At 72.2% G+C, this 48,473-nt stretch carries 56 protein-coding genes and 2 pseudogenes (1 of these 58 only partly in view); 30 read left to right on the forward strand and 28 right to left on the reverse strand.

Annotated elements, in window-relative coordinates:
• From xylB to ACFOW4_RS15905, 4 genes are all read left to right on the forward strand, one after another.
• On the forward strand, positions 1–32 hold the 3' portion of the coding sequence (gene xylB, locus ACFOW4_RS15890; protein ID WP_377528350.1) for a xylulokinase. Its footprint begins 1,399 nt before the window's first position; 32 of the gene's 1,431 nt are visible here — the last part of the coding sequence; its start codon lies off the left edge, out of view; the stop codon is at positions 30–32.
• 128 nt (positions 33–160) lie between these two features.
• On the forward strand, positions 161–589 hold the full coding sequence (locus tag ACFOW4_RS15895; RefSeq protein WP_377528352.1) for a hypothetical protein: 429 nt from the start codon (positions 161–163) through the stop codon (positions 587–589).
• Positions 590–666: 77 nt separating this feature from the next.
• The gene (locus ACFOW4_RS15900; RefSeq protein WP_377528354.1) at positions 667–1,536 is read left to right on the forward strand and encodes a hypothetical protein; all 870 of its coding nucleotides are present in this window, start codon (positions 667–669) and stop codon (positions 1,534–1,536) included.
• A gap of 57 nt (positions 1,537–1,593) precedes the next feature.
• On the forward strand, positions 1,594–3,018 hold the full coding sequence (locus ACFOW4_RS15905; protein WP_377528356.1) for an MFS transporter: 1,425 nt from the start codon (positions 1,594–1,596) through the stop codon (positions 3,016–3,018).
• Positions 3,019–3,074: 56 nt separating this feature from the next.
• On the opposite strand, the gene ACFOW4_RS15910 is transcribed toward ACFOW4_RS15905, so the two are convergent.
• The 5 genes from ACFOW4_RS15910 to ACFOW4_RS15930 form a co-directional block, all read right to left on the reverse strand.
• Positions 3,075–4,748 (reverse strand): glycoside hydrolase family 13 protein, encoded by a 1,674-nt coding sequence (locus tag ACFOW4_RS15910; RefSeq protein ID WP_377528459.1) that lies wholly within the window; start codon positions 4,746–4,748, stop codon positions 3,075–3,077.
• Between the two features lie 92 nt (positions 4,749–4,840).
• On the reverse strand, positions 4,841–5,887 hold the full coding sequence (locus ACFOW4_RS15915) for a LacI family DNA-binding transcriptional regulator (RefSeq protein ID WP_377528358.1): 1,047 nt from the start codon (positions 5,885–5,887) through the stop codon (positions 4,841–4,843).
• A gap of 66 nt (positions 5,888–5,953) precedes the next feature.
• Positions 5,954–6,919: a carbohydrate ABC transporter permease gene (locus tag ACFOW4_RS15920; RefSeq protein ID WP_377528360.1), complete on the reverse strand. Its 966-nt coding sequence runs from the start codon at positions 6,917–6,919 to the stop codon at positions 5,954–5,956.
• Position 6,920: 1 nt separating this feature from the next.
• Positions 6,921–7,967, reverse strand: a complete 1,047-nt coding sequence (locus ACFOW4_RS15925; RefSeq protein ID WP_377528362.1) for a carbohydrate ABC transporter permease — start codon at positions 7,965–7,967, stop codon at positions 6,921–6,923.
• A 65-nt stretch (positions 7,968–8,032) separates the two neighbouring features.
• The gene (locus ACFOW4_RS15930) at positions 8,033–9,376 is read right to left on the reverse strand and encodes an ABC transporter substrate-binding protein (RefSeq protein WP_377528364.1); all 1,344 of its coding nucleotides are present in this window, start codon (positions 9,374–9,376) and stop codon (positions 8,033–8,035) included.
• A 250-nt stretch (positions 9,377–9,626) separates the two neighbouring features.
• Here ACFOW4_RS15930 and ACFOW4_RS15935 point away from each other — a divergent pair, with 250 nt between their 5' ends.
• Positions 9,627–10,400 carry a peptidoglycan DD-metalloendopeptidase family protein gene (locus tag ACFOW4_RS15935; RefSeq protein ID WP_377528366.1) on the forward strand — a complete coding sequence of 258 codons (774 nt, stop codon included), beginning with the start codon at positions 9,627–9,629 and terminating at the stop codon, positions 10,398–10,400.
• Positions 10,401–10,444: 44 nt separating this feature from the next.
• Here ACFOW4_RS15935 and ACFOW4_RS15940 read toward each other — a convergent pair whose 3' ends face one another.
• The 5 genes from ACFOW4_RS15940 to ACFOW4_RS15960 form a co-directional block, all read right to left on the reverse strand.
• Positions 10,445–10,939: a TspO/MBR family protein gene (locus tag ACFOW4_RS15940; RefSeq protein WP_377528368.1), complete on the reverse strand. Its 495-nt coding sequence runs from the start codon at positions 10,937–10,939 to the stop codon at positions 10,445–10,447.
• Between the two features lie 546 nt (positions 10,940–11,485).
• The gene (locus tag ACFOW4_RS15945; protein ID WP_007464364.1) at positions 11,486–11,629 is read right to left on the reverse strand and encodes a GPGG-motif small membrane protein; all 144 of its coding nucleotides are present in this window, start codon (positions 11,627–11,629) and stop codon (positions 11,486–11,488) included.
• The gene (locus ACFOW4_RS15950) at positions 11,620–12,396 is read right to left on the reverse strand and encodes a metallophosphoesterase (RefSeq protein ID WP_377528370.1); all 777 of its coding nucleotides are present in this window, start codon (positions 12,394–12,396) and stop codon (positions 11,620–11,622) included. The genes ACFOW4_RS15945 and ACFOW4_RS15950 overlap by 10 nt, the downstream gene beginning before the upstream one ends.
• A gap of 10 nt (positions 12,397–12,406) precedes the next feature.
• On the reverse strand, positions 12,407–12,679 hold the full coding sequence (locus ACFOW4_RS15955; RefSeq protein ID WP_377528372.1) for a hypothetical protein: 273 nt from the start codon (positions 12,677–12,679) through the stop codon (positions 12,407–12,409).
• Positions 12,676–13,488, reverse strand: coding sequence for a nucleotidyltransferase (locus tag ACFOW4_RS15960; RefSeq protein WP_377528374.1), 813 nt, complete (start codon positions 13,486–13,488; stop codon positions 12,676–12,678). The genes ACFOW4_RS15955 and ACFOW4_RS15960 overlap by 4 nt, the downstream gene beginning before the upstream one ends.
• On the opposite strand from ACFOW4_RS15960, the gene ACFOW4_RS15965 reads away from it, so the two are divergent.
• Positions 13,424–14,179 carry a dTMP kinase gene (locus ACFOW4_RS15965; RefSeq protein WP_377528376.1) on the forward strand — a complete coding sequence of 252 codons (756 nt, stop codon included), beginning with the start codon at positions 13,424–13,426 and terminating at the stop codon, positions 14,177–14,179. The two genes, ACFOW4_RS15960 and ACFOW4_RS15965, sit on opposite strands and share 65 nt — an antisense overlap.
• Here the strand turns inward: ACFOW4_RS15965 and ACFOW4_RS15970 are convergent.
• The gene (locus ACFOW4_RS15970; protein ID WP_377528378.1) at positions 14,164–14,856 is read right to left on the reverse strand and encodes an SDR family NAD(P)-dependent oxidoreductase; all 693 of its coding nucleotides are present in this window, start codon (positions 14,854–14,856) and stop codon (positions 14,164–14,166) included. The genes ACFOW4_RS15965 and ACFOW4_RS15970 overlap by 16 nt on opposite strands.
• 183 nt (positions 14,857–15,039) lie before the next feature.
• Between ACFOW4_RS15970 and ACFOW4_RS15975 the strand changes: the two genes are divergently transcribed.
• The 3 genes from ACFOW4_RS15975 to ACFOW4_RS15985 all read left to right on the forward strand — a co-directional run bounded on the left by ACFOW4_RS15975 (position 15,040) and on the right by ACFOW4_RS15985 (position 18,349).
• Complete coding sequence (locus ACFOW4_RS15975) at positions 15,040–15,954, forward strand: MurR/RpiR family transcriptional regulator (protein WP_377528380.1); 915 nt, start codon at positions 15,040–15,042, stop codon at positions 15,952–15,954.
• A complete protein-coding gene (murQ, locus tag ACFOW4_RS15980) occupies positions 15,951–16,907 on the forward strand; it encodes an N-acetylmuramic acid 6-phosphate etherase (RefSeq protein ID WP_377528382.1) in 957 nt (318 codons plus the stop codon). The genes ACFOW4_RS15975 and murQ overlap by 4 nt, the downstream gene beginning before the upstream one ends.
• A gap of 452 nt (positions 16,908–17,359) precedes the next feature.
• On the forward strand, positions 17,360–18,349 hold the full coding sequence (locus ACFOW4_RS15985) for an RNA polymerase sigma factor RpoD/SigA (RefSeq protein ID WP_377528384.1): 990 nt from the start codon (positions 17,360–17,362) through the stop codon (positions 18,347–18,349).
• A 70-nt stretch (positions 18,350–18,419) separates the two neighbouring features.
• On the opposite strand, the gene ACFOW4_RS15990 is transcribed toward ACFOW4_RS15985, so the two are convergent.
• Positions 18,420–19,391, reverse strand: a complete 972-nt coding sequence (locus ACFOW4_RS15990; protein WP_377528386.1) for an NlpC/P60 family protein — start codon at positions 19,389–19,391, stop codon at positions 18,420–18,422.
• Between the two features lie 489 nt (positions 19,392–19,880).
• Between ACFOW4_RS15990 and ACFOW4_RS15995 the strand changes: the two genes are divergently transcribed.
• Positions 19,881–20,405: a DUF6232 family protein gene (locus tag ACFOW4_RS15995; RefSeq protein WP_377528388.1), complete on the forward strand. Its 525-nt coding sequence runs from the start codon at positions 19,881–19,883 to the stop codon at positions 20,403–20,405.
• A gap of 69 nt (positions 20,406–20,474) precedes the next feature.
• Here the strand turns inward: ACFOW4_RS15995 and ACFOW4_RS16000 are convergent, their stop codons facing one another.
• Positions 20,475–20,801 (reverse strand): DUF3817 domain-containing protein, encoded by a 327-nt coding sequence (locus tag ACFOW4_RS16000; protein WP_377528390.1) that lies wholly within the window; start codon positions 20,799–20,801, stop codon positions 20,475–20,477.
• A gap of 24 nt (positions 20,802–20,825) precedes the next feature.
• On the reverse strand, positions 20,826–21,260 hold the full coding sequence (locus ACFOW4_RS16005; protein ID WP_377528391.1) for a hypothetical protein: 435 nt from the start codon (positions 21,258–21,260) through the stop codon (positions 20,826–20,828).
• A 130-nt stretch (positions 21,261–21,390) separates the two neighbouring features.
• On the opposite strand from ACFOW4_RS16005, the gene ACFOW4_RS16010 reads away from it, so the two are divergent.
• Genes ACFOW4_RS16010 through ACFOW4_RS16020 form a run of 3 tightly spaced genes read left to right on the forward strand, consistent with a single transcriptional unit; the run spans position 21,391 to position 22,676 of the window.
• Positions 21,391–21,735 carry a DUF6158 family protein gene (locus ACFOW4_RS16010; protein ID WP_377528393.1) on the forward strand — a complete coding sequence of 115 codons (345 nt, stop codon included), beginning with the start codon at positions 21,391–21,393 and terminating at the stop codon, positions 21,733–21,735.
• Positions 21,735–22,073, forward strand: coding sequence for a hypothetical protein (locus ACFOW4_RS16015; protein ID WP_377528395.1), 339 nt, complete (start codon positions 21,735–21,737; stop codon positions 22,071–22,073). The genes ACFOW4_RS16010 and ACFOW4_RS16015 overlap by 1 nt, the downstream gene beginning before the upstream one ends.
• A gap of 57 nt (positions 22,074–22,130) precedes the next feature.
• Entirely contained in the window at positions 22,131–22,676 is a 546-nt protein-coding gene (locus ACFOW4_RS16020) for a DUF1360 domain-containing protein (protein ID WP_377528397.1), read from the forward strand.
• Positions 22,677–22,737: 61 nt separating this feature from the next.
• On the opposite strand, the gene ACFOW4_RS16025 is transcribed toward ACFOW4_RS16020, so the two are convergent.
• From ACFOW4_RS16025 to ACFOW4_RS16035, 3 genes are all read right to left on the reverse strand, one after another.
• Positions 22,738–22,932 carry a hypothetical protein gene (locus ACFOW4_RS16025; protein WP_377528399.1) on the reverse strand — a complete coding sequence of 65 codons (195 nt, stop codon included), beginning with the start codon at positions 22,930–22,932 and terminating at the stop codon, positions 22,738–22,740.
• 86 nt (positions 22,933–23,018) lie between these two features.
• The gene (locus tag ACFOW4_RS16030; RefSeq protein ID WP_377528401.1) at positions 23,019–23,243 is read right to left on the reverse strand and encodes a hypothetical protein; all 225 of its coding nucleotides are present in this window, start codon (positions 23,241–23,243) and stop codon (positions 23,019–23,021) included.
• Between the two features lie 295 nt (positions 23,244–23,538).
• On the reverse strand, positions 23,539–24,633 hold the full coding sequence (locus ACFOW4_RS16035) for a 3-deoxy-7-phosphoheptulonate synthase (protein WP_377528403.1): 1,095 nt from the start codon (positions 24,631–24,633) through the stop codon (positions 23,539–23,541).
• A 288-nt stretch (positions 24,634–24,921) separates the two neighbouring features.
• Here ACFOW4_RS16035 and ACFOW4_RS16040 point away from each other — a divergent pair, with 288 nt between their 5' ends.
• Entirely contained in the window at positions 24,922–25,137 is a 216-nt protein-coding gene (locus tag ACFOW4_RS16040) for a hypothetical protein (protein WP_377528405.1), read from the forward strand.
• Here ACFOW4_RS16040 and ACFOW4_RS16045 read toward each other — a convergent pair.
• Complete coding sequence (locus ACFOW4_RS16045) at positions 25,118–25,849, reverse strand: phosphodiesterase (protein ID WP_377528406.1); 732 nt, start codon at positions 25,847–25,849, stop codon at positions 25,118–25,120. The two genes, ACFOW4_RS16040 and ACFOW4_RS16045, sit on opposite strands and share 20 nt — an antisense overlap.
• Positions 25,850–25,953: 104 nt before the next feature.
• Here ACFOW4_RS16045 and ACFOW4_RS16050 point away from each other — a divergent pair, with 104 nt between their 5' ends.
• The 4 genes from ACFOW4_RS16050 to ACFOW4_RS16065 all read left to right on the forward strand — a co-directional run bounded on the left by ACFOW4_RS16050 (position 25,954) and on the right by ACFOW4_RS16065 (position 30,466).
• Positions 25,954–27,246: a M16 family metallopeptidase gene (locus tag ACFOW4_RS16050; protein ID WP_377528408.1), complete on the forward strand. Its 1,293-nt coding sequence runs from the start codon at positions 25,954–25,956 to the stop codon at positions 27,244–27,246.
• A complete protein-coding gene (locus tag ACFOW4_RS16055) occupies positions 27,243–28,583 on the forward strand; it encodes a M16 family metallopeptidase (RefSeq protein ID WP_377528410.1) in 1,341 nt (446 codons plus the stop codon). The genes ACFOW4_RS16050 and ACFOW4_RS16055 overlap by 4 nt, the downstream gene beginning before the upstream one ends.
• A 276-nt stretch (positions 28,584–28,859) precedes the next feature.
• The gene (locus ACFOW4_RS16060; protein WP_377528412.1) at positions 28,860–29,885 is read left to right on the forward strand and encodes an aspartate-semialdehyde dehydrogenase; all 1,026 of its coding nucleotides are present in this window, start codon (positions 28,860–28,862) and stop codon (positions 29,883–29,885) included.
• 140 nt (positions 29,886–30,025) lie between these two features.
• Positions 30,026–30,466, forward strand: coding sequence for a PPOX class F420-dependent oxidoreductase (locus tag ACFOW4_RS16065; RefSeq protein ID WP_377528414.1), 441 nt, complete (start codon positions 30,026–30,028; stop codon positions 30,464–30,466).
• A 48-nt stretch (positions 30,467–30,514) separates the two neighbouring features.
• Here the strand turns inward: ACFOW4_RS16065 and ACFOW4_RS16070 are convergent.
• Positions 30,515–31,093 (reverse strand): annotated as a pseudogene (locus ACFOW4_RS16070) (nucleotidyltransferase family protein).
• A gap of 117 nt (positions 31,094–31,210) precedes the next feature.
• Here ACFOW4_RS16070 and ACFOW4_RS16075 point away from each other — a divergent pair.
• From ACFOW4_RS16075 to ACFOW4_RS16085, 3 genes are all read left to right on the forward strand, one after another.
• The gene (locus tag ACFOW4_RS16075) at positions 31,211–31,627 is read left to right on the forward strand and encodes a CBS domain-containing protein (RefSeq protein WP_377528416.1); all 417 of its coding nucleotides are present in this window, start codon (positions 31,211–31,213) and stop codon (positions 31,625–31,627) included.
• A gap of 226 nt (positions 31,628–31,853) precedes the next feature.
• Entirely contained in the window at positions 31,854–32,225 is a 372-nt protein-coding gene (locus ACFOW4_RS16080; RefSeq protein WP_377528418.1) for an SCP2 sterol-binding domain-containing protein, read from the forward strand.
• Complete coding sequence (locus ACFOW4_RS16085; RefSeq protein ID WP_377528420.1) at positions 32,225–34,276, forward strand: glycogen debranching N-terminal domain-containing protein; 2,052 nt, start codon at positions 32,225–32,227, stop codon at positions 34,274–34,276. The genes ACFOW4_RS16080 and ACFOW4_RS16085 overlap by 1 nt, the downstream gene beginning before the upstream one ends.
• Before the next feature lie 92 nt (positions 34,277–34,368).
• On the opposite strand, the gene ACFOW4_RS16090 is transcribed toward ACFOW4_RS16085, so the two are convergent.
• Positions 34,369–34,635 carry a hypothetical protein gene (locus tag ACFOW4_RS16090; RefSeq protein WP_377528421.1) on the reverse strand — a complete coding sequence of 89 codons (267 nt, stop codon included), beginning with the start codon at positions 34,633–34,635 and terminating at the stop codon, positions 34,369–34,371.
• A gap of 123 nt (positions 34,636–34,758) precedes the next feature.
• On the opposite strand from ACFOW4_RS16090, the gene ACFOW4_RS16095 reads away from it, so the two are divergent.
• The 3 genes and pseudogenes from ACFOW4_RS16095 to ACFOW4_RS16105 all read left to right on the forward strand — a co-directional run.
• Positions 34,759–35,514: a lysophospholipid acyltransferase family protein gene (locus tag ACFOW4_RS16095; RefSeq protein WP_377528423.1), complete on the forward strand. Its 756-nt coding sequence runs from the start codon at positions 34,759–34,761 to the stop codon at positions 35,512–35,514.
• Between the two features lie 75 nt (positions 35,515–35,589).
• Entirely contained in the window at positions 35,590–36,198 is a 609-nt protein-coding gene (locus tag ACFOW4_RS16100) for an isochorismatase family protein (protein WP_377528425.1), read from the forward strand.
• Positions 36,199–36,202: 4 nt separating this feature from the next.
• Positions 36,203–37,063 (forward strand): annotated as a pseudogene (locus ACFOW4_RS16105) (GlxA family transcriptional regulator); the annotation flags it as partial.
• 1 nt (position 37,064) lies between these two features.
• Here ACFOW4_RS16105 and ACFOW4_RS16110 read toward each other — a convergent pair.
• From ACFOW4_RS16110 to ACFOW4_RS16130, 5 genes are all read right to left on the reverse strand, one after another.
• Complete coding sequence (locus ACFOW4_RS16110) at positions 37,065–37,790, reverse strand: hypothetical protein (RefSeq protein ID WP_377528427.1); 726 nt, start codon at positions 37,788–37,790, stop codon at positions 37,065–37,067.
• A gap of 72 nt (positions 37,791–37,862) precedes the next feature.
• On the reverse strand, positions 37,863–38,576 hold the full coding sequence (locus ACFOW4_RS16115) for a response regulator (protein ID WP_377528429.1): 714 nt from the start codon (positions 38,574–38,576) through the stop codon (positions 37,863–37,865).
• Complete coding sequence (locus tag ACFOW4_RS16120; protein WP_377528431.1) at positions 38,549–39,694, reverse strand: hypothetical protein; 1,146 nt, start codon at positions 39,692–39,694, stop codon at positions 38,549–38,551. Before ACFOW4_RS16120 ends, ACFOW4_RS16115 begins: the two co-directional genes overlap by 28 nt.
• Before the next feature lie 58 nt (positions 39,695–39,752).
• Complete coding sequence (locus ACFOW4_RS16125) at positions 39,753–40,931, reverse strand: sensor histidine kinase (RefSeq protein ID WP_377528433.1); 1,179 nt, start codon at positions 40,929–40,931, stop codon at positions 39,753–39,755.
• A gap of 127 nt (positions 40,932–41,058) precedes the next feature.
• Positions 41,059–41,454, reverse strand: coding sequence for a VOC family protein (locus ACFOW4_RS16130; protein WP_377528435.1), 396 nt, complete (start codon positions 41,452–41,454; stop codon positions 41,059–41,061).
• Between the two features lie 130 nt (positions 41,455–41,584).
• Between ACFOW4_RS16130 and ACFOW4_RS16135 the strand changes: the two genes are divergently transcribed.
• A complete protein-coding gene (locus ACFOW4_RS16135) occupies positions 41,585–42,373 on the forward strand; it encodes a hypothetical protein (protein WP_377528437.1) in 789 nt (262 codons plus the stop codon).
• A 6-nt stretch (positions 42,374–42,379) separates the two neighbouring features.
• Here the strand turns inward: ACFOW4_RS16135 and ACFOW4_RS16140 are convergent, their stop codons facing one another.
• Both ACFOW4_RS16140 and ACFOW4_RS16145 read right to left on the reverse strand, forming a co-directional pair.
• Positions 42,380–43,273, reverse strand: coding sequence for a septum formation family protein (locus tag ACFOW4_RS16140; protein ID WP_377528439.1), 894 nt, complete (start codon positions 43,271–43,273; stop codon positions 42,380–42,382).
• An 80-nt stretch (positions 43,274–43,353) separates the two neighbouring features.
• Positions 43,354–43,974: a TetR family transcriptional regulator C-terminal domain-containing protein gene (locus ACFOW4_RS16145; RefSeq protein ID WP_377528441.1), complete on the reverse strand. Its 621-nt coding sequence runs from the start codon at positions 43,972–43,974 to the stop codon at positions 43,354–43,356.
• Positions 43,975–44,081: 107 nt separating this feature from the next.
• Here ACFOW4_RS16145 and ACFOW4_RS16150 point away from each other — a divergent pair, with 107 nt between their 5' ends.
• Both ACFOW4_RS16150 and ACFOW4_RS16155 read left to right on the forward strand, forming a co-directional pair.
• Positions 44,082–44,798, forward strand: coding sequence for an SDR family NAD(P)-dependent oxidoreductase (locus ACFOW4_RS16150; protein WP_377528443.1), 717 nt, complete (start codon positions 44,082–44,084; stop codon positions 44,796–44,798).
• A 19-nt stretch (positions 44,799–44,817) separates the two neighbouring features.
• Positions 44,818–45,057, forward strand: coding sequence for a 4-oxalocrotonate tautomerase family protein (locus tag ACFOW4_RS16155; protein ID WP_377528445.1), 240 nt, complete (start codon positions 44,818–44,820; stop codon positions 45,055–45,057).
• A 74-nt stretch (positions 45,058–45,131) separates the two neighbouring features.
• On the opposite strand, the gene ACFOW4_RS16160 is transcribed toward ACFOW4_RS16155, so the two are convergent.
• Positions 45,132–45,419: a hypothetical protein gene (locus ACFOW4_RS16160; RefSeq protein ID WP_377528447.1), complete on the reverse strand. Its 288-nt coding sequence runs from the start codon at positions 45,417–45,419 to the stop codon at positions 45,132–45,134.
• 110 nt (positions 45,420–45,529) lie between these two features.
• Between ACFOW4_RS16160 and ACFOW4_RS16165 the strand changes: the two genes are divergently transcribed.
• The 3 genes from ACFOW4_RS16165 (at position 45,530) to ACFOW4_RS16175 (ending at position 48,110) form a co-directional block, all read left to right on the forward strand.
• Positions 45,530–46,048, forward strand: coding sequence for a hypothetical protein (locus ACFOW4_RS16165; RefSeq protein WP_377528449.1), 519 nt, complete (start codon positions 45,530–45,532; stop codon positions 46,046–46,048).
• 713 nt (positions 46,049–46,761) lie between these two features.
• On the forward strand, positions 46,762–47,247 hold the full coding sequence (locus ACFOW4_RS16170) for a hypothetical protein (RefSeq protein ID WP_377528451.1): 486 nt from the start codon (positions 46,762–46,764) through the stop codon (positions 47,245–47,247).
• Between the two features lie 251 nt (positions 47,248–47,498).
• A complete protein-coding gene (locus ACFOW4_RS16175; RefSeq protein WP_377528453.1) occupies positions 47,499–48,110 on the forward strand; it encodes a hypothetical protein in 612 nt (203 codons plus the stop codon).
• Positions 48,111–48,473 lie beyond the last annotated feature (363 nt).

Here is a 48,473-nt window from a genome sequence, read left to right on the forward strand (position 1 = left end):
CCGCCCGGGGGTTGGTCCTCAACCGCCGCTGACCGATGGATGCAATCGACATCCATCTGTTCGATCGTGATGGCTCCGTTATGGGGGAGCGGCGCGCGTGGGATGGATTCATAGACAAACATAAGTAGACTTCGGATCCGGCTTCTCCTGAGGAGGATGTGTGGAACCTGTCTCGCGTATCAGGCGGACGGCCGCGCTGGCCGTGCCCGCCGTGCTGGTCGGCGCACTGCTCACCGTCGCCACCGGGGCGGCTCCGGCGCAGGCCAAGTGCGTCGAGTCGCCCAAGCAACAGCAGATCAGCATCGGCGGACGCGTGGTCGGCATCGAGGAGGCGCAGTCGACCGAGACCTGCGAGGGCAACGGCGTCTACTACGGGCGGATCCGGGACACCTACAGCGACGGCTCGTGCGTCGCGGTCCTGTACTACGACCCGTCGCTGGTCGGCACGTTCGGCACCAGCTGCGACTCGGCCGGCTACCGGTACACCTACCGGGACACCCGCGGCGACAGCCCGTACGACTCGAACTTCCGCGGCAAACTCACCGCCACCGGTGCGCTGAGCGCCCTGTACCTGAACGTCGGCTACTGACGCCCCGCCCGCCGCCGCGACCACCGCGGTCGCGGCGGCCGGTGGCTTCGTGCGGTGCGGAGAGCGAGGTGCGGATTATGCGCAGGCCCCTGCTGCTCCTGGTCGTCGCGGTGCTGGCCCTCGCCGGCTGCGGCCGGGAACCGACCCGGCAGGCCGACGCCGCCGGGGTGGCCCGCGAGCTGACGCTCACCCTCGATCGGGGCGATGACGGCTACGACGAGGTGCTGGACTACTGGCGGCAGGTCAACGACTCGCTCGTGCGCTGCATGGCCGACGGCGGCCTCACCTTCCAGCCGTACGTCGACCAGTGGGCGGTGGACCGCCGGACAGCGCTCGGCCTGAGCCGGGAGGAGTTCGCCCGGCGGTACGGCTACGGCCTCACCACCCTGATCGACTACCTGCCACCGGGCGTTCGGCGCGTCGATCCCAACCTGACGGCGCTCGCCTGGATGACCGACGAGCGCCGGACGAGCTACCAGTCCCGGCTGGCGTCCTGCCGGCGGGACGCCCGGCAACGGTTCGGCCCCGCCCCGCACGTCGACACCAGCGCGATGACCGCGGAGGAGGGCGACCGGAGGGACGAGATCCTGGCCGCCGTGGACCGGGACCCGAGGGTGGTCCGGGCTGCGGCGGAGCGTACCCGGTGCATCGAGGCGAAGGGGTTCGCCAGCGCGGACAGCCGCTCGCTCGCGCTCTCCCAGGCTGCCGAGCGGTACCGCGACAGCTTCGAGCGAGCGGCCCTCGCCGCCGAGCAGGCCGGGCGGGACAGCGCCGGGCTGCGGCTGACGGACGTCTTCGGCGCGGCCGAACTGGCCGAACTGAAGCGGTTGCAGCAGCGCGAGATCGCCGAGGCCCGGCAGGTGGGTCCCTGCCAGTGGGCGTACGACGACAGCTACCAGGTCGTCTACCGGGAGCACCTGGCACGGGTGGGGGCGGCTGGGAGCTGACCGGCGGCACCCACCCGCGTGACGACCCCGTCGGCCCGGTCTGGTTGGCTGCCGGGCATGACCGTGACCAGGGGCGGGCCGGGGCGGGTCCGGGGTGGTGGCGCGGCACACCGGCTGTACAGCGTCGTGGTGTTCGTGCTGCTCGCCTCGCTCGACAACGTGGCGATCGGCCTGGTCCCGCCGCTGTACGGGCCGATCGCCCACGCGCTCGACGTACCCGAGGGATTGCTCGGCCTGGTCACCGCGGTGAGCTTCCTGGTCAGCGCGGTGGCCGCGGTCGGCTGGGCGTACGTGGGTGACCGGACCGACCGCAAGCCACTGCTCATGGTGGGCACCCTGCTCTGGGCCGCCGGCACCGGCGCCACCGCGTTCGCGGGAAGCTATCCCACGTTCCTGGTGGCGCAACTGGTCGCGGCGGTGGGCCTGGGCGCGGTGGGCTCGGTGGGGTTCTCCGTGGTCACCGACCTGATCTCGCCGACCCGCCGAGGGCTGGTGATGAGTTTCTGGGGGCTCTCCCAGGGCGTCGGCACGCTCGCCGGCACGCTGGTGGGTGGGCTGCTCGGGGCCACCGACTGGCGGCGGCCGTTCCTCGTGCTGACCGGCGTCGGGCTGGCCGCCACCGCGGCGTACCTGTTCACGTACGACATCCGGCGCGGTCAAAGCGAGCCGGAACTGGCCGGTGCGTTGGACGCCGGCGCCGAGTACGACTACCGGATCAGCCGGGCCGACCTGCCGCGGATCCTGGCCCGGCGCACCAACCGCTGGCTGATCCTGCAGGGCCTGACCGCGCAGGTGGCCTTCGGCTCGCTGGTCTGGCTACCGAGGCTCTTCGCCGAGCGGGCCGAGGACCAGGGGTACTCGGAGGCCACCGCGATCGTGGTGGGCAGCGTCTTCGCCACCCTGTTCCAGCTCGGCGGGGTGCTATCCATCGTCGGAGGGCTGGTCGGCGACGCGGTGCAGCGGCGTACTCCACGGGGGCGGGCCCTGGTCGCGGCGGTGGGCATCCTCGCCGCCGTGCCGTTCTACCTCGTGCTGTTCTTCGTGCCGGTGACGATCGACGTGCCGGACGGCGCCGGCACGGGCGCGGTGGTCGGTGCGGTGCTGTCCAGCGTGGTCACCGAGCCGTCGGTCGGGTTGAGCCTGCTCACCGCGGTCGTCGCGTTGGCGCTGACCTCGGCGAATTCGCCGAACTGGTTCGCGCTGATCGCCGACGTCAACCCGCCGGAGCACCGGGGGACGGTCTACAGCCTGGGCAACCTGGCCAACGGGGTCGGTCGGGCGGCCGGCAACGGGCTGGTCGGGCTGGCCTTCCAGGGCCTGCGCGCGGCGTTCCCGCCGCCGTTGAACCTGGCTGTCGGGCTGGCCGCCTTCCAGCTCTTCTTCATCCCCACCGGCGTCATGTACTGGCTCGCCTCGCGGACCTCGCCAACGGACATCGGCAACGTGCACGACCTCCTGCACACCCGCGCCGATCGCCTGTAAGGAGGGGCCCCTGTTAACGCCTGGCGTTGTACAGGGGGCCCCTCCTAACACCATTGTCAGGCGCGTACCCAGACCGTCACGTCGGTTCCGACGGCGCCGTCCTCGCCGAGCGGGGCGCTGGCGGCGACCACCTCGGCGCCGGCCGGTACCGGCACCGGCGCGTCGCCGAAGTTGGTCAGCACGGTCAGCGCCCCGTTGCGGAAGGTCAGCACCTCGTCGCCGGACTCCAGCCACTCCAGCGTGCCGCGGCCGAGCTGGTGCGCGCGGCGCAGCCGCAGAGCGGTGCGGTACAGCTCGTACGTCGACCCGGGCACGTCACGCTGCCGGTCCAGGGCGTACTCGGCCCAGAGCGGCGGCTGGGGCAGCCAGCTCGCGTCGGTCGGACCGAAGCCGTACGACGGGGCGTCGGCCTCCCACGGGATCGGCACCCGGCAGCCGTCCCGGCCGCGCTGGGTGTGGCCGCTGCGGACCCAGGTCGGGTCCTGCCGGGCCTCGTCGGGCAGCGTGGTGTGCTCGGGCAGCCCCAGCTCCTCGCCCTGGTAGAGGTAGGCCGAGCCGGGCAGGGCGAGCATCAGCAGGGTGGCCGCCCGGGCCCGGCGCAGGCCGAGCGCGGCGTCCGGCTGCGGGTCGCCGATGCCGATGCCGTTGGGACGGCCACCGCCGACCGCCAGCCCCAGCCGGGAGGCGTGCCGGACCACGTCGTGGTTGGACAGCACCCAGGTGGTCGGGGCGCCGACCGAGTCGGTCGCCTCCAGCGAGCGGGTGATCACCGCGTACTGGGCCGGCGCGGTCCAGGCGGCCAGCAGGTACTCGAAGTTGAACGCCTGGTGCATCTCGTCCGGGCGCACGTAGCGGGCCAGCCGCTCGGCCGGCTCCACCCACGCCTCGGCGACCAGGATCCGCTCACCGGGGTAGCTGTCCAACACCCGGCGCCACTCCCGGTAGATGTCGTGCACGCCCTCCTGGTCCCACATGGGCGGACGCGGCTTGTCCACCTCGTTGCCGGAGAGGATCTCCTGCGGCTCCTGCCAGTCGGCCAGGTCGGCCTGCTTCACCAGGCCGTGCGCCACGTCGACCCGGAAGCCGTCCACACCGCGGTCCAGCCAGAACCGAAGCACGTCCAGGAACTCCGCCCGCACCTCCGGGTTGTCCCAGTTCAGGTCCGGCTGCCCGGTGTCGAACAGGTGCAGGTACCACTGGCCGGGTCGCCCGTCCGGGTCGACGGTGCGGGTCCAGGCCGGGCCACCGAAGACGCTCTGCCAGTCGTTCGGCGGCTCGTCGCCGCCCGGGCCACGGCCGTCGCGGAAGACGTAGCGGGCCCGCTCCGGGCTGCCGGGCGCGGCGGGCAGCGCCGCCTGGAACCAGCGGTGCGCCGAGGAGGTGTGGTTGGGCACCAGGTCCACGATCACCCGCAGGCCGCGGGACCTGGCCTCGCCGATCAGCTTGTCAGCGTCCGCGAGCGTGCCGAAGAGCGGGTCGACGTCGCGGTAGTCGGCTACGTCGTAGCCGGCGTCGGCCTGGGGCGACGGATAGAACGGGGAGAGCCATACCGCGTCCACGCCGAGCTCGACCAGGTGGTCGAGGCGGGCGGTGATGCCTGGCAGGTCGCCGATCCCGTCGCCGTCGGAGTCGGCGAAGGAGCGCGGGTAGATCTGGTAGATGGCGGCCTCGGTCCACCAGCCGGTGATCGGCTGTCCGGTGGGCTGCTGCTGCGTGGGGTCGGTGTTCAGGGTCTTCTCCCGTGTCGAGCCGTGGGTGGACGCCGGGCGCTGCTGTCGGCCGCGTCGCCGCCAGCCGCCGGCCGTTGTCGGATGGTTGGAGTTCAGTGTGCCCGGGGTGGTGCGGTCGAGTCCCGCACCACCAGGCGAGTGGGCAGGATCACCGGGGCCCCGTCGGCGGGGCTCCGCTGACCGACGATCGGGCCCAGGTTGCGGGCCCCGAGCGGGTCGAGCAGGATCCGGGCGGCCAGCCGGCCCTGCTCGGCGGCGGGCTGGGCGATGGTGCTGAGCCCGAGCACGCCGGCCAGGTCGTGGTCGTCGATGCCGATCACGCTGACGTCCTGCGGTACCCGCAGCCCGGCGTCGCGCAGGGCGGTCATCGCGCCCATCGCCATCTCGTCGCAGGCCGCCACGATCGCGGTGGGAGGCTCGCCCCGGGCCAGCAGCTCGGCCGTGGCGCGGGTCCCGCCCGCGATGGTGAACTGCGACTCGACGTCCAGGCTCGGGTCCTGTCGCAACCCGGCGGCCCGCAGCGCCGACTCGTAGCCCCGCCGCCGGTCCAGGTGGGTGGTGTAGGCCAGCTCGTCGTCGGGGTCACCGGAGATGTGCGCGATCCGGCGGTGACCCAGGTCGAGCAGGTGCCGGGTCGCGGTACGGGCGGCGGCCACGTCGTCGATGCGTACGCACGGCCAGTTGGGCACCACCGTCCCGGAGCTGATGGTCACCCCGGGCAGGTCCAGGGCGGCCAGGGCGGTCAGGTCGGCCGGCCCCAACGGAGTGGCGACCAGCATGATGGCGTCCACCCGCTTGTGCAGGTTGGCGGTACGCAGCACCCGCTGCCGGATCTGCTCCCGGCCGCCGAGGTTGTACAGCAGCAGGTCGTAACCGGACTGGTGGAGGTACTCCTCCACCGCCTCGACCACCGTGCTGAAGAACCACCGGGTGATCCGCGGGACCACCACCGCGACCGTGCCGGTCCGGCCGCCGGCCAGTCGGGACGCGCTCGGCGAGACCGCGTAGTCGAGCTGCTCGGCGGCGGCGAGCACCCGGTGGCGGGTGGCGGCCGAGACGGTCGGCAGCCCGCGCAGGGCCCGCGAGACGGTGGCCGTGGAGACCCCGGCCAGCCGGGCGACGTCATCAATCCTGGTCACGGTTCCCCCGCTCGGTGCCTCCCGTCCACCGCCGCCCGAGGGGCCGGGCGACGGTGGACGCGGAGGTCAGCCCTTGACGCTGCCGGCGAGGAGACCGCGCACGAAGTAGCGCTGCAGGGACAGGAACACGATGAGCGGTACGACGATCGACACGAACGCGCCGGCCGTCAGGCGCTGCCACTCACTGCCCCGGGTGCCGGCCATCTCGGCCAGCCGGACGGTGAGCGGGGCCGTCTCGTTGCCGCCACCGGCGAAGATCAGCGCGACCAGCAGGTCGTTCCAGACCCAGAGGAACTGGAAGATGCCGAAGGCCGCCAGGGCCGGGGTGATCAGCGGCAGCACGATGGTGCGGAAGATCTTCGGGTGGGTGGCCCCGTCGACCCGGGCCGCCTCCATCAGGTCCCCGGGCAGCTGCGAGATGAAGTTGTGCAGCAGGAACACGGCGAACGGCAGCGCGAAGCAGGTGTGCGCGAACCACACCTGGGCGAACTTCTGCTCGTCGACCAGGTCCCAGGCCGGCATCAGGGTCACGCCGCCGAGGGTGACCCCGGTGGAGAAGAACTTCAGCAGCGGGACCAGGGCCATCTGCAGCGGCACGATCTGCAACGCGAAGATCGCGATGTAGAGCCAGTCCCGACCGCGGAACTTGATCCAGGCCAGCGCGTACGCGGCTAGGGCCGCGAAGGCGAGCGGGAAGAGCACCGACGGGACGGTGATCGCCAGCGAGTTGATGAAGTAGCTGGCGAGTTGCCCGGACGACGCCGATCGCCCGAACAGGACCTCCTGGTAGTTCTCCAGGGTGAACTGCGGGTTGGAGAACGCCGTCCACCAACCGGTGGTCTTGATCTCGTCCTCGGGGCGGAGCGACGAGATCAACAGGCCGAAGGTCGGGATGGTCCAGAGCACCGCGATGAGGATCGAGACGACGGTCGCGGTGCGGCTGTTCAACCGCTTGCGGACCCGGCCCGCGGTGGTCCTGGGGACATCGGCCTTCTGGGTGCCGACGGCGACTGTGGGCGTGGCGGTGGTCATCTCAGCCCTCCCGCTGCTGACGGAGGTTGCGGACCTGGTAGATAACGACCGGGATGACCAGGATGAAGAGGAAGACCGCGAGCGCGGAGCCCTGCCCGTTCTGGCCGTACCGGAACGCCTGGTTGTACATCTCGCTGGCGATCACGCTGGTGTCGTAGTTGCCGTTGGTCGCGGTCCGGACGATGTCGAAGACCTTGAGCGTGGCGATCGTGAGCGTCACCACCACCACGATCAGCGCCGGCCGGATGCTCGGCATGGTGATCTGCCAGAACATCTGCCACGGGCTGACCCCGTCGAGCCGGGCGGCCTCCACGATGTCGCCCGGGATCGCCTTGATGGCGGCGGAGAGCACCACCATGGCGAAGCCGGCCTGGATCCAGACCATGATGACGATCAGCAGCAGCGTGTTCAGCGGCGACTCGAGCAGCCACTGCTTCGGCTCGCCGCCGAGGCTGACCACGATCTGGTTGAGCAGGCCGATCTGGTCGCCGTCGCCGCGGTACGCGTAGACGAACTTCCAGATGATGCTCGCACCGACGAAGGAGATGGCCATCGGCAGGAAGATCAGTGACTTGGCCACCGCCTCGAACCGGGCCTTGTCCACCAGCACCGCGTAGATCAGGCCGAACGCGGTCGCCACCAGCGGGACCAGGATCACCCAGACCAGGGTGTTGATCAGGACCCGGACGATCGAGTCGTCGGAGAACATCCAGCCGTAGTTGCGCAGCCCCACCCAGTCGTTGCTGCCCGCGTCCATGAAGGAGAGCAGGGTGGTGCGGATGGCGGGGATGACCAGGCCGACCGTGAGCAGCAGCACCGTCGGCAGCAGGAAGAAGAGCGCGAAGACCCCCTCCCGCTGCTTCGGGCGCCGGGGGAGCGGGGCGCCGCCGGCGGACGCGGCGACGAGCTGCGCCTCCCGACGACGGGTGAACCAGGCCGGCACCACGTCGAGGAGCAGGAGCAGACCGCCCACCACCGCGACGAAAGCGATCAGCCCGTACATCAGCATGAGGAACTTCGGCTGTTCCTCCGCGAAGTCGAACTCCATCGACCCTCCCAGGTCCGGATCCGCGGTGGGCCGGTCCGCGTACGCGGACCGGCCCACCGCTCAGATCACTTCCAGCTGCTCTCGATGCCCTGGAGCACCGACGCGGTGTCCTTGCCGTTGATCCACTCGACCATGCCCTTCCAGAACGTGCCCGCGCCGACCGCGGCCGGCATCAGGTCCGATCCGTCGAAGCGGAAAACGCCGCTCTTGTCCTGCAGGATCTGGACGGAGAGCTTGTCGATCGGGCTGGCGACGTTGGCGATGTCCAGCTTGTTGTTCGCCGTCACCCAGTTGCCGAGCTTCGCGCGGCTGTTGACGTACTCGGCGGAGGTCAGGTAGGTCTGCACCGCCTGGACCTCGGGACGGTCGGCGAAGCCGACGACGAACTCGCCAGCACCCAGCACCGGCTTGCCCTTGGCCGGGTCGATGGCCGGGAAGTAGAAGGCGAACGCGTCGCCGTCCTCGGCCACCTTGGTGCCCTCGGGGAACTGGTTGGCGTAGAACGACGCCTGCCGGTGCATGGCGCACTTGCCGGTGGTGACCGGCAGGCCAGCCTCACCGAAGGCGGTGGTGCCGATGCTCTTCACACCGCCGAAGCCGCCGTTCATGTACTTCTCGTTCTTGAGGATGGTGCCGGCCTTGTTGACGGCGTCGGCGACCTTCGGGTCGTTGAACGGGATGGCGTGGGTGGTCCACTGGTCGTAGACCTCCGGCCCCTGCGTACGCAGCAGCACGTCCTCGATCCAGTCGGTGGCCGGCCAACCGGTGGCGTCACCGGACTCGATGCCGGCGCACCACGGCTTCACGCCGCTGGCGGCGATCTTGTCGCTCAGGGCGATGAGCTGGTCCCAGGTGGTCGGGACCTCCCAGCCCTTCTCCTTGAACGTCTTCGGCGAGTACCACACGAACGACTTGACGTTCGCGCCGAGCGGCACGCCGTAGAGCGTCCCGTTCACGGTGCCGTACTTCAGCCAGTCGGCCGGCATGTTCTGCTCGGCCAGGGCCTTGGTTTCGGCGCCGAGGGACTTCAGCTTGCCGGCGTCGGCGAACCGCTTGACCAGACCCGGCTGGGGCACGAACGCCAGGTCGGGGGCGTTGCCGCCGTCGACCCGGACGGGGAGCTGCGCCTCGAACTCGGCGTTGCCCTCGTAATCGATCTCGATGCCGGTGCAGTCCTCGAACTGCTTCCAGGACTGCCGGAGCAGGTCGGCCTCGGCGTCGCGGATGGACGCGTAGATCGAGACCTTCTTACCGTCGTGGTCCTGGTACTTCTCGTATGCGGCACACTCCGCGGAGCCTGCGTTGCTGCTCTTCTTGTCGTCGCCGGTACCGCAGGCGGTGGCGCTGAGCGCCAGCCCGAGTACGCCGGCGATCACGAAGGCCTGGCGTGGTCTGGTGAAGACCGCCATGCCGTCCTCCTTCCTAGCCGGCGCGGTCCTGTTCGTCGACCCGGCGCCGGTCCGATGGGCGTCCCCACATGTAAGCGCTTGCATCGGGCCTGGTCCAGCCCCTGTCAGACACGGACGAGTAACAATCCGGAAACCTGACGGTCTCCGCGTGGGCACGCTCCCGGTGCAGATCCCCGACTCTTTCGAAGATTGACGATATCTGTCAGGCTGAGGGCACCTCATCGAAGGTTTTCAACATAGGAGGAGCTGGATGCGTAAGCGGTGGATCAGCCTATTGGTGACCGGCCTGCTGGTCGGCGGTGCCCTGGCACCGGCGAGCCCGGCGCTGGCCGCGCCGACGTTCAAGGTGCCGTTCCCGTGCGGCCAGTCCTGGTCCGGGCAGACCCGGTCCGACCACAGCCCGGCGTACGCCGTGGACTTCAACCGCACCGACGACCTCGGCGACCCGGTGGTGGCGAGCGCAGCGGGCACCGTCGACCGGGTGACCGACCTCGGCGGCACCAGCTACGGCAAGTACGTCCGGATCGACCACGGCGGCGGCTACACCACGTACTACGCCCACCTCAACGGCTTCAACGTCTCCGTCGGGCAGACCGTCGGCTACGGCAAGGTGCTCGGCTGGGTCGGCAGCACCGGTGGCTCGACCGGCCCGCACCTGCACTACGAGCAGCGCCTCAACGGCAACGACATCCAGGTCCGGTTCAACGGATCGCTCGCCCTCTACTGGGGCACGAAGACCTACACGAGCGACAACAACTGCGGCTCCGGCAGCGGCTCGGGCACGGTCGACACCAGCGGGACACCGCTGACCGTCCGCTCCGGCCCCGGCACCGGGTATGCCTCGGTCGGCACCGTCGCCGACGGCACCCGCGTAACCATCTACTGCCAGACCAGCGGCACCTCGGTCACCGGCACCTACGGCACCAGCTCAATCTGGGACCGGATCGGCACCGGCCGCTTCATCGCCGACGCGTACGTGTACACCGGGCACGACGGCTACATCCCGAACGTGCCGCGCTGCTGACGTCGCCGTAGGGGTCCGGCGCGCGCGGCGCCGGGCCCTGCCGGTCAGGAGTTCAGCCGCCAGATCGAGAGGCTCAGCGCGGCGGCGAAGGTGACCCATGCCCAGTAGGGAAGGAGCAGCGCCGCCGCGCCCCGGGACACCCGGGCGAACAGGGCCACGGTGAGCCCGATCGCCAGCCACATGACGACGATCTCGGCGAAGGCGAGCCCGTACTCACCGGCGCCGAAGAAGAGCGGGGTCCAGATCGCGTTCAACACCAGTTGGGCGGTCCAGGCCCAGAGGGCCGGCCCGAAACCGACCCGCCGCCAGACCAGCCAGCCGGCCACCGCGATCAGGGCGTAGAGCACCGTCCAGACCGGGCCGAACAGCCAGGAGGGCGGCGCCCAGGTGGGCTGCCGCAGGCTCGCGTACTCGTCGGTCGTGCCCTGCACGCCCAGCCCGCCGATCGCGGCTGCGACGAAGACCGCCGCGGCGAAGCCAGCCAGCGCCCAGCGGGACCGCGACCCGGTGGTCCGCTGCACCTCCTGCGATGTCTCCATGGTCGAGATATTTCCGTCAAGCCGCCGGGCCAAACCGCCGCACCGACGCCGGCCTGGCGGACGCCAAGGCTGCCCCGGCCCGGTCTCGTCCACGCACCTCACGCACGTGCGGTGGTACCCGTGCCCTGGCGGTCCTGCCCCGTGCCCGGGCGATCCCTCAACCGCGCCCCGGCCGGCATCCCCACGCGGTCCGGTACCCGGGCCCACGCGGTCCTATCGAGCTGCCCCAGATATGGACCGGATGCCGGTGCCTCGCGGTGCCTGTGCGGTGCGGTGCGGGCGTGTGTCGTGCCCTGCGGTGCCTGTGCCGTGTGCCCCATATCTGGGGCAGCTCGACAGGGGCCGGAAAGGCACACGCGAGGGCGGCTGAAGTCGGGCGATTGGAGGTCCCGGCTTGGTCAGTGGTCCAGTCACCGCTCCGCTGCCGGCGCGGTCACCACCGCGGACAGCACGGCGCCGGGGTCGCCGCGTCCGGTGCTCCTGTCGGGAGGACGGAGCTCCGGTCGCTGCGACCCCGGCGGGTCCCAGTGCTGCCCGATACGGGCGTCAATTGAAGATGCTGACACCACCCGGGCCGACCAACAGCCCGACCACGATGAGGACGATGCCCCACAGGATCTGCCGGCGGAACAGCGCGAGAATGCCGGCGACCACGAGTACGACTGCGAGAATCCAGAGAATCAGCTCCATGACCTCTGACTACCCGAGGCGCCGATCGGGGAAACCTGGTCGGTGTCGAGTTGATCGCCGACGTGGAAGACGCTGTACGCCTGCTTGATCACCGGGTGCGCCACGTTGCGGACGCGTACTCCGCCGGGGGTGGTGCCCCGCTCGCTGCCGGCGTGCGCGTGCCCGTGCAGGGCCAGCGCGGTCGGTGCCGAGTCGATCGCCTGCCCCAGCTGGTACGAGCCCAGGAACGGATAGATCTCCAGTGGCTCGCCGGCCAGCGTGTCCGGCACCGGTGAGTAGTGGGTGAGCGCGACCAGCATGTCGCAGTCGAGCGAGCGCAGCGCCTCGGCCAGCCGGTCGGCGCTGTCGGTGGTGGTCCGGACGAACGCCTTCATCTCCGGCTCGCCGAAGTCACTGGCGCACCGGCCGGCGAAGCCTCCACCGAACCCTTTCACCCCGGCGATGCCGAGTCGGCCCCCCGCGCAGTCGAGCACCACGCCGTTGCCCTCCAGCACGGTGATGCCTGCGTCCTCCAGCACCTTGACCACCTGCGGCACCTGGTCGCACTGGTGGTCGTGGTTGCCCAGCACGGTCACCACCGGCACGTTCAGCCCGCCGAACTCCCGCGCGACGCAGCGCGCCTCGGACTCGGTGCCGTGCCGCGTCAGGTCCCCGGCCAGCAGCAGCACGTCCGCGCAGTCCGGCAGCTCCTCCAGCGCCGGTCGGAACCGGCCCACCACGTCCTCGTCCAGATGCACGTCGCCCACGGCGGCGATCCGGATCACCATGGAACCTCCCTCAGGGCAGTTGCTCGATCTGCGTGGGCGCCTGCGTGCGGATCACCCCGATGTCGGTCATGATCGGCACGTCGGGGAAGCGCTCCGACACCCGGCGCAGGATCTCCGCACGTCGGTGCGGACTCTCCACCTCGCCCTGCAGCACGAGGGTGCTTTCCCGACGGACCACGGTGATCCCCTGCTCGGCGACGGCGGGGTCCTCGGCGAGCAATCGGTGGATCTCCGCCTCGACATACTCGTCGGGCGGGCCAGCGCCGCTGTCGTACTGGCTCACGGTGTCCCCTTTCCTCCCGTGGCACCGGTCTCCGGCACCACGTCCAGCCGGTCCAGCAGCACCAGGAACGCCTCGGCGTACGGCGAGTGCTGCGTTTCCTTGCGTACCCGTTCCCAGTCGATCTGCTCCCGCAGCGACCGGGCCAGCGGCAGGCCGCGGGCGAAGTCGCAGTAGTGCTGGGAGAAGCTGAGCAGCTTGTGCACCATCAACTGGGTGGCGGACAGGACCGGCATGTGGATCGCGTCCACCGGCCGGACGACCGTGTCGGCGAACGTCTCCTCGGTCACCGGGGTCTCGATCGGCCGGTGGATCAGGTCGACCATCCGCCCGTCGTCGTACACCTTCACCAGCCAGTCCTCGGGTGGGCGCTCGGCATCGAAGCCGGCCGCCACCAGAGCCTCCAGGGCCCGGTCGACGTCGGCCTCACGGATGAGGAAGTCGACGTCGTGCTCACTGGAGTGGCCTCCGTGGGCGTAGACGGCGAAGCTGCCGCCCAGCGCGAACGGGATCTCGGACTGCTTGAGCACGGCGGCGACCTTCTTGAGGGTGTGCACCAGGGTCTCGTCCCCGCGCTCTGCCATCTGGTTCTCCCGTCGGTCATGAAGGTGGACAGGCGGTTGGATTCGAACTCCGTACCCGGCATTCCGGTCGGTCACACCTGGCCTGGTAGCGGTTGGGTGCCAACCGGTATCAAATGGTACATATCCCTCTGATGGTGAGCGTGAGTCGGATAGCCTGGGCAGGGTGGTCAGATCATCGGGGACGCGACGCGGCAGGGCCCGACTGCGCACCGTCGCCCTGATCGGCATCGACGGATCGGGCAAGACCACCCAGGCCCACAAGCTGGCCGACGCACTGACCGCCGCCGGCAGCCCGGCCGCCTACCGCCGCAACGCCAGCGGGCGCCGCTGGCTCGGCCGGCTCGCGCACCGGCTCGGCCGCCCCGACGCACAGCGGCTGGTCGGGCGGGACGGCATGCTCGCCGTGGAGTCCGTGCTGCGCTGGCTCGCCATCGCCGCCGCCCTGCTCAGCTGCCTGATCACCGGCCGGACGGCGGTGATGGACCGCTACTCGGCCTGCCAGTACGCCAGCATCCGGGCGCACGGTGGGCACCGCTGGGAGCGGCTGGCCCGGGCCGGCTACCGGATCTTCCCGACGCCCCAGGTGACCTTCCTGCTCACCGTCGACCCGGCCGAGGCGTACCGGCGGATCGAGCAGCGCGGCACGGACCACGAGACGATGGGCTGGTTGACGGCGGCGGACACCGCCTACCGCACGCTGCCCGAGTACCCGAGCTTCGTGCTGGTCGACGCCGGACGGTCGGCCGAGGAGGTGACCCGGCAGATCCAGGAACACCTGGCAGGCTGGCTGCCGCCGGCCGACGGGCCCCACCGGTCGCCCGCCGCCGCACCTCCGCCGTCCTCACCACCGGCCTCCGACACGGCGCCTCCAGCCGGTCGCGGCCCGGTCGGGCCGCTGGTGGCTCAGGCCCGTCCGTAGACCGGGACGCTGGCGCCGCTGGTCGGCGCGGACTCCGCCGAGGCGAGGAAGTGGATCACCGGCGCGATCTCGGCCGGAGAGACCCAGCGGGAGTGGTCGGCGTCGGGCTGGGCGGCCCGGTTCGCCGGGGTGTCGATGACGCTGGGCAGTACGGTGTTGCAGCGGACACCACGGGCCCGGTACTCCACGGCGACCGCGTTGGCGAAGGCGAGCACCGCGGCCTTGGCCGTCACGTAGCCGGACGCGCCCGGGAACGGAGCCACCGCCGCGCGCGCGGAGACGCAGACCACCGCGCCGGCACCGGCCGCCACCAGGTGGGGCAGCGCGGCCTGGGTCACCAGGTAGGTCGGCCGCAGGTTGAGGGTCAGCATCCGCTCGAACTCCTCGATCGGGGTCTCGTGCACCAGGCCGCCGCTGGCGTACCCGCCGACGAGGTTCACCACGGCGCGCAGCGGCGCCGACGAATCGCCCGTGGCGGCCTCGACCGCGTGTGCCACGTCGGTGGGATCGGTCAGGTCCGCGGTCACCCGGACCACCCCGTCCGCCGCCGGCTCCGACCCGGCCCGGGCCGCCCGCCCGGGTACGACCACCCGCCAGCCCGCCGCCCGGAACGTGGCGGTGACCGCCGCGCCCAGTCCGCCCGTGCCCCCGGTCACCAGCACACTGCGATCCGCCATGCGCCCACGCTAACCCGCCGACCCGTGGACGCCGTCCGGCACGTGGTCCCGCACGCCCGGGGGAGGTGGTGACGCGCCGGTGGTGGCACTGTAGGAGCGGACGGCGCCGCCCGATCGGCGGTACTTTTCCCAACACGGGCAGTCATGGTTGACGCTCACGCCTCATGAAAGTAAGTTTCATCCGTGGCGAAGAGTCCGAAGATTTCTGCGAGTCGCGAGTCCGGTGGACTGATCGTCCATATCAGCGGACTACTGCCGTCGCTGTCGCCCGCCGAGCAGCGGGTCGCCCGGCTGGTCGTCGCCAACCCGGCCGACGCCGCCCGCCGGACGATCACCGACCTCGCCACCGCAGCGGAGACATCCGAGGCGACCGTCATCCGGTTCTGCCGCTCGGTCGGCATGGACGGCTATCCACAGCTGCGCATCCGGCTCGCCGCCGAGGCCGCCCGCCGGATCGAGCCACCGGACGCCCGGGTGGTCGGTGGTGACATCCCGCCCGGCGCCGACCTGGCCCAGATCATCGCCACCATCGCCTTCAACGACGCCCGCGCGGTCGAGGAGACCGCCGAGCAGCTCGACCCGGCAGTCTGCGAGCAGGTCGTGGAGGCGATCAGCGGCGCCGGCCGGATCGACGTCTACGGCGCCGGCGCCAGCGGGTTCGTCGCCTCCGACTTCCAGCAGAAGCTGCACCGCATCGGCCGCACCGCCTTCTACTTCCCGGACGTGCACACCGCGCTGACCTCGGCCGCGCTGCTCGCCCGGGGCGACGTGGCGGTGGGCATCTCGCACACCGGCACCACCTCCGACGTGATCGAGGTGCTGGAGCAGGCTCGCACCCGCGGGGCGGCCACCGTGGCGCTGACCAACTTCCCACGCTCACCGATCACCGAGGTGGCCGACTTCGTGCTCACGACCGCGGCGCGGGAGACGACCTACCGCTCGGGTGCGATGGCCAGCCGACTGGCCCAGCTCACCGTGGTCGACTGCCTGTTCGTCGGGGTCGCCGCCCGTAATCGGGCCCGGGCCCGCAAGGCCCTGGAGGCGACCGCCGAGGCTGTTCAGTCGCACCGGGTGGGTGCCAACCGGAGGCGGGCATGACGGCCGGCGCGGTGGAGCCGGACGAGCAGACCTCCGTACCGCGCGGCCGCCCCGTGGTCCGGGTGGGTGCTCCCACGGAGCGGCGCAACCCGCTCAGCGTCGACCTCGACCTGATGTCGACCCGGGACGTGCTCACCGTGATCAACGAGGCCGACCGGCGGGTGCCGGCGGCGGTCGCCGCGGTGCTCGACGAGATCGCCGCCACGGTCGACCTGGCCGTCGCGGCGCTGCGTGGCGGGCACCGCGTGCACTACTTCGGGGCCGGCACCTCAGGTCGGCTCGGCGTGCTCGACGCGGCCGAGCTGGCCCCCACCTTCAACTCGCCCCGGCACTGGTTCTGCGCCCACCTGGCCGGTGGACCGGACGCCATGTGGCGTGCCGTCGAGGACGCCGAGGACGACGACCGGGGCGGGGCGGCCGACGCGGCTGATTGTGTGCACGCCGGTGACCTGGTGGTCGGCCTGGCCGCCAGCGGGCGCACCCCGTACGTCCTCGGGGCGCTCGCCGCGTCCCGGGCCAAGGGCGCCTCGACCGTGCTGCTCTGCGCCAATCCGGAGGCCGAGGCGGCGCGATCGGTCGACGTGTTCATCGGGGTGGACACCGGACCGGAGGTGGTCACCGGGTCGACCCGGATGAAGGCGGGCACGGCGCAGAAGCTGGTGCTCAACACCTTCTCCACCGCCGTCATGGTGCGACTGGGCCGGGTCTACTCGAACCTCATGATCGACATGGTGGCCACCAACGCGAAGCTCCGAGGTCGGATGATCTCGATCCTGGTCGAGGCCACCGGCTGCTCCGAGGAGGTCTCCCGGCGGGCCCTCGCCGAGGCCGACGGCGACCTGAAGACCGCGTTGGTCTCGCTGGTCTCCGGCGCCGCGGTCCCGGCCGCCCGGGCCGCGCTGGCCCGCTCGGCCGACCAGGTGCGCGACGCCCTCGAGCTGCTCGCCTCCTGACCCCGCCGCTGCGGCTGCCGGCCCGCTCCAGGGCTGGGTGGGACGGCGCGCCCGGATGGCGGGAAGCGAGCGGGGCTCCGGATTGTTCATCTGGGCGGGGGGTAATACCACCCCCGTGAATGAACCGACCGGTCCACCGGTGCGTATCTGGCAGTGACCAGGATCGCAGCGCGGTGGTGATCCGGGTCGCTGTGTCCCCCGGCGTACGGTGTTGCCATACCTGTGGGCGTTCGGCGATCCGTCGACCCGCCAACCCGTACGTGGTGCCCCAGCGGCGAGCCACCCGACGGGTGCTGACAGCAAACGTGGACCGTGCTCTCAGCTACTACTCAGGCATTCGTGACACTTTCGACTCACGACATGGAATCCCCGACACGTCTCATCTGTTGTGTAGGTGTCAGCACCGGTGGGCACAGCGGAAGTTACCGGGGACTGACACGACGGACGTGGGGATGGCAAGGAACCGGGCAACCGGCGCGAGCGAGGGGACCGTGGGCAACGTGGACAAGAACATCGGCATGCGGACCGATCAGGTCGCCGAGGAGCGCGACCTGGTCGGCGTCTACCTGCACGAGATCTCCCGGACGCCACTGCTGGACGCTGCCCGGGAGGTCGATCTCTCCAAGGCGATCGAGGCCGGCCTCTACGCCGAGCACCTGCTCGGCGAGGACCGCGTCCCGGCCGGTGTCGACCGGGCCGACCTGGAGCGGCTGGTCGTCGAGGGCGAGCGCGCGAAGGACCTGTTCATTCGCGCCAACCTGCGACTGGTCGTGTCGATCGCCCGCCGTTACGTGCGGTCGGGGATGCCCATGCTGGATCTGATCCAGGAGGGCAACACCGGCCTGGTCCGGGCGGTCGAGAAGTTCGACTACGAGCGTGGCTACAAGTTCTCCACCTACGCCACCTGGTGGATCCGCCAGGCGATCAGCCGGGCCATCGCCCAGCAGGAGCGCACCGTGCGGCTGCCCGTGCACCTGGTGGAGGACGTCAACCGGATGCGCAACGTGGCCCGCCAGCTCACGCGTGAGCTGGGCAGCGACCCGGAGCCGGAGCAGATCGCGGCGGCCCTCGGCGTCACCGTCGAGCGGGTCAACGAGCTGCGCCGCTGGTCGCAGGACACCGTGTCGCTGGACACCCCGGTGGGCGACGACGGCGACACCAGCCTCGGCGACCTGGTCGCCGACAGTGACGCCCCGTCGCCGGAGGACATCGTCCTCTCCGGCCTGGAGCGCCAGCGCATCGAGGGGCTGCTCAACCACCTCGACGACCGGTCGGCCGGCATCATGCGGGCCCGGTACGGGCTCGAGGACGGCCGTGAGCACTCGCTCACCGAGGTCGCGTCGCGGTTCTCGCTCTCCCGGGAGCGGATCCGGCAGTTGGAGATCCAGGCGCTCGGCCGGCTCCGTGAGCTGGCCCGCGCCGAGGGGCTGCAGGCGGCCTGAGCAGGCAGTAACGACGGCGAACGGCCGGCGTCCGACAGGGGACGCCGGCCGTTCGCCGTTTGCGTCCGGGTCAGCGGACCCTTCCGTAGCCCTGGATGGGCATCAGGTTCATGCCCCGCTTGAGCACGTTGCGCCCGGCGCTCGGCGCGTCGATCACCTGGCCGCCGCCCACATAGAGGCCGACGTGCCCGAGCCCGCTGTAGAAGACCAGGTCACCCGGGGCCAGCTGATCCCGGCCGATGTGCGCGACCGCGCTCCACTGCATCCGGGTGTTGTGCGGCAGCGACCGTCCAGCCGCCCGCCAGGCCGCCGAGGTGAGCCCGGAGCAGTCGTAACCGTTCGGTCCGTCCGCCGCCCAGACGTACGGCTTGCCGATCGCGCCGTAGGCGTAGCGCACCGCCACCCCGGCCTGACCGGCGACCGCGGGCGCCTTCTCGCTGGTCGCCGCCTTCGGGGCGGGCCGCTCGGTGGCCGCACCGTACGCCTGTCGGCGCAGCTCGTAGAGCCGGGCCAGATCCTTCTCGATCCGCTTCCTGCCCGCCGTCAGCTCCCGGGCCTGCACGGCTTGTCGGGACAGGGTGACATCCAGCCGGGTCTTCTCGTCGAGCAGCTGCCGCTGGTTGGCGGTGAAACCGGAGATGCGTTCCTGCCGCTGCCGGGTCAGTTGATCGAGCGCGCCCAACCGGTCCAGCAACGCCGCCGAGCCGCCGGGACGCAGCAGCGCGTCCGCCGTCTGCAGGCTGCCGCTCTTGTACGCGGTCGTCGCCAACTCGGCGACGTCTGCCCGGCTCTGTGCGGCCTGCTGTTCCAGCGGACCGATCCGGTCCTGTAATCGGCCCACCGCGGCCTGGTTGGTCTTGATGTCCTCGCGGAGCTCGTTGTACGACTCGACCACCCGCTCCAGTGCGGCCGAGGACGTCTCGATCTGGCGGGTCAGGTCGGCGGGGGACGGCTCGGCGTGGGCCACCCCCGTCGGGGCGATCAGGGCGGCCGACATGCCGGCGACCGCCATGGTGCGCAGCAGATTCCTCAGGGATGGCAAGAGCGGAAGGCTCCTTCCCACGGTCGCCGGCGGGCTGCTGACGCCTCCGGCGACACCGGGCCGGGGCCATCCGGGTGGACGGCGCTGGGCCGGACCGGCTCGCCCAACCTAACCCGGGACGGGAGTCACCCGCAGTTGAAGCAGGGGCGAATGTTGGCAAAGTGGCGGGAAGTGCCGCTGCGGCGGGTGACCTTCGTGAGCGCCAGCGTGGCGGGGGTGGGGAGTCGGGACGGGTATTGCCCGATGTACGACATTCGTCGTTCCGGGCGTATGCCGGCCGGATACCGGCACGTCATAACCGATAAAACCCGAAATGGCTGCTGTTTCTCGGCGATGTCCCCCCGACGGCGGGACGCCCCGACCCGGTAATTGCCCCGGTGAGCTGGCACTGCTTGAACACAATGAAGCCCGGAGCCGGGAATCCCGTCGACAGGCAGCGATGCCTGCGACCGCGGCGGGGCCGGCCCGGCGGACCGCGCGGGAGGAACCGTGAACCGTGAAGGAGCACCGACCCGACCGCCCCGATCGATGACCGGTGGCGCCTCCTCGACCCTGCTCTACGCCCGCCCCGGCATCATCGTGACAGTCGACCGGTTCACCGTCGCCAGCACCAGCTACCGGATTTCCGACCTGACCCACCTACGGACGACCCGAGGCCCGCACGACCGGATCGCCGTGCGGGCGGTCGTGGTCACCGCCGCCATGATCGGCGGCGTCGGGCTGCTGCTCGGTTTCACCGGCGGCCTGCAACGGCTGACCGCCGGGGCGTACCTCATCCTCGGCACGGTGTTCCTGCTGCCGGCGGCGCTGGCGCTGGTCGGCGACCGGTGGCGGCCGCCGGCGTACGAGCTGTGGGGGTGGTACCGGGGGGCGGAACTGCTGCTCTTCACCACCGACGACGAGCGGCAGTTCGGCCAGGTGACCCGCGCGGTGCGCCGGGCCCGGGAGATGCACCGGTACGGCGGCTGGGTGGACCCGGTCGCCTCGACCGACCCGTGGCGGCCCAGCCGCTGACCGACCCGACGCCGGCCCGGCCGACCCCGGCCGGCGTCGCACCGGGACCGTACGCCGGAGGCCGGCCGCTCAGCCGGCGACCGGCTCCGGCGTACGGTCCGCGGGGCGGGCCAGCCAGCCGCTGACCCGGCGCTCGGCGTAGAACGAGACGAACGGCACGGTGCCGGCCAGCATCACCAGGAGCATCCGCTTGAGCGGCCAGTCGGCCCGGCGGGACAGGTCGAACGCGGCCACCAGGTAGATCATGTAGAGGAAGCCGTGCGCCGGCCCCACCGTCTCCACCACGACCGGGTTGTCGAACGCGTACTTGAGCGGCATGCCGACCACGACCAGCAGGATCAGCACCACGCCCACGATCCAGGCGATCACGCGGTACCGGGTAAGGGCTGCGCCCACCTCGTCCGTCCTTCCGAGCCCGGCTCAGCCGGGATAGTCACCGGGCCGAGCGCCCGGATTGGCGTTCAACCATGACAGGTAGCGGTTGTAGGCGGCCAGGTCGGCGTCCTCGCCGGCACCGACGGCCGGCACCCGGGCCACCCGTACCGGTCGGCGGACCGCCGGTCGGACCGGTCCGTCGGACACCGACGGCGACGGCTCGTCGGCCGGTGCGTCGGCCGGGTCGACCGCCGCCTCGGTGGACTCCTCGGCCCCCCGGCGGGCCAGCCGGACCTCACGCCACCAGACGTAGGCCACGAAGCCGGCGAAGATCGGCCACTCGACCGCGTACCCCCAGCTCAGGCTGTTGCCGGCGGCGGCCCGGCTGACCTGCCACCAGCCCAGCCCGAGGAAACCCACGACCAGCACGACCATGGCCACGTGGCGCGCGATCCACGCCGGGGTCCAGAGCCGCTTCATGGCATCGAGGGTACCGGGGACGGCGCCGCTCTCCGACACCCTGTCGTAGTTGTCGCGCGGCGGGGCGGGTTTGGTGGCACCGGCAGTGGGCATCCGTCTAGACGCCAGCCCAAACGAGACGAGGGGGGCGATGATGCCCGGATCAGTGCAGCAGGACGGGTTCGCGTCCAGCGGCGGCGCGGAGATGAGCCCGGAGCAGCGGGTGCCCGAGTGGGGCGGCGACCACCTCGCCGACCCGGCGGGTGGCGAGACGGATCTCGACGGTGACCTGCTCGGCGTCGACCCGTCGGAGCTGACCGACGAGGACCTGATCCGCGAGATGCACAGCCTGCACCGCACCCGACTGGACACGCTGCGGCACGCCGCGGACAGCGCGCTCGCCAACCACCTGCGCCGGACGGCGGAGCTCGAGACCGAGTACCTGGCCCGCCACCCGGGCCGGGAGGTCGACCCGAGCCGACTCCGGGACGCCTGATGCCGGCGCGCGCCGTGCGCGGCATGTCCGCGCCGCCCGAGGTGGTGTTCAACACGGCCACCGACCCGGACCGGGCCTCGTCATGGCTGCCGGAGCCGCTGCGCGGCGACGGCAGCCCGGCCGCCGAGATGGACGGCGAGGAGTTGCGGGCCCGGTGGGGTGACGGCAGTGCCACCGACTGGTCCGCCGAGCTGCGGGTCGAGCCGGCCGACTCGGGCGGCGCCCGGATCCAGCTCGACCTGGCCGCCGGGTCGGGCCAGCCGGACCCGGACGACCTGGCCGACGAGGCGCTGTCCAACCTGGCCCGCGAGGTGGCCGACAACCTCCAGGCCGGCTGAGCGCCTCTGCCCGCTGGGTGGAGGCTTTCGTACGACCATGACATTCGAGGAGAACGGGTGACCGACACTGGCCTGAAACGGAAGGTGGCGCGGTTGCGCCAGGCGTACGCGCCGCACGAGTACCGCCCACTCGGCGGTTACCTGGCCGCGATGGGCACCTACGCCGGCGTCGCCGGGGCCCTCGCCGGCCTGGTCAAGGCGACCGGGCGATCGGTGCCGGACCGTCCGGCCGCGTCCGACGTGGTGCTGCTCTCGATCGCCACGCACAAGCTCAGCCGGCTGCTCTCCAAGGACGCGGTGACCAGCCCGCTGCGGGCGCCGTTCACCCGCTACGACCACCCGATCGGCAGTGGCGAGGTGTTGGAGCAGGTCCGTGACTCGGGCAGCTCCACCAGGCACGCGTTCGGCGAGCTGCTGAGCTGCCCGTTCTGCCTGGCCGTCTGGGTGGCCACCGGGCTCACCGGCGGCCTGGTGCTCGCGCCCCGGTTGACCCGGCTGGTGGCCACCGCGTTGACCGCCGTGGCCGCGTCCGACTTCCTCCAGATGGCGTACGCGGTGGCGCAGCAGGCCGCCGAGGGCGGCGGGCACGAGGACGACGACTGACTAGCGGTACGCGACAGCGGGGGCCGGCGATCCGCCGGCCCCCGCTGCCGTTGCGTCACGGTCAGCGCTGCATGCCGGACCAGCCGTGTGGCGACTCGGGCTCCCGTTCGTCCTCGTCCTCGCCGGTGATGATCTCCCGGTCCACCGCGGTGCGGTCGTGCTCGTTGGCGAAGTCCGGCTCGGGCGTGGTGTCCCGGCCCTCCGGCGGCTGGCCCAGCGCGGGCACCTTCTCGTCGTGGTCCTCGTGGTGCGTCATCTCGGTGTCCTTCCTCGGGTCGCCGGCGAGACGGGCGGGAGAGCTGGACGGGGCGGCCCCGGTGCGTGACGCGTCGGGCGTCGTGCTCACGCGACGGAGCCGCCCAGCAGGTCGGAGACCTCGTCGATGGAGTACTCGCCCCCGGGGAGCGCGTCGAGCCGGATCAGCAGGTCCGCCGGAAGACCCGCGGCCACCGCCCGGTGGTAGATCTCCACCTGGGTGACCCGCTCCTCCCCCCGGTAGATGTTGTCGAGCAGGTCGTCGAGGCGCCGGGTGTCCGGCTCACCGGTCACGGATGCGTCGTCGGTCACGTCGATCAGCTACCCGGGCCGGAATCGGTCAAACGTCACGCTCGACCAGCCGCCCAAGGGGGCCACGCAGACAACGACGCCCCCGGCCTGAAGGCCGGGGGCGTCGCTGGTGTCGGTGTGCAGGTCGCCTCTCGGCGAGTGGCACGACGCGGCTCCAGCCGGACGGTATTCCGCGAAGGCAATGAGGTGAGGCCCGGGGACACTGGACACACCGACACCTCACTCAACCGGCCGACCCCCCGCGCTGTTCCGGCCCGTGCCGTGTCCGCCGCCACATCTCGGGCGACGCCGCGGGTCAGGCGGGGGTGGGCAGCGTCGCCCGCCGGGCCCGGACGGCGGTCGCCAGGTGGTCGAGCACCTCGGCCGTGTCCTCCCAGCCCAGGCAGGCGTCGGTGATCGAGCGGCCGTACTCCAGCTCCCGGGTCGGGTCGAGGTCCTGCCGGCCGGGCAGCAGGAACGACTCCAGCATCACGCCGGTGATGCCGCGCTGCCCGGCGGTGAGCTGTGCGGCGACGTCCGCGGCCACCCGCGGCTGGTTGCGGTGGTCCTTGCCGCTGTTGGCGTGGCTGGCGTCGATCACCAGTCGCTCCGGCAACCCGGCCGCCCGCAGCAGGTCGAGGGCCCCGGCCACCGACTCGGCGTCGTAGTTGGGCCGGCCGCCCCCACCGCGCAGCACCAGGTGCCCGTCGGCGTTGCCCCGGGTGTGCATGATCGCCGGGGTGCCGGAGAAGTCGATGCCGGGAAAGACGTGCGGTACACCGGCGGCGCGGATGGCGTCCACGGCGGTGCCGATGCTGCCGTCCGGGCGGTTCTTCATGCCGATCGGCATGGACAGGCCGGAGGCGAGCTGGCGGTGCACCTGGCTCTCCACCGTGCGGGCGCCGATCGCACCCCAGGCCACCGTGTCGGCGATGTACTGCGGGGTGATCGGGTCGAGGAACTCGCAGCCCACCGGCAGCCCGACGCGCAGCACGTCGAGCAGCAGCGCCCGGGCCAGCCGCAGCCCGGTGTTGACGTCCCCGCTGCCGTCGAGGCCGGGGTCGTTGATCAGGCCCTTCCAGCCCACCGTGGACCGCGGCTTCTCGAAGTAGACCCGCATCACGACGAGCAGGTCGTCGGCGACCCGGTCGGCGGCGGCGCGCAGCAGCTCCGCGTACTCGAGGGCGGCGGCCGGGTCGTGCACCGAGCACGGGCCGACCACCACCAGCAGGCGGTCGTCGGCGCGGTCCAGCACCCGACCCACGGCGCGTCGGCCGTCGAGTACGGCGGCGGCGAGCGGGGCGTCCAGGGGCAGCTCGTGGTGCAGCAGCGCGGGCGTGGTCAGCGGCACGACACGGTCGATCCGCTGATCGCTGACCCGATCGGTCTCCGGGGTCGTCACGGTGGGCATCCTTCCGCCGACCGTGCCCGGGGCCGGTGCCCGGGACGAGCCGGCTGCTCGTACGCAAAAGGGCAGGAACGAAAGCTCCTGCCCAGCCGGCTCGGTCCGTGGTGACGTCAGATCATGGTGAAGTCACCGGCGGATGAGCCGGCTGCCTAAACCATCGATACGAGCGCGTCACGGGCCCAGCCTACCCGACGACGGCGGGGAAGCTCACCGGCTCGGGGCAGAGCGTCCCGCCGGACGGGACGACGAGGCGCCGCGTGCCGGCGGCGAGGGCGGGGTAACAGGGTTGCCATGAGCCACGAGCAGAGCGATCAGGAACGGATGGAGTCGCGCGCGCACCTGTTGCCCGAGGAGGCCGCGGTGGGCAGCGACGACCCGGAGGCCCAGGCGGACGCGATCCTCACCGAGTCGGACATCCGCGAGGAGGACCAGAACGCGGCGCCGGACACGGTGCTGGAGCGGCGTACCTCGGAGCAGACGGCGACCTTCAGCGAGCCGCCGGACTGACCGTGGCGCCGCGCGCCCGGCGCGACCCCCGGTAGGTCTGGTCCCGCAGCCAGGTCAGCGGGCCGGCCGCCCGCAGCTCCGCCGGCAGGTTGCCGACCGGGTCGAAGGCCAGCGCGGCGTCCTCCCGGGCGCTGAGCTGGTCACCGATGCTGACCTGGCCGACCGGCCGCCACGGCCCGACGGCGGAGGCGACCGCGATGACCATCCGCGGCGCCTCCGCCCGGGTCGCGGCGGCCAGCTCGGCCAGGCCGCGACCCAGGTCGACCGAGTCCGGGTCGGGGAGCGCGGCCAGCCAGAGCCGGCGCCGGCCGACCCGGTAGCTCATGATCGTGCTGTACGTCCCGGTGAAGCGGCGTCGGGGCAGCGGCACGTTGCGCAGCAGCGGCGCCGCGCCGCTGGAGCTGACCAGCAGGTCGAACGGGCGCCCGACCTCGGTGTGCATCCGCAGCGCCAGGCCGAGCACGTCCGGCCAGCCGCCCGGGGTGGGCGTTCCCTTGGAGAGGCGCACGGTCGCCCGGTAGCGACCGGGGCCGTCCAGCAGGTGCACCCCGGTCGGCGGTCCGGGCGTACCCCAGATCAGCACCTCGCCGGTGAAGGACCGACCGGCCGGATGCAGCAGGCGACCGCGGCGCAGCCGGGCCAGCGCGGCGGCGGCGCGTTCGACGGCGGTGGCGGCCCGCGCGGCGGCGTGGGGGGCGGGCGGGGTGGGCATGCCCCTGCGGTACCCCGGCGGGCCCGGTCGATACCCGGCGCGGCCCGCCTCGCCGACTCCCGGCACGTCACCTTTCCGCCCCCGAGATCGGATAGCGTCGTGCCATGCCCGACAGCGGTTACCCCTGGCCCATCGAGACGACCCGACTGGACAACGGCCTGCGCGTGGTGGTGAGCGAGGACCGCACCGCGCCCGCGGTCGCCGTCAACCTCTGGTACGACGTCGGCTCCCGGCACGAGCCGACCGGGCAGACCGGTTTCGCCCACCTCTTCGAGCACCTGATGTTCGAGGGGTCGGTGAACGTGGCGAAGACCGAGCACATGAAGCTGATCCAGGGCTCCGGCGGCTCGCTCAACGCCACCACCAACCCGGACCGGACCAACTACTTCGAGACGGTCCCGGCCGAGCACCTGGAGCTGGCGCTCTGGCTCGAGGCCGACCGGATGGGCGGCCTGGTGCCCGCGCTGACCCAGGAGACGCTGGACAACCAGCGCGAGGTGGTCAAGAACGAGCGCCGGCAGCGCTACGAGAACGTCCCGTACGGCGACGCGTGGCTGCGGCTGCTGCCGCTGCTCTACCCCCCGGGGCACCCGTACCACCACGCCACCATCGGCTCGATGGCCGACCTAAACGCCGCCGACCTGGCCACCTTCCAGGACTTCCACCGGACGTACTACGCACCGAACAACGCGGTGCTCACCGTGGTCGGCGACGCCGCCGCCGCCGAGGTCTTCGCGCTGGCCGACAAGTACTTCGGCGCGCTGCCCGCCCGCGACGACATCCCGCCCGCCCCGGACGGCCGCAGCGTGCCCGCCACGGGTCGGCCCGCCGTGGAGGCGGTGACCACCGACGTGCCGGCCCCCCGGGCGTACGTGGCGCACCGCACCTACCCCTTCGGCAGCCCGGGGTACGACGTGCTCACCGTCCTCGCCACCGTGCTGGGCAGCGGCCGGGGCAGCCGGCTCTACCAGCGCCTCGCCGACGGCGAGCGGATCGCCCAGCCGGACCTCGTCGGGGCGTACGGGGTGGACCTGGCGCACGCCCCGGCACCGTTGATCGCCACCGCCACCGCCCGCCCCGGCGTCTCCGCCGAGCGGCTGGCCGCCGGGCTGGCCGAGGTGGTCGACGAGCTGACCACCGTGCCGGTCACCGCGGCCGAGCTCGATCGCGCCAAGGCGCTGCTGAGCACCGCCTGGTGGCGGCAGATGTCCACCGTGGACGGCCGGGCGGACACGCTCGGCCGGTACGCCACCCAGTTCGGTGACCCGGCGAAGGCCGCCGAGCGGCTGCCGGCCTGGCTCGCGGTGACCGCCGAGCAGATCGCCGAGGCCGCAGCCGAGGTGCTCGCCGCCGACGACCGGGTGACCCTGACCTACCTGCCCGAGGAGACCCCATGACGTTGATCACCGACCGTCCCGGCCCGGGTGCCGCCCGCCCGTACCGGTTCCCGCCGGTGGTCCGCCGCGCCGTCGCCGGCGGTCAGGTGGTCGCCGCGCACCTGCCCGGGCAGAACCTCGCCGTCGCGCTGCTGCTGCTCGACGCGGGCGCCGGTCGTGAGCCGGCCGGCAAGGAAGGGCTGGGCGGCGTGCTGGCCAAGGCCCTGGAGGAGGGCACCGCCCAGCGGGACGCCACCGCGTACGCGCTGGCCATCGAGGCACTCGGCACCGAGCTGGTGACCGGGCTGGACTGGGACTCGTTCCAGGTCAGCGTCCAGGTCCCGGTGGAGCGGCTGACCGCCGCGGTGCAGCTGCTCGCCGAGGCCGTGCGTACGCCCAAGCTGGACCCGGCCGACGTCCGCCGGGTCCGCGACGACGAGGCCACCGCGCTGCGGATGGACTGGGCGAACCCGGGCCCGCGCGCCGACGCCGCGCTGCGCGCCGACCTGTTCGGCGCGCAGACCCGCTGGGGCCGCCCGATGTACGGCGACCCGGAGTCGGTGGCCGGCCTGGACGTCGAGGACGTGACGGTCTTCCACTCCGAGTGGTTCCTGCGGCCCGGCACCCTGATCGTCGCCGGTGACCTGGACCGGATCGACCTGGACGCGCTGGCCGCGGCGGCGTTCGCCGGCGCCGGCGGCGGTCCGGCCGACCGGGGCGGCCCGATCGACGTGCCGCTGCGCACTAATCGGCGGATCATCCTGGTGGACCGGCCCGGCTCGGTGCAGTCCACGCTGCGGCTGGGCCACCCGTCCCCGCACCGGGCGCACCCGGAGCACGTGCCGATGACCCTCGCCGGCACGGTGCTGGGCGGGGCGTTCACCTCCCGGCTGAACCACCTGATCCGCGAGGTGCGCGGCTACACGTACGGCATCCGCGGTGACTTCGCCTCGTCCCGCCGGTTCGGCCGGTTCGCGGTCAGCTCCGGAGTGCAGACCGCGGTCACCGCCCCGGCTCTGGTGGAGGCGGTCGGTGAGATCAGCCGTACCCAGCTGGGCGGGGTGACCGAGGAGGAGCTGGCGGTGGCCCGCTTCTGGCGGGCCGGGCAGCTCTCGGTGGAGTTGCAGAGCCCGCGGGCGATCGCGTCCGCGCTGACCACGCTGGTGGTGCACGACCTGCCCGACGACTACCACGCCCGGCTGCGCGAGGAGCTGCTCGCCGCCGACGTGGACCAGGTCTCCGCCGCGGCGGCGGCCCACCTGCGCCCGGACGCGCTGACCCTGGTGATCGAGGGCGACGCCGCCGTCATCCGCGACGACCTCACCGCCACCAACCTCGGTGAGATCATCGACCACTGAGCGCCCGGCAGGTCGGATCGTCGTGGTTGATCGACTCGGGCGGCTGTGACTTCTGTCGCTGCGGTCCGTGGTGGCCTGGACGGCTGGTGGGGTGGCCGAGGCAAGGATGTTGCGGTGTGGGCCGTGGGAGGCGGAATCCTTCTGGTGGGAGGGGTGCGGGGCCGTGCACTTTCGGTCGAAGGGTGCGCGGGACCGGCTGTGCGGTCGGTGTGACGGTGGACCGGGCGGTGGGAAAGAACTCCCGGTCACCGGGCCGGCCTGGGTAGCCTCGCGGGCATGAGGATCGGCATTGTGGGGGCCACCGGCCAGGTCGGTGGCGTGATGCGGCAGGTGCTGGCGGAACGGCAGTTCCCGGCGGAGCAGGTGCGGTTGTTCGCCTCGGCGCGGTCCGCCGGGCGGACGCTGCCCTGGCGCGACGGCGAGGTGACGGTCGAGGACGCGGCCACCGCGGACTACACCGGTCTGGACATCGTGCTCTTCTCCGCCGGCAAGGGCACCGCCCGGGAGCTGGCGCCGCGGGTCGCCGAGGCCGGCGCCGTGGTGATCGACAACTCCTCGGCCTTCCGGATGGACCCGCAGGTGCCGCTGGTGGTCGCCGAGGTCAACCCGCACGCCGCCACCGACCGCCCGAAGGGCATCATCGCCAACCCCAACTGCACCACGATGGCCGCCATGCCGGTGCTGCGTCCGCTGCACGCCGAGGCCGAGCTGGTCAGCCTGGTCGTCTCGACCTACCAGGCGGTGTCCGGCGCCGGGCTGGCCGGCGTCGCCGAGCTGGACGAGCAGGTCCGCAAGGTCGCCGAGCACGCCGCCGAGCTGGCCTTCGACGGCACCGCCGTGGAGTTCCCCGCGCCGCGCTCCTTCGCCCAGCCGATCGCCTTCAACGTGCTCCCGCTGGCCGGCTCGATCGTCGACGACGGCTCCTTCGAGACCGACGAGGAGCAGAAGCTGCGCAACGAGAGCCGCAAGATCCTGGAGATCCCCGGCCTCAAGGTCTCCGGCACCTGCGTCCGGGTGCCCGTCTTCACCGGCCACTCGTTGCAGATCAACGCACGCTTCGCCCGGCCGCTCAGCCCGCGGCATGCCCGTGATCTGCTCGACGGTGCGCCCGGGGTGGCGTTGACCGACGTGCCCACCCCATTGCGGGCGGCCGGGCAGGACCCGACCTACGTGGGCCGGATCCGCGCCGACGAGACCGTCGAGCACGGCCTGGCGCTGTTCTGCTCCAACGACAACCTGCGCAAGGGCGCCGCGCTCAACGCGGTGCAGATCGCCGAACTGGTCGCCGACGAACGCCGCTGACCGTCGCCGTTCCCGAGGCCCCCGCCGGCTGCCGGCGGGGGCCTCGGCGTGTCGGCCCGCCGGTCACCACCGGACCGACGCGGGAGCCCGCCGGCCGTGTTTGGATGGAGAGACTTCGACCCCGCGACGTGGAGGAAGCCGTGCCGGATGACCGCACCCACCAGGCGCTGACGGACCTGATCGCCGGTCGCTGGATGGGCGTACTGGCGACCCTCAAGCGGGACGGACGGCCGCAGCTGTCCACCGTGGTCTACTCCTTCGACCGGGAACGGAAGCTGATCCGGATCTCGGTGACCGACGACCGGGCGAAGACGGTCAACCTGCGCCGGGACCCGCGGGCGAGCTTCCACGTCGGCAGCGAGGACGGCTGGGCGTACGCGGTCGCCGAGGCGCGCGCCGAGCTGACCCCGGTGGCCACCGACCCGTCCGACCCGACGGTCGACGAACTGGTCGACCTGTACCGGTCGGTGCAGGGCGAGCACCCGGACTGGGCCGACTTCCGGCGGGCGATGGTCGCCGAGCGCCGGCTGGTGCTGCGGCTGCACATCGAGCGGATCTACGGCGTGCCGCCGCGCGGCTGACCCGCCCGCCAGCCGCCGTGGCGTCGGCGGCGCATCCGAACCCGGGCGTCAGCCCGGCTCGACGACGGTGACGCCGGGCCAGCGCCGCGCCGGGCGGTGCCGGGCCAGCCGCTGTCGGGACAGCGTCACGTCCACCCGCGCCGGGTTGTGCCGCCACACCCCGCCCAGCAGGTCGTCGAGGCCGTACGGTGCGCAGACCGCCAGCCGGTCGCCCGCGTCCAGCCGGACGGCGACGGCGGTGGCGTACTCCGGCCAGGTGGCGACCGCCTCGGCGACGCTGCGGTACGGGGCGATCGGGTCGCCGCCGAACTTCGCCGCGTACTAGGTGTGCACCGCCGCCTGGTTGCGCGCCTGCCAGGTCGGCTCGGCCCAGGCTGCGACCAGGCGGGCGGTGGCCCGGTGGTCGTACTCCCGGCTCAGGTCCGTCGGGTCGAAGAAGACCACGTCCACGTCCCGGACCGCCGCCGGCTCGAACCCGTCGCCGTACCGCTCACCCCAGACCAGGTCGCGCAGGGCGCCCGCGCCGATCCAGGCGTCCGGCAGGCCCGAGTCGCGCACCACGGTCAGCGCCCGGGTCAGCCAGCCACTGCCGGCGATCAGCTCCCGCAACTCATGCTCGCCCGTCATCCGCCCACGGTAGGCAGCGCGCCCGGTCCACGCCGCCCCGCCACCCGGCCGGCGGTGTGCGTTACCCCGCCCCGGGCGGCGGGTAGACGGCCGTGCCGACACCGAGAGGGGAGCACCATGACAACGGTCGGAGAGTTCATGACGACCCGGTTGGTGACGATGGACGGCAGCGACACGCTCACCGCGGCGGCCCAGGAGATGCGCGACAGCGCCATCGGCGACGTGGTGGTGACCGACGGAGACAACGTGGTCGGCATCGTCACGGACCGGGACATCACGGTCCGGGGTGTCGCCGAGAACATGGACCCGGGCTCGACCCAGCTGAACCAGATCACCACCCGGGACGTGATCACCGTGAGCCAGTACGACGACGCGGTTGCCGCGGCGGACCTGATGCGCACGTACGCCGTACGCCGACTGCCGGTGATCGACGACGGGCGCCTGGTCGGCCTGGTCTCGATGGGTGACCTCGCGGTCGAGCGCGAACCTCAGTCGGTGCTGGCCGACATCAGCGCCGACGACCCGAACAACTGACCGTCCGCCGCGGGCCCGCCGGCCCTCCCGTGATCCGGGAGGGCCGGCGTCGTACGTCCGGGAGCCCGGGTTGATCCCGCCACCACCCGGCGCTCACCCGATCCGGGCGAGGTTGACGGCGTACCGGCTGGGGACCCGTGCGGGGACGTCGAACACCGGCCGCCGGCGGCACGAACCGCCCGCGCTGCGGTTTCCGGGAGCCGACCGGCTGGGGGAGGAGTGACCCATGGTGGACGCGACCACGAGGTTCTTCGAGGACCTGGACCGACGGGGGTACGAGCCCCTGCTGGCGAAGTCCTCCGGGACCCTGCGATTCGACCTGCGCGAGGGGGCGCAGACCCGGCACTGGCTGCTGCGCATCGACCACGGTCGGCTCACTGTGACCCAGGAGGACCGCGAGGCGGACACGGTGGTCGGTACGAGTCCGGCGCTCTTCGAGGAGATCACGGCCGGCCGCGAGGACGGGCTGGCCGCGATCCTGCGTGGCGACATGACGGTGCTGGGTGACGCGCGGCTGGTGGTGCAGGTGGAGCGCATCTTCCCGGGCCACCCGGACGCCCGGGGGCCGCGCCGGCGCTTCGTGGGGGAGGTCCGCTGATGGGGTCGACCAACACCATCCGGATCCTGGACGGCAACACGTTCGTCGTCTCGGAGGACACCGGTGACATCGAGGCGACGCCGAGCGAGCCGACCGGACTCTTCTCCATCGACACCCGGTTCCTGTCCACCTGGGTGCTCACGGTCAACGGTGAGCGGCTCAACGCGCTCTCCTTCGACGACCTCCAGTACTACGAGTCCCGGTTCTTCCTGGTACCGGGCATGGCCACCCACTACATCGACGCGAAGCTGTCGATCATCCGGGAACGGGCGGTCGGCGGCAGCTTCCGGGAGCAGCTCACCATCCTCAACCACGACGAGCGGCCGGTCGACCTGGAGATCCGGATGGAGGCGGCGTCCGACTTCGCCGACCTGTTCCAGGTCAAGGACGAGATCCTGAACAAGAAGGGCGAGATCTACACCGAGGTCGAGCCCGATCGGCTGCGGCTGGGCTACCGGCGGGGCAACTTCCGCCGGGAAACCGTGATCTCCTCGTCCATCGCGGCCCGCTACGACCGTGGCGGCTTCGCGTACACGGTCCATCTGGAACCGAACGGACAGTGGCAGACCAACATCGACGTCCAGACAAACGCGGTCGGGCCGGGTGGCCGGGACCTGCGGTTGGGCGTGCAGGTGCACGGCACCGAGCGGCTCGCCCTGCAACGTGACCTGGAGAAGTGGGTCGCGGACGCTCCGAAGGTCAACACCGAGCACCCGGAGCTGGCGAGCACCTACCGGCGCAGCCTGATCGACCTGGCGGCGCTGCGCTTCTCGCCGCTGTCGCTGGGCGGGGCCACCCTGCCGGCGGCCGGTCTGCCCTGGTTCATGACCATGTTCGGTCGGGACAGCATCCTCACCTGCCTGCAGACGCTGCCGTTCACCCCGCATCTGTCCAAGACCACCCTGCGGATCCTGGCGTCCCTGCAGGGCAGCCGCTTCGACGACTTCCGCGACGAGGACCCGGGACGGATCCTGCACGAGATGCGCTACGGCGAGACCGCCGCGTTCGAGGAGCAGCCACACTCGCCGTACTACGGCTCGGTGGACGCGACCCCGCTCTTCGTCGTGCTGCTGGACGAGTACGAGAAGTGGACCGGGGACGTCGCGCTGGTCAAGGAGTTGGAGCAGGAGTCCCGGGCGGCGCTGAGATGGATCGACGACTACGCCGACCTCGTCGGCAGCGGCTACATCTGGTACGAGCGGCGCAACACCGACACCGGCCTGGAAAACCAGTGCTGGAAGGACTCCTGGGACTCCATCTCGTACCGTGACGGCACGCTGCCGCCCTTTCCCCGGGCCACCTGCGAGGTGCAGGGGTACGCGTACGACGCGAAGGTCCGTGCGGCCCGGCTGGCCCGGGAGTTCTGGAACGACCCCGGGTACGCCGAGCAGTTGGAGCGGGAGGCGGCCCAACTCAAGGAGCGGTTCAACCGGGACTGGTGGGTGGCCGACGGCGAGTACTACGCCCTCGCCCTGGACGCGGACGGGCGGCAGTGCGACGTGCTCAGCTCCAACATCGGCCACCTGCTCTGGAGCGGGATCGTCGACCAGCAGCGGGCGGAGAAGGTCGCCCAGCACCTGGTGGGACGGCGGCTCTTCTCCGGTTGGGGTGTCCGCACCCTGGCCGAGGGCGAGGCCCGGTACAACCCGATCGGTTACCACAACGGCACGATCTGGCCGTTCGACAACTCCTTCATCGCCTGGGGGCTGCGCCGCTACGGCTTCCCGGAGGAGGCCGCCACCATCGCCAGCGGCATCCTGGACGCCGCCCGGTACTTCGACGGCCGGCTGCCCGAGGCGTTCGGCGGCTACCCGCGCGAGCTGACCAAGTTCCCGGTGGAGTACCCGACGGCGTGCAGCCCGCAGGCCTGGTCGACGGGTACCCCGCTGCTGTTGCTGCGCACCATGCTCGGCCTGGAGCCGCACGAGGGGCACCTCGCGGTGGAGCCTCGGCTGCCGATCGGCATGGGCCGGATCGAGGTGCTGGACATCCCGGGCCGCTGGGGCAAGGTGGACGCCTTCGCCCGGGGCCGGCTCGACATGGGCGACTGACCGACGCCACCGCGGCGCGAGCCGGCGTCGCGGGCACCGGACCCACCGGCGCGTCGAGCGGAGGATCCCGCCGGCGCGCCGGTGGCCACGGTTCAGCCGGTCGGCAGGACGGTGTCGAGGAACGCGGTGGCCATCGCGCCCAGGTCCGGCCGGTCCAGCAGCGGCAGGCCGCCGTCGCGGGCCCGGCGCGCCTCCTGCCGTACGTCGTCCAGCAGGGCCGGCCAGCGTGCCTCGTCGACCAGCCGGTAGCGGGCCGGCACCACTCGAAGCCCGTGCGCGGCCAGCGCCGTCCCGTCCTCGTCCGCCCGCCCGCGCCAGCCTCCGCCGTGCACCCAGAGCAGCACCGCCCGTTCCGTCATCCCGCCATCCTGCGGACGTCAGCTGCCCACCGCCACGGTGATCCGCTGACAGCAGAAGCCGGGCTGGGGAGCACGGGGGTTCGCCACTGAGCCGCAGCAGGCCGGGCACGATAGATTCTGCGGATGCCGGAGCTTGTGTACCCGCCCGTGATCGCCGCCGCCAAGACGATGTTCCGGGTCCTCGACCTGAAGATCACCATCGAGGGCGCCCACCACGTCCCGCGTACCGGTGGGGCGGTGCTGGCCAGCAACCACGTCAGCTACCTCGACTTCATCTTCTGCGGGCTGGGTGCGAACGAGTCGGGCCGGCTGGTCCGGTTCATGGCCAAGCAGTCGGTCTTCTCCCACCGCGTCTCCGGCCCCCTGATGCGCGGCATGCGGCACATCCCGGTGGACCGGCAGGCCGGCGCCGCCTCGTTCCGGTCCGCCGTCGGCGCGCTCAAGCGCGGCGAGGTCGTCGGCGTGTTCCCGGAGGCGACGATCAGTCGGTCGTTCACCGTGAAGGAACTCAAGAGCGGCACGGTCCGGATGGCCCGCTCCGCCAAGGTGCCGGTGCTGCCGGTCGCGCTCTGGGGCACCCAGCGGCTCTGGACGAAGGGCCGTCCGCGCACCCTCACCCGCCGGCACACGCCGATCACCATCCTGATCGGCGAGCCGATCCACCCGGCGGACCACCCGGACCCGAACGTGCTGGCCGCCGAGCTGACCACGCGGCTCAGCGCCCTGGTCGACCGGGCCCAGCGGGAGTACCCGGAGCAGCCGGCCGGGCCGGAGGACACCTGGTGGCAGCCGGCGCACCTGGGCGGCTCGGCGCCGACCCCGGAGGAGGCCGCCGCCCTGGACGCCGCCGACGGCGAACGTCGCACCACCGGCGCGTGACCGTGACCGGATCGTTCCGCATCCGGGCATGATGGTGTCTGCCGTCGCGGCGCCGCCGCGAGCAGGATCGGTGCCATGAGCAGAGCCGCACTCGTCGTGATCGACGTCCAGGAGTCCTTCCGCCAGCGCACGATTTGGGCGCACGGCTCCAACCCCGCGCTGGTCCGGCAGGTCGAACGGCTGGTCGCCGCCGCCCGGTCCCGCGGCGACCTGGTGGTCTGGGTGCTGCACGCCGAGCCGGGCACCGGCGGCGTGTTCGACCCGGCCCTTGGACACGTCCGGCTGATCGAGGGGCTGGAGCCGGCGGCCGGGGAGCCGACGCTGGTCAAGACCGCGCACAACGCGTTCACGACCACCAACCTCCAGCAGGTGCTCACCCTCGCCGGCGTCCACGACCTCACCGTCTGCGGCATCCGTACCGAGCAGTGCGTCGAGACCACCACCCGGGTCGGCGCCGACCTCGGCTACCGGATGACGTTCGTGACCGACGCGACGCTGACCTTCCCGATCCCGCACCGGGACCTGCCGGAGACCGCCACGGTGGAGCAGATCCTCGCCGACCCGCGGACGCTCTCCGCCGCGGACGTCGTCACCCGCACCGAGTACGCCCTGGCCGGACGCTTCGCCACCATCCGCACGGTCGACGAGGTCACCGGCGCCCGTCTCGCCGGCGCCCGGGGCTGAGCCGGTGGCCCGGGTCGTCTTCCTGCTGGTCCCGCAGGTGCACCTGCTGGACCTCGCCGGGCCGGCCCAGGTCTTCTCCAGCGCCGCCGACCTCGGTCACGACTACCGGCTGCACTACGTCGCCGAGCAGGAGCGGGTGCCCACGGTGCAGGGCGTACCGCTGGTCGCCGACACCCGCTGGCCCGACCTGGGCCCGGACGACCTGCTGCTCGTACCCGGCTGGCGGCCGGCGGCGCACGGACCGCAGGGGCCGGTCGGCCCGGCGGACCTGCGGAGGCTGGCCGAGCACCACGCGGCCGGCGGCACCGTGGCCAGCGTCTGCGCCGGCGCGTACGCCCTGGCCCGGGCGGGGCTGCTCGACGGCCGGCGCTGCACCACCCACCACGACGTGCAGGACGACCTGGCCCGCCGGTACAAGGCGGCCCGGGTGGTCCGCGACGTGCTGTACGTGGTCGACGACCGGGTGGTCACCTCGGCCGGCATCGCCAGCGGCATCGACGTCGCGCTGCACCTGGTGGCCGCCCGGCACGGGCCGGCGACCGCCGCCCGGATCGCCCGCACGCTGGTGGTCTACGCCCGGCGCAACGGCCACGAGCAGCAGGCCAGCGCCATGATGCGGCACCGTTCGCACCTGTCCGACGCGGTGCACCGGGTGCAGGACCTGATCGACAGCCGGTACGCCGAGCCGCTACCGCTGGCCGACCTTGCCGCGGCGGGCGGCGTCGCCGAACGGACGCTGACCCGGTTGTTCATCCGCACCACCGGCCTCACGCCGCTCGGTTACCAGCAGCTGCTGCGGGTGGAGCGCGCCGAGCACCTGATCGGGCACGGGGCCACCGTCGAGTCGGCCGCGCGGACCGTCGGCTTCACCGACGCCCGGATGCTGCGCCGTCTGCGAGCCCGCTCCGCCGGGGCAACTCCGGCTCCGGCCCGGAGCGGTAGTAGTCGTCCCGGGACCGGAACTCCACCGGCAGGGACCCGGGCAGGGTGACCGGGCCCTCCGCGGGTGGCCCGACACCGGCCCGTTCCGTCAGCACGTCGCGCTCCTGCGGGGAGAGGTCCACCAGTTCCGGACGGGTGAGTCGGAAGGTGGCCACCGCCCGCCGCACCTGCCCGGCCAGCTCGGCGACCTCCCCGGCCGATCCGCCGAGGGCCAACGCCGGCTGCTGGATGGTGCGCAGCGCGTCGCAGACGATCAGCAACTGTGCCGGCTGGTCCGGGCCGGCCGGCAGCAGCTCCAGGCGGGACGGCCACTGCCAGCGGATCTGACCGCTCATCAGGCCGCGCATCCGCGTCGCCGGCCGGTGCCGCGCCGCGCCGTCGGCGACCACGGAGAGCTGGGAGCCGCTGCCCACCCAGCTGATCCGCTGCTCGGTGACGGTCAGCGACACCGGCTCGGGCAGCCGCCATCCGCGCCGCGCCTCGCTCGGCCCGAGCAGATAGCCGGCGACCAGCAGCCGGTGCCGGCCGAGCACCCGCTCACCGGCGACCGGACGCAGGTCGTGTCGACGGTCCAGCGTCGGACCCACGTCGTCGTCCGGCGCGTCGAAGCGATGCGGACCGATGAAGAACGGGGACACGTCGGCGTGCATCGTCACGACCTCCCGATCGGATGGCTGTGCCGTCGAGCCTGGCCGACGCGAGGCCCGCTGTCATGACGCCCGTTAGGGGGTCGGCCGGTCGTGGGTGGCTTGTGACCGGTAGATGCCGATCTCCTCCGGGCGGACGAGGCCGTCCTCGATCGCCCGGGCGAGCAGCGCCGCCTTCGTGGCGGCCGGCCGCCCCGCCCGGGTGTATTTGATCCGCGCACGGTCGACGTACTGCTTGACCGTGTGTTCGCTGATCCGCATCCGGCGGGCCACCGAAGCCTTGGACATCGACTGGAACCACAGCAGCAGCGCTTCGCGTTCCTTGTCGGACAGGACGGGCCGGTCCGAGCGCGGGTCGCCGACCATGGCGCCGGCCAGCGCCGGCGGCACGTACGGGCGGTCGCTGGCCGCCGCGAGCACGGTGGCCACGCAGTGTTCCCGCCCCTCCTGCTTGGCGAGGAACGCCACCGCCCCGGCGTCGAGCGCGGCGAGCATCGTCTCCGGGTCGGTGTGCTCCGAGTAGACCACCACCCGCCGGCCGGCGGCGCTCAGCTCGGCCAGCTTGTCCAGCGCCATTCGGCCGTGCAGCCGCAGGTCCAGCAGGACCACGTCGGCGTCCGGCGCGGCCCGCAGCACCTCGTCGGGGTCGTCCCCGGTCGCCAGTACGGTCAGCCGTGGCTCGGTGGCGAGCCAGGCGCGGACCCCCTCGACGACCACCGGGTGATCGTCGACGATCGCCACGCCGATCGGCCGGCCGCCGGTCACCTCCGCCACCGGGTCTGCGCCCATCTGATCTCCCCGTCGCGTTCGTTGCGGTGCTCCACCCGGCCGTCGTCGTCGGCACCGGGTGGCGACCCGGTCGGCTCGAGGACCTCCCGGTCCGGAGTGACCAGGCTGACCACGACCTCGTCCGGGCCGGAGACCACGGTCAGCCGGGCCCAGCCCTGGGCAGCGGCGAGCATCCCGGTGAGCGGGTCCGCCAGCCGGCGACGGATCGGCACCGGCAACGGGGGCGGCGTGCCGATGGTGACCAGGTCGATCGGCAGGCCCTGGCGTTCGGCCAGGTCGACGGCGGCGCGTAACTCGTGCAACAGCTGGTCCGGGACGTCGTCGGACTCGGCGATCAGGCGACGCAGTCGGGCGGCGGCGAGCACGCACCGCCGCCGCACCTCCGGATCCGACGGATCGGCCCGCCCGGCGGCCAGCTCGCCGAGCACCTCGCCGGCCGCCGCGTCGACCAGGGCGAGCCGGTTGCGGCGCTCGCTGCGGGCCCGTTCGGCGGCGACCCGCTCCGCCGCCAGAGCGTGGTCGGCCGCGGCGGCGGTGGCCCGGTCCCGGGCGAGTCCGACGATCGCCGCGCCGCCCACGAAGATGGCCACCGGCAGCGACGACGTGCCGTAGGCGTACATCGCGTAGCGGGCCAGGTCGGCGGTCGTGGCGCCGTGGGCGAGGACGGCCGTCAGCGCGATCAGCGCGTGCGCCGCCAGCAGCGCGAGCAGACCGGTCACCCGCCGACCCCAGAGCGCCAGCACGAAGAACCAGGCCAGCGTGCCCCACACCCAGTTGGCCGCGGCGAAGAGGTGCCGCTCGCCGACCGCCGCGAAGACCGCCGCGTCGACGGTGAGCAGCAGCGCGGCGTGCGGCCACGAGGGCAGCGGCGTGCCGCGGAGCAGGCGGACCCCGGCCACCGTGCCGGTCACCGCGACCAGCGACCAGCCGGCGACGACCACCGCCGGCGCGGGGAACTCCGCCCGGGCGCTCAGCACCGCGGGCAGCCCGATCGCCACGTGCCAGGCCAGCGCGATGGCGATCGCGACGATCCGGGCTCCCCGGTCGGAGGCGTGCGCCACCGCCGCAGCCGACCCGGCGATCACCTCCACCGGCTCCGGCCCGCGCGGCGCCGGCACGCCCCTGCGTCCCGTCGCGCGGCGCACGCCCGGTGTCCGGTCGGCTGGGGCGCCGAGGTCAGCCGACACCCGGCCACTCCAGCCGGATCCGGGTACCCACGCCGGGCGCGGAGCGCACCTCGGCCCGGCCGCCGATCGCCGCCATCCGGCCCCGGACGGACTCGCGCAGCCCGTACCGGTGCGCGGGCACCGTGGCCGGGTCGAAGCCGGGGCCGTCGTCGACCACCTCCACCACGACGGCGACCGCGTCCCGCGTCAGCCGCACCGTGGCGCGTGCGCCGGGGGCGTGCCGGAGCACGTTGGACAGTGCGGCGTGGACGCTCTCGGTGATCGCGTCGGCCACCTCGGAAGGCACCGCACAGGACGCCAGTTCGACGGTCACCGGCAGCTCGGGCAGGCGACCGGGCAGGGCCTGCAGCCGGTCGTCGAGCGGCACCGGCCCGTCGCCGGGCGCCGGGCGGGCGTCGACCAGGGCGGCGAGGGTACGCAGGTCGGCGGCGCACCGCTCGCGCAGCGCCGCCGACGGCCCGGGCACCGCGCCCAGCCCCACCATGGTCAGCGTGCCGAGGACGGTGTCGTGCAGGTCGCGATTCTGCCGGCGCTCGGACTCCCGGGCGGTGCGGGCGACCAGCGCCTCCCGGGTCAGCCGCTGGTGCTCGGCGAAGGCCCGGTCGGCCCGCCCGATCCGGCGGCGCATCACCGCCGACACCATCGCCGTGCACGCCGCCTGCACCAGCAGCGTGGCCGCGTGCGCCCGTGCCTCCGCCGGGTCGCCGGCGGCCTGCGCGCCGGCGGCGTACGCGGCGGTGACCAGCAACGCCGCCGGCACGGACCAGCGCGCGGGCGCGGTGGCCTGGGCGTTGATCACCGTGGTGCTGGCGAGCACGGCGATCCAGCTGCCCTCGCCGGGGAGCACCTCGGGTGCCACCAGGCGCGGGATGAGCAGGCAGGCCGCCGCCGTGACCGCGACGTCGCCGGCCACCAGTGCCGGGGTGATGCCGTGGCGCAGGGCGCGGACCGCGTACCAGAGCGACCACCCGGTCAGCGCGGCCACGACGGGCACCAGCAGGGCCGGCTCGACCGGCGGGGTACGCACCGACAGCGCCACCGCCGCGCCGGCCAGGCCGCAGCTCAGCCGCAGCAGCGCGGGGATCGTGGTGAAGATGAGACCGAGCGCGCCACCGGCCGGGTTGTCCAGCACGGGCGGCGGCACGGTCGGGGCGGCAACGGCCGGCATCGGGAGCGTCCTTCCGACACGACCCGGTCCGGGTCCGCGCGACGGAGATCGACGCCGGAGAATAGCACGCCCACGCACCGGAGATCACCCTCGGTGCCCGGAGTGTCGTCGCTGCGTCAGCTCCCGATCAGTCGACGGTGCGCGGCTGGAGCAGGTCCCACCGGTTGCCGTACAGGTCCGCGAAGACCGCCACCGAGCCGTACGCCTCGTGCCGGGGCTCCTCCAGGAACCGCACCCCGGCCGCCGTCATCCGGGCGTGGTCCCGGGCGAAGTCCTCCGTGTACAGGAAGAAGACGACCCGACCGCCGGTCTGGTCGCCGATCCGGTCGCGCTGCTCCGGGGTGCTCGCCCGGGCCAGCAGCAGCGCGGTCTCCCGGGCGCCCGGCGGGCGGACCACCACCCAGCGCGATCCGTCCGGGCGGGCGGTGTCCTCCACCAGTTCGAAGCCGAGGGCACCGACGTAGAAGTCGATCGCCTCGTCGTACTCGCGCACCACCAGCGCGACCAGTCCCAGCTGTGCCATGGCGTCATCATGCCGGCCGCGGCGAACCGACCCCGGCCACCGCCGGTCGGTGTGAGCTGGCACCCGGAACGCGCGGGAACCCGATGCGCGCCCGGACCGTCCCATCGTCGGCCGAGAGGTGGTGGACCGGATGCGGCCGGTCGGGCCGATCCCCCCGGCGTTCACCCCGGTCGCCGCGGTGCTCTGCGGCCGGCACGTGCAGCCCCAGCCCGACGGCGGGCAGGACCTGGTGTCCACCGAGCGTCGCGCCGAGGACATCGCGGCGCTGGTCGCCGCGCTGCGCCTACCCGACCAGGCGTCGACGGGTGACATCGCCTGTAGCGCCGACCTGGTCGTACCGCCCTGGCTGGCCCTGCTCGACCAGCGCGACCGCTGGCTGCGGCCGTCAGTGCCGACCGACGTCTGCGGCAAGCCCCGCGCCGAGGTGCGGGCGGCGCTGGACGGGCTGCGGTTGGTCACCGTTGCCACCCGTACCGTGCGGGAGGTGGAGTCCCCGGCGGCGGCCGTCGCCGGGTGCGCGCCGCGCTGGGCCGACATGGTGTGGGTGGAAACGGCAGCCCGGCGGGCCATGGCCACGCCCGGCACCGCCCGGAACGCGCCCCCTCTGCGGCTCTGCGTCTACCGGGTGCCGGCGAGCGAGCGGGGCGGCGGCAAGCCGGCCGGAGACTTCGCGTACGGCGGGCAGTTGGCACAGGAGCGGCAGGCGGCGGTGCTCCGCGCGCTGGCCGTCACCCGGCCGGTGGCCGACTGCGCCACCCCGGCGTCCCGATTCGCGGTGCTGCGCCCGGCGGACGGCGCCGCCGCTCCCCACTGGTACGTGGAACTCGACGGCTGTCGGCGCTTCCTCGTGGTCTCGGCGACCGGTCCGCCGCAGCTCGGGCAGGGCGACGCCGCGCTGGCTGAGCTGCTCGCCCGCTGACCCGGCTCAGTTGATCGGCAGCGCCTTCGTGCCCCCACCGGCGATCGACCGGGTGACCTTGGGGCCGCCGGACCAGTAGTAGCAGCGCACCCCGTGGTCGCCGCGGGCCCACGCATCCGCGGACGGGAAGCGGAACGAGCTGCCGGTGCGGTAGCGCAGCTTGCCGTCGACGGGCACCTTGGCGTAGCGGGCGATGACCGTGCGGCACGCCGCGTGGATGCTGTCGGTGTCCTTGGCGGCGGTGTCGTAGGAGCGGTCCGGGGCGGTCCAGATGCCGGCGTACTCGTACTGGTGGGCGGCGGTGCAACCGGCTGGGCGCAACCAGCCCCACCTGTCCTCGTTCATGCAGCCGTAGGTCAGGGCGGACCCGCTCCGGACGGCGTCGCGCAGGCTGCCGGACCGTTGGACCGCCGTGTCGGTGCCGCCGTCGGCGCCGCGCAGCTCGTCCAGCTCGAAGAGGTCGCAGCGGTACCAGCGGCTGCCGCCCGTCCAGCCGGCCGGCGAGGTCGGCGCTACCTGCATCGAGAGCCGGGCTCCCCGCCACTCGCCGCCGACGAACTCCTTCGCCTTCTTGTCGCAGTCGGCGAACGCGACGCGCATGGCCGCCGAGCCGACCTTGGGCGGGATGGGCCGCGCGGCCAGTTCACCCGTGAACGCCCCGACGTGGAACGTCTCCACCAGGTGCGTCTTCGCGCAGTCCACGGGGGAGTAGGTGGCCAGGTAGCTGCTCGCCTCGGCGCTCACGTGACACAGGCCGGCCTGGGCGGCGAACTGCTGCGCCGGGGGCATCGACCGCCAGTCGTCGGACAGGTCGCCGTCGGTGCCGTCCGGTGTGCCACAGCCGGCCAGCACCATCGTGATCAGCGCGGCCGCGACCACGGCCCGGAACTGGCGTCGCATGTGTTTCTCCCCGTGTGCGCGTGCCCGACGCGGGCAGCATAGGGCACCGCTACGCCTGTACCTCCGCCTCGGATCCGCCGTCAGTCGATCACGGGTCGGGCCTGCGCCGGCACCTGGAGCAGGTCCAGGGTGTTGCGCCACAGCATCTCGAGTTGGGCCGGATCGTTGAGCAGCTTCGCCAGCAGGACGCGCCCTTCGATCTGCGCCACGATGGACCGGGCGGCCTCCCGGGTGTCGACCGACGGGCCGGCCTGCCCCTGCTCCTTGGCCTCGACGACCACCCGATCGATGAGGTCGATCTGCGCCTCGAAGATCTCCTGGAGCCGGCCGCGGATCTCCTCGGCCTGGTTGCTGAGTTCGAGTGCGAGGTTGCCGAACAGGCAGCCCGCGACCAGCCCGACCTGCTGCTGCCCGGCGCGCTGCACCTCCTCGGTGGCCTCGAACAGGTCCCGCAGGCGGTGCAGCGGGTCCTGCTCGCTGCTCAGCGCCTTCTCCCAGTCCCGGCGCTGGGCCGCCCAGTGCTCGTCGATGACGGCGAGGGCGAGCGCCTGCTTGGACTCGAAGAAGTAGTAGAAGCTGCCCTTCGGCACGCCCGCGGTGGCGCAGATCTCGGCCACGCCCAGGGCGGAGTAGCCGCGCTGCTCGATGAGCGTGGCGGCCGAGTTGAGGATCTTGTTCCGCGCGTCACTGGTCCGTCCCATGCTTGGACGATACCCGACCGGTCGGCTAGCGTCTTAGGCGACCGGTCGTCTAGTGCGGCCAGCGCGGCCCGGCCAACCCGGCTCGGCCACCTACAGAGAGGCTCGACATGAGCACCAGTCAGGTTCAGAAGGTCGTCGTGGTCACCGGCGCGTCGCAGGGCATCGGGGCCGATCTGGTGGCCGCGTACCGCAAGCTCGGCTACGGCGTGGTGGCGACCTCGCGCTCGATCGGCGTCGCCGACGACCCGGAGATCGTCACCGTCCGGGGCGACATCGCCGACCCCGACACCGCCGACCGGGTGGTCCGTGCCGCCCTGGACCGTTTCGGCCGGATCGACAGTCTGGTGAACAACGCCGGCATCTTCGTCGCCAAGCCGTTCACCGACTACACCGCCGAAGACTTCGACGTGGTGACCGGAATCAACCTCGCCGGGTTCTTCCACCTCACCCAGCGCGTGATGCCGCACCTGCTGGCCACCGGCGCGGGGCACATCGTCTCCATCACCACCGCACTCGTGGACCAGCCCAACTCGAACGTCCCGTCCGTGCTCGCGTCGTTGACCAAGGGCGGTATCAGCTCGGCCACCAAGTCCCTGGCCATCGAGTACGCCAGCCGCGGCGTCCGGGTCAACGCCGTCGCGCCCGGCATCATCAAGACCCCGATGCACCCGGTCGAGACGCACGAGACGCTCGCCGGCCTGCACCCGGTCGGCCGGATCGGTGAGACCAGCGACGTGGTCGACGCGGTCGTCTACCTCGAGTCGGCGCCGTTCGTCACCGGCGAGATCCTGCACGTCGACGGCGGCCAGAACGCCGGTCACTGACCACCTGAAGGGGTTGACCATGCCTATCGTCACCATCCAGATCACCCGTGAGGGCAGCACGCCCGGCGCGTCCGCCGCGACCGCCGAGGAGAAGGCCGCGCTCATCAAGGGCGTCAGCGAACTGCTGCGCGACGTGCTGAACAAGCCCCTCACGTCGACCTTCGTGGTCATCGACGAGGTCGACACCGAGAACTGGGGACGCGGCGGCCTACCGGTCGAACAGTTCCGCGAGCAGGAGCGGTCCGGGTCCATCGGCTGACCGCCGGCGTACGGGGCGGGTTGCGCGACGGGAATCTCCCGAGGCGCACCCGCCCCGCGCCGTTCCCACACGACTCACTGATCGTCGTGCGGAACGGACACGAAGCCGTCGGTCCACTGGTCCTCGTCGACGGTGTAGCGGTTGATGTCGAAGCAGTCGGGCTCGTCGCGGAAGCCGGGCAGCACCCTGGCTCGCGGTATCCGTTCCTGCGCCCGCGCCTCGGAGGAATACACCCCGAGCATCTTGAGATCGTCCCCGTCCTCCTCGTCCCAGACCAGCTCACCGGCCTCGTCCCGGTGCGTCGTCGGGCGCCCGTCGAGCCAGCGGGCGTGGCGGATGTGCCAGAGCAGGAAGACCTCCATGCCGCCGGACGCTAGCCGTTGCGGCTCGTCGCCGTCCTGTTGCGGGCTGCGGATCCGACCGTCGGATCTGAGTTGATCAAAGTGTGGGGCATCGGCTAACGTGCCCGCCCGTGAAGCGCTTCCGGGTTTTCTCCACGATGTTGATCTCTGCCTCCCTGATGACTCTCGCCGCGTGTGGCGGTGAGGACACCACCACCACGGCCGGCTCCACGCCGTCCGCCACCACGGCTTCCTCGGCGGCTGCCTCCGCCTCCTCGGCGCCGTCCGCGTCGACGGGCACCACGGCCGCGATGAGCGACAAGGAGCTCTGCGAGGCCGTCGAGAAGGCTGGCAACGAGATGAGGCCGGCGCTGGCCGCCGCCATGCAGTCCGCTCTGCAGTCCGGTGAGGAACCGTCGCCGGTCGTGTTCAAGGAGATCCTGACGGGTCTGGAGCAGAAGATCACCAAGGCGGTCCCCGCCGGGGCGAACAGCGAGGCGGCCACCGCCGTCAAGCGGTTCGCCGCAGAGGCCGCCAAGGCGGCAGCCGCGAAGAACCCGGTAGACGCCTCCGAAAACCCTGCCTTCGAGAAGGCCGGTGCGGACATCACCGCCGCCTGCAAGGCGGCCGGAGTCACGGTCAACTTCTGACGACGTCGTCCGTCCCACTGTCCCCGCGGATCACCTTTGACCGCGGGGACGGTGGCATACCTTTGTGGGTGGTCTTCTCCGCACCCTTGCGGACCCGGCCGAGCCGACGCAGTGGGGGACGGCGGGCATGTCAAGCGAACCGCAGCCGGGCCTGGCGCCCGAGCACATGAGCCCCCGCTACACCGACGACGACCCGATCATGATGACGGTCGACGGCCAGGACTTCCGCGTTCGTGAACGGGTGGGAAGGCCCCCACGTACGACTTCGACTGGCTCAGCAGGCCGCACGACTACGGCTTCACGAGTTCGGGCATCACGATGGACCTGCCCGCGATGCGGGAGGCCATCCGCACCTTCCTCGCCGGCATCGACCCCGCCACCGGATTCCTAAAGGACTAGCTGGAAGGCGGAGTTCGAGCGGGCCGCAGTGGGCGGGGCCGTGAACCATCTCTTCGCTGACTTGGCTGTACGGAAGTCCTGGTGATCGACGGGGGCCGGAGTGGGAAGCCGCTGAACTGCGGTGAGGTGGGTGCGCCCGGCAGGATTCGAACCTGCGGCCTTGGGATTAGAAGAAGATTGCGCATGGCTGGCCAAGCGGTTGCAGCCCTGGTCAGCCCGTCCGTCGTTGTCGGGCATCGTCGGCGTCTGGCGGTCGCCTTGGCTGTACGAATGGCTGTAGCGGCACCATCTGGCGACCCCTACGGTTCACGATCATGAAAGTCCCCATCGCGGCCGTTCTCTTCCAACTGCTGGGCCTGCTCGTTCTCTACGGGATGATCCGCCTGGCTGTGCACTGGAGTTCCATCCGACCCTTGCTCGGGCAGCATCCCCGGCGCCTACAGCTCGTCCTGCTCGTCGCGTTGGGGCTCGTGGCCGGCTTCGCTCTCGGACGGCTACTACCCGACGACACCGTGACACCCAAGCGACTCACAGGCACGGTGACCTGGTCGAACGAGGAGTCCAGCGAGATTGAGTTTGACGCTGACGGCGACGAGCCGACCAGGTTTTACTCCGTCGTTGGTAGGCACTGGATCGACGCGAACGGTACCCGGCACAGCGGCGGCTATCCGAGCTGCCTGTCGGGGCAGCAAGACGACCCTGTGCGCTCGGACCGTAGGCGGGTCGAACTGGGGGTCATCTACCAGGAGAGCTATGACCTTGCTCCCGACATCGCCGTATCCGTTCGCTGCTTCGGCTGAGCGTTGGACTCGGACTCCTTCTCAAACACTCTCTGAGCTTCGGTTTGGAAGAGCGCGATCAACGGTCCGTGATGCCCGAAACGCCTGCAGGCAACGGCCGGTCCGGTCGCGTCTCGTGCCCGCTCCGCGCCTGGGTTACTGGCCCGCGGATGGCCCATGCCGGCGTCGAGTTAGAAGAAGATCACGGATGGCTGGTCGTCTGGTGATCGCATGGTTCACTGTCGCGCATGACGTGGCGAAGGACCGGGCTGGTGTTGGCGGTCATCCTGGCGGTGGTGACCTTCGTTGGCTGGCGCTGGTGGCACAACCGCCCGCCGTACGGCCCGGAAGCGCTGGCCATCAAGTCCTCACTTCAGTTCGTCAGCCACGGGGAGGCTCAGGTCGCGCTCGGGGAGAAGGTATACGCCCCGGTGTCCAACGGACGCGACCAGCTGGTGCTCGGGCGGGTTTCTTGGCAGACCCCGCCCAAGCCACTGGATGGCGGATACTTCGCGATCTTTCTGATTGACAAGCGCACCAACCTCAAGCCGGGAAGCTTCAGCGCGTTGTCGCCGCTCCAGGAGGCCGTCGGCCTCGGGAGTGCCGGAGTCGAGAACAAGATCGCCGACCGCTATTCCTGGCTACAGGGCACAGGCGACGTCAGAGAGGGAAACAGCTGGTGGAGCTACGGCTCCAGACTGGCCGTGTCCGACGGGAACGCTTCGCCGCTAACGTTCGTCGCGCCGTTTCCGCATGTGGAGGGGCCGCTGCGGGCGGCGGTCCACGTGCCCACTGCCCCGGTTGCGATTTCGGACCTGCTGTTGGCCTTGGTTTATATGGGGCCGGACGGGCAGGTGTACTGGGCGCAACGGCTCCAAGGGTAGATAGCGGATCTCCTCGTCGGGCAGTCGTAGACCGTCCAGCCTCTCCGGACGGGGTCCAGGTGGAGCGCCCTACCGGACGAACGACCTGGACCCCGTCCGGAGAGGCTGGTAGCCCTTGTGGTGCCCGGCGAGGTGAGCCGCGGCGGCATCTCCGAGGAGGGTCGGGGTTCGGGGCGGAGCCCCGAGGTCTTCGTGGTCCTGGTCGTCATCAAGCGTGGCCGGCCGGCCCGGCCGATGCCGGCCGGAGGTCGCCAGCAGGCCGGGGCCGGGCCGACGCGGCCCGCTTGCGGGCCGCGTTGATCTAGACGAGTAAGTCCTAATCCTGGTTAGTGGTCGTAGGCGATCAGGGACCGGGTGATGGGT

Source organism: Micromonospora sp. GCM10011542 (genome assembly GCF_042650685.1).
Classification (GTDB): domain Bacteria; phylum Actinomycetota; class Actinomycetes; order Mycobacteriales; family Micromonosporaceae; genus Micromonospora.

Bases quoted from the DNA above. Each gene is read 5' to 3' on its own strand.
- ACFOW4_RS15900 (WP_377528354.1), top strand. From the start codon at position 667: ATGCGCAGGCCCCTGCTGCTCCTGGTCGTCGCGGTGCTGGCCCTCGCC.
- ACFOW4_RS15905 (WP_377528356.1), top strand. From the start codon at position 1,594: ATGACCGTGACCAGGGGCGGGCCGGGGCGGGTCCGGGGTGGTGGCGCG.
- ACFOW4_RS15920 (WP_377528360.1), bottom strand. From the start codon at position 6,919: ATGACCACCGCCACGCCCACAGTCGCCGTCGGCACCCAGAAGGCCGAT.
- ACFOW4_RS15925 (WP_377528362.1), bottom strand. From the start codon at position 7,967: ATGGAGTTCGACTTCGCGGAGGAACAGCCGAAGTTCCTCATGCTGATG.
- ACFOW4_RS15930 (WP_377528364.1), bottom strand. From the start codon at position 9,376: ATGGCGGTCTTCACCAGACCACGCCAGGCCTTCGTGATCGCCGGCGTA.
- ACFOW4_RS15935 (WP_377528366.1), top strand. From the start codon at position 9,627: ATGCGTAAGCGGTGGATCAGCCTATTGGTGACCGGCCTGCTGGTCGGC.
- ACFOW4_RS15940 (WP_377528368.1), bottom strand. From the start codon at position 10,939: ATGGAGACATCGCAGGAGGTGCAGCGGACCACCGGGTCGCGGTCCCGC.
- ACFOW4_RS15945 (WP_007464364.1), bottom strand. From the start codon at position 11,629: ATGGAGCTGATTCTCTGGATTCTCGCAGTCGTACTCGTGGTCGCCGGC.
- ACFOW4_RS15950 (WP_377528370.1), bottom strand. From the start codon at position 12,396: ATGGTGATCCGGATCGCCGCCGTGGGCGACGTGCATCTGGACGAGGAC.
- ACFOW4_RS15960 (WP_377528374.1), bottom strand. From the start codon at position 13,488: ATGCCGATCAGGGCGACGGTGCGCAGTCGGGCCCTGCCGCGTCGCGTC.
- ACFOW4_RS15970 (WP_377528378.1), bottom strand. From the start codon at position 14,856: ATGGCGGATCGCAGTGTGCTGGTGACCGGGGGCACGGGCGGACTGGGC.
- murQ (WP_377528382.1), top strand. From the start codon at position 15,951: ATGACGGCCGGCGCGGTGGAGCCGGACGAGCAGACCTCCGTACCGCGC.
- ACFOW4_RS15985 (WP_377528384.1), top strand. From the start codon at position 17,360: ATGGCAAGGAACCGGGCAACCGGCGCGAGCGAGGGGACCGTGGGCAAC.
- ACFOW4_RS16005 (WP_377528391.1), bottom strand. From the start codon at position 21,260: ATGAAGCGGCTCTGGACCCCGGCGTGGATCGCGCGCCACGTGGCCATG.
- ACFOW4_RS16010 (WP_377528393.1), top strand. From the start codon at position 21,391: ATGATGCCCGGATCAGTGCAGCAGGACGGGTTCGCGTCCAGCGGCGGC.
- ACFOW4_RS16015 (WP_377528395.1), top strand. From the start codon at position 21,735: ATGCCGGCGCGCGCCGTGCGCGGCATGTCCGCGCCGCCCGAGGTGGTG.
- ACFOW4_RS16025 (WP_377528399.1), bottom strand. From the start codon at position 22,932: ATGACGCACCACGAGGACCACGACGAGAAGGTGCCCGCGCTGGGCCAG.
- ACFOW4_RS16035 (WP_377528403.1), bottom strand. From the start codon at position 24,633: ATGCCCACCGTGACGACCCCGGAGACCGATCGGGTCAGCGATCAGCGG.
- ACFOW4_RS16040 (WP_377528405.1), top strand. From the start codon at position 24,922: ATGAGCCACGAGCAGAGCGATCAGGAACGGATGGAGTCGCGCGCGCAC.
- ACFOW4_RS16045 (WP_377528406.1), bottom strand. From the start codon at position 25,849: ATGCCCACCCCGCCCGCCCCCCACGCCGCCGCGCGGGCCGCCACCGCC.
- ACFOW4_RS16050 (WP_377528408.1), top strand. From the start codon at position 25,954: ATGCCCGACAGCGGTTACCCCTGGCCCATCGAGACGACCCGACTGGAC.
- ACFOW4_RS16055 (WP_377528410.1), top strand. From the start codon at position 27,243: ATGACGTTGATCACCGACCGTCCCGGCCCGGGTGCCGCCCGCCCGTAC.
- ACFOW4_RS16060 (WP_377528412.1), top strand. From the start codon at position 28,860: ATGAGGATCGGCATTGTGGGGGCCACCGGCCAGGTCGGTGGCGTGATG.
- ACFOW4_RS16075 (WP_377528416.1), top strand. From the start codon at position 31,211: ATGACAACGGTCGGAGAGTTCATGACGACCCGGTTGGTGACGATGGAC.
- ACFOW4_RS16080 (WP_377528418.1), top strand. From the start codon at position 31,854: ATGGTGGACGCGACCACGAGGTTCTTCGAGGACCTGGACCGACGGGGG.
- ACFOW4_RS16085 (WP_377528420.1), top strand. From the start codon at position 32,225: ATGGGGTCGACCAACACCATCCGGATCCTGGACGGCAACACGTTCGTC.
- ACFOW4_RS16090 (WP_377528421.1), bottom strand. From the start codon at position 34,635: ATGACGGAACGGGCGGTGCTGCTCTGGGTGCACGGCGGAGGCTGGCGC.
- ACFOW4_RS16095 (WP_377528423.1), top strand. From the start codon at position 34,759: ATGCCGGAGCTTGTGTACCCGCCCGTGATCGCCGCCGCCAAGACGATG.
- ACFOW4_RS16100 (WP_377528425.1), top strand. From the start codon at position 35,590: ATGAGCAGAGCCGCACTCGTCGTGATCGACGTCCAGGAGTCCTTCCGC.
- ACFOW4_RS16110 (WP_377528427.1), bottom strand. From the start codon at position 37,790: ATGCACGCCGACGTGTCCCCGTTCTTCATCGGTCCGCATCGCTTCGAC.
- ACFOW4_RS16115 (WP_377528429.1), bottom strand. From the start codon at position 38,576: ATGGGCGCAGACCCGGTGGCGGAGGTGACCGGCGGCCGGCCGATCGGC.
- ACFOW4_RS16125 (WP_377528433.1), bottom strand. From the start codon at position 40,931: ATGCCGGCCGTTGCCGCCCCGACCGTGCCGCCGCCCGTGCTGGACAAC.
- ACFOW4_RS16130 (WP_377528435.1), bottom strand. From the start codon at position 41,454: ATGGCACAGCTGGGACTGGTCGCGCTGGTGGTGCGCGAGTACGACGAG.
- ACFOW4_RS16135 (WP_377528437.1), top strand. From the start codon at position 41,585: ATGCGGCCGGTCGGGCCGATCCCCCCGGCGTTCACCCCGGTCGCCGCG.
- ACFOW4_RS16140 (WP_377528439.1), bottom strand. From the start codon at position 43,273: ATGCGACGCCAGTTCCGGGCCGTGGTCGCGGCCGCGCTGATCACGATG.
- ACFOW4_RS16145 (WP_377528441.1), bottom strand. From the start codon at position 43,974: ATGGGACGGACCAGTGACGCGCGGAACAAGATCCTCAACTCGGCCGCC.
- ACFOW4_RS16150 (WP_377528443.1), top strand. From the start codon at position 44,082: ATGAGCACCAGTCAGGTTCAGAAGGTCGTCGTGGTCACCGGCGCGTCG.
- ACFOW4_RS16155 (WP_377528445.1), top strand. From the start codon at position 44,818: ATGCCTATCGTCACCATCCAGATCACCCGTGAGGGCAGCACGCCCGGC.
- ACFOW4_RS16160 (WP_377528447.1), bottom strand. From the start codon at position 45,419: ATGGAGGTCTTCCTGCTCTGGCACATCCGCCACGCCCGCTGGCTCGAC.
- ACFOW4_RS16170 (WP_377528451.1), top strand. From the start codon at position 46,762: ATGAAAGTCCCCATCGCGGCCGTTCTCTTCCAACTGCTGGGCCTGCTC.